Below are 54313 nucleotides of genomic sequence, written 5' to 3'. Positions count from 1 at the left end.
TCGGCGGGCTTGCCGGCGTCGACCACCTCGCTGATGTAGCGGAAGGCGTCCGGCCGGCTGCCGTCGACGTCGGTGAACCCGTACACCTGGGAGAGTTCCCCGGCCGAGACCGACCGCCCGGACCAGCGGGCCTTCTCCTCGTCGGCGGCCAGGGCGGCGACCGCGCGCCCGACGAAGGCCGGGGTCTCCGAGATCAGGAAGTGCGGGTCCTTCGCCGCGCCGTCGCGCCAGTTCTCCTCGGTGACCCCGAAGTGCTCCAGCATCGACTCGGACCGGATCCACCCGGGGGTGAGCGCGACGGCGGTGCACCCGTGCGGCTTCAGCTCGTGGGCCCAACTGAACGCGAGGCGGTTGACCGAGACCTTGGCCAGGTCGTAGAAGACCGACAGCCGGTAGTTCTCGTCGTTGTACGTCTTCGTGCCGTCGCCGATCTCGACGACCAGGCCGCCGGGGCGGCGGATGAGCAGTGGCAGGGCGTGGTGGCTGGTGATGATGTGCGTGTCGATCGCCAGTCGCAGAGTGCGGAACCCGGCGTCGAGGGGCTGCTCCCAGACCGGCTTCTCCCAGGTGATCAACGGGTCGCCGCCCCAGATGTCGTTGACCAGCACGTCGAGCCGGCCCTGCTCCGCGTCGATCCGGGCGACCAGGTCGCGTACCTCGTCGGAGACCAGGTGGTCGACGCGGACCGCGATGCCGGTGCCCCCGGCGGCGGTCACCAGCTCGGCGGTCTCCTCGATGGTCTCCGGCCGGTCCATCTCCGATCGGCCGGCGCGGCTGCTGCGCCCGGTGGCGTAGACCGTCGCGCCGGCCGCCCCGAGCTGGACCGCGATCTGCCGGCCGGCACCCCGCGTCGCCCCGGCGACCAGCGCGATCTTCCCTGTCAGCGGTTTCGTCGTCATGCGTCCGACCCTGACAGGAAAACCTGACACCCGAAGTCCGCTTTCCGGAACGGGTGTCGTGCGTCATGCTCGCCGGCATGCACCTGCTGCTCTCGGGGATCGTCGGCTCGGTCGCGTACGGGCTGGCCGGTCCGGGCTCGGACGTCGACCGGATCGGCGTGTTCGCCGCGCCCACCGTCGCGTTCCACGGCCTGCATCCGCCGAAGCAGTCCGTGGTCACCACCGACCCGGACGTCACTCTGCACGAGGCCGGCAAGTACACGCGCCTGGCGTTGAGCGGCAACCCGACCGCCACCGAGCTGATGTGGCTGCCGGACGACTGCTACGAGACGCGGACGGAGTCCGGCGAACGGCTCGTCGCGATCCGGTCGGCGTTCCTGTCCGCGCCACGGGTCCGGGACGCCTTCCTCGGGTACGCGTCGCGGCAGTTCCGCAAGCTGGAGTCGCGGGGCGACGGGACGTTCTCCTCCGACGTCCGGCGACGCACCGCGAAGCACGCCCGGCACCTGGCCCGCCTGGTGCACCAGGGCCGGCACCTCTACGCCACCGGGGTGCTGGAGATCCGGCTGGCCGATCCACAGTGGTTCCGGTCGTTCGGCGAGCGCGTGGCCGGCGGTGACATCGAGGTGGCCCGGGCGCTGCTGGCGGAGGCGGAACGCGACTTCGACGAGATCCGTACGCCGCTGCCGGACCGCCCGGACGAGGCCACGGTGGAGCGGTGGCTGCTCGACGTCCGCGCCGCCCACCTCCCGGCCGCGCCGCGCCGCTGACGCCACGTCGGCCGGGCCGGTCGGGGAGGGTGTGGCCTGCCGGGCGCCCCGCCCTCCCCGGCCGGTAACTCAGACCCCGATCCGGCGCCAGTCACCCCAGATCGCGAACGTCATGCCCCGGCTCGCCTGGATGTTGACGAACAGGGTGTGCCCGTCCGGGCTGAACGTGGAGCCGGCGAACTCGTCGTTGGACCGGTCCACGCCGGTGCTGCTGACCAGCCGGTTCAGCGCGATGTCGAACAGGTCGCCACGGGGGGTGAGCCCGCGCAGGTAGTTGTCGTTGACGTTGTCCTCGCAGACCACGAGCGTGCCGCGCGGGCTGGTCGTCACGTTGTCCGGGAAGTCCAGCACGTCCGGCCCCGGCGACTCGTACACCAACCGCAGCACCTGCTGCCGGCAGTGGTACGCCCACACCTGGCCGTGTCCGTTGCCGTACCCGTCGGCGATCGGGCCGGTCGACGTCTCCGCGGGGCCGCCGCCCTGGGTCGCGGTGAAGTAGACGACGCCGTCGTCGTACGCCGAGCCTTCCAGCCGGGAGAAGTACGCGGCGCCGCGCTCCCAACCCTGCCGGGAGACGTGGGTCAGCGCCTGCTCGTTCGTCGTCGGCGCGACCTGCCCCGGGGTGTACGGGAACCGGGGCGCCGGGTCGTCGATGTCCACCCACTCCACCGCGTACGTCGCGCGCCGCCGCTGCGCCGCGGCCAGGTCCAGGTTGGGCCGGCCCCGTACGGCGAGCATCTGGAGCCGACCGCCGTCCAGCAGTCGGCCGCAGACCCCCGGGTGCTTCGGCGGGGTGTACCGGTAGAAGCCGGACGGGAACCCGAAGTTGTCCTCGGTGAGGTACAGGTGCCCACCGCGCGGGTCGTACGCCACCGACTCGTGCGCGAAGCGGCCGGCCGCGGTGATGGGTGCCCGGTCCGACTGTCCGTCCGCCGGGACCTCGTAGATGAAGCCGTGCGGCTGGGTGAGCGGCACGTTGGAGGTGCCGGTGAAGTCCGGACCGACGTCCGGCCCGTTGACCGTCTCCTCGCAGGTGATCCAGCTGCCCCACGGCATCTGCCCGCCGGAGCAGTTCATCATGGTGCCGTTCAGGCTGGTCCAGGAGCGACGGACCTCGCCGAACCGGGTCACCTCGACGGTGGTGGTGCCGCCCTGCGCCATCGGGTCGTACGCGGCGGAGGCGTCGCCGAACGCGGGGCCGGGGTTGTTCACCTCGTGGTTGCGGACCAGCCGGACAGTGCCGCCGGGGCCGCGGAAGGCACCCATGCCGTCGTGCCGGCCGGGCAGCCGCGTGCCGTCGTCGAGCACCACCGGGAACTCGGTGTCGTGGAACGACCGGTACCGGAAGCCCTCGGGCAGGTGCAGGCGGACCGCCCCGTCGCGCAGGTCCGGCACCGGCCCCAGGATCGGGTCGGGCACCGGCCGCCGACCGACCGCGCCGGCCTCGCCGCGCGCCACGAAGCCGAGGAACGGGCCACCGAGGACGGCGCCGCCGGCTGCGGCGGCGGCGCCGCGCAGCAGGGTACGCCGGTTGAGATCAGGCATCGAGACTCCTTTGTCGCGTGGCTCCCGCCGTCGGAGCCGGGGGCCGACCTATCGAGGATCCTCGTCACCCGTTCACCTTCTGGCAACCTTCCGGCAATCGACACGGTGCCGAGACCGGACACCACCGGTGTCCAGCGCCTACGCCGCCGCGCACCCCGGTCAGTCGACGACGCGGACGCGGACCCGGCGGTTCGCGCAGCCCTCGCTCTCTATCTCGACCGCCTGGACCTTGCCGATCTGGGTCGGAGAGGCCATGTGTGTGCCGCCGTCGGCCTGCACGCCCAACCCGACAATGTCGGCGAACGCACCCCTCCTGCTGGTCCGGCGGCGTCGGGTTGGACTGGGTGCGGATCATGTCCGGCCAGGCGACCCCCCGGGTCGAAGTCCGGGAACACCACGCCACACAGCACAGGTCACCCCGACCGGGTAAGGCCAGCCGCGACCCAGCCCTCCGGACCGCCGTCGACACTGCAGCCGGCGATCCGGAGGGGTCGAGTCCTTACGTGTGAGAGCTCAGCTTGTCGTTGAATCGGCTTCCGACGTTGGAAGTGTATTGATAGGGGTTGAGCTTGAAACTGTCCCCGCTCCACCAGGAGTTTACGTAGAATTGCACTACGATGACAGCCCGGTTCTTTACTGAGGTGACCTGGTCGTTGACGTTACCACCATTCGTGAAGTTGAGGATCGGGTAGTAGCCCTCGATGGCGCCGACCGGCGCCTCACCACCCGTATAATCAGCGCTCTTGTAGAGACATACGTACGTCGGCGCACAATAGGCGTGCGCAGGGTTGGCAGGGATCACGAAGACCACCGCCATCGCGGCGAATGCCGCGACCAGGAGCTTCCGTAGCATCGAAAAAATCTCCCTCCAATAGACCGTGGCGCCTTCGCCGCCACGTCTACAAGGCTAACGAGACGCGCTACTCGCCTCATACTGGGCCGATATCGGTTGGCTACTCGATGGTGCCGCAGGGCGTACTTCCGAGTGTAGGTTGATGCCGTCAACGAGAACGAGGAGATAACAGTGCGAAGCGGACGCGGCTATCTTCTGTCAGGTGCAGTCATGATCTGCGCAATGCTGCTCACGGGGTGCACCAAGGGAGACACCCAAGATCCTCAGGGCGAACCCGCTATTGGCGATCCAGTTTCAATTACCGACCTCAAGACATACAGTCTGCCCCTTGACGCCTTCGAAGCCAGCCCGATGCAGAATGTCGAGTTGGACAGGGCACGCCTACTCCTTCTTGAGGACTGCCTTAAGCGTTTCGGGTTCGACCTCACGCTTCCCGACCCGGTGCCGCCTCCGTACACGGGCAACGAGCGGCGGTATGGCCTGGCCGATCTGGACGCCGCTCGAACGCGGGGCTATCATCCGCCTCGGGAGGCTCTTGCCAAGCGGGTGGACAGCGTGCCCAAATTGCCGCCCGCTGCCGAAGCGATCGCTAGCGGAGAGGGCGTCGGATCTGCACAGGGCGTCCCGAAGGGTGGTTGCCTCGGAGAGGCGCAGCGGAAAATCAGCGCTAACGCACCGGCGACCGACGACCCGATGCTCGCAGAGGCTTTGTCCAGTCAGAGCTACGAGCAGTCACGAAACGACAGTAGGGTACTCGGGGCCATGAGTAAATGGTCTGACTGCATGCGCCGATCGGGATATGAATACGATTCCTCAGACCAGGCGATCAATGATCGCCGCTTCCATACAGAAGAACCGACCGCACTGGAACTTGCCGTCGCTTCTGCCGACGTGGAGTGCAAGAATGAGGCCGACCTGGTGGAGGTGTGGGCAACTGTCGAAGTTGCGTACCAGCAACGCTCACTGGAGCAGAACAGGGATCGCCTCCGCGTGATCGAGCAAATTCTCCACACGCAGCTCAGTAATGCTGCGTCCATCGCGGCTAGGCGATGAGGGGTATCGCCCATGGAGCTCATTCGAAAGAACCGTATCGCGGCCAAGACCGCCCGAAAGAAGCCGCTGGTCGCCGTGGCCATAGTCGCGATCCTGACCACCGCGAGCGGTGCGATGGGATCGAAATGGGTGAGGTCGTCGGGTGAAATAGCCGCGGAGACCGCGCCTCCCCCGCCTTCGATCCTCACGGCCGATGTTGAGGAACGTGTGCTCAAGGATACGGTCCTGCTACGTGGCACGGTGATGGCGAGAGAGGTCATCGAGGTTTCCCCCGCCGACAGTGCGGCCGTCATCACCGGCGTCCGGAAGCGGGTCAACGACCCAGTGAAACCGGGCGAGGTTATCGCCGAGGTATCGGGCCGACCAATTTTCGCCTTGGCTGGCAAGATTCCAATGTACCGGGACCTGCGACCGGGAGCCGGCGGCAGTGATGTCGCACAACTGCAGGCGGCATTGAAAAAGCTCGGCTACGATGTCCGCGACCGTACCGGATATTTCGGTTCAAACACACGGCGGGCAGTGGAGCGTCTCTACTTGTCGATGGGCTACAGCGCCTCAACCACCGGTAATGAGCTCGAGGTTGACACCGCACGCCGCGCGCTCCGCTCGGCGGACCGGGCCGTCGAGGACGCCGCCGAGGCCCTCAAGTCAGGGGCTCCTTCAGGCAAAGAGACACCTCCCTCCGCGCATGAGGCAGGACGCGTTCTCGCCCGCGCCAAGGAGGACCGCGCCGAGGCACGGGCGGCGTTTGCAGCTCTTGAAACCCGATCGGGTGCAATGGTACCGCTGACTGAGATGGTGTTCTTGCCCTCTTTTCCGGCACGCGTCTCCATGTTGGGCTCGGTCGGGAACCGCATCACGGAACCACCAATCCTGGCCCTGTCCTGCGGGGACCTCGTAGTCACCGCCCGGTTGAAGCCGGGCGAGCGGGACCTGCTCGACGTAGGAATGTCCGTCGAGATCCACTCGGAGATCGAGAACTTCACTGCGCAAGGCGCCGTCACCGCTATCGGAGGGCTCGAGGCCGACGCGGAGGGCGTACGTGCGCATCCAGTGATCGTCGCAGCGAAGAAGCCTATGCCTCCCGCCCTACAGGCAGAGGACGTACGCCTCACGGTGCACGCCGCCTCGACGGCTGGCTCGGTGCTTGTGGTGCCGCTTATCGCGGTGTCGGCTGGGGCGGACGGTCGTACCCGCGTCATCAAGCTGACGGCTGCGGGTGAGGAGCGCGTTGAGGTCAGAGTGGGTGTGTCCGGTGACGGCTTTGTGCAGGTGGAACCTGTCGAGTCGGGCAATCTCGTCGCAAGAGACCGTGTGGTGGTAGGGAGATGACCACGCCGCCCCTTATCGCATTGAATGGAGTGGCACGGACCTACAAGGGTCCACCGCCGACGCACGCCCTCAAGCCTGTCCAACTCACCATAGAAGAGGGCGATTACGTCGCCGTCATCGGGCCGTCGGGATCGGGCAAGTCCACGCTGCTGAATATACTCGGCTTACTCGACAGGGCTACCGCCGGGACATATTCGCTCGGCGGCGTCGACATCAATGACTTCAACGAAGCGGACCTGGCTTACCTGCGGGGGAGCCAGATCGGCTTCGTCTTCCAGTCATTCCACCTCATGCCTTATCGATCAGCGGTCCAGAACATCGAGATCGGTTCACTCTACGCGGGTCGGGGATCGAGACGTCAGCGCCACGCGAACGCAGTTCAGCTGCTGGAAAAGATGGGCCTGGCGCACAGGGCGGAAAGCCCGGCCTCACGGTTGTCCGGGGGCGAACAACAGCGAGTAGCCATCGCACGTGCCCTGATAAACCAGCCCCGACTGTTGCTGTGCGACGAACCAACCGGAAACCTCGACTCCGAGAACACGATCGGCATTCTCAACCTATTTGAGTCGCTCCGGGCCGAGGGGTTAACTATTGTCGTCATCACCCACGATGCGCAGGTAGCAGCCAGAGCAGATTGTGTTCATTCGATGAAGGATGGCTTGCTCCGGCCCGACCTCGCCGCCACGGGGCGGCGAAAATGAGTCGATTCGGGCGGCGGGGTGGGACCGCGCGGGCACGGCTTTCATCCTACGATCTGATCGGCGAAGCCCTAGCTGGCGTTCTCGCCCGACCCGGCCGGACCATGCTGACCATGCTCGGCACAGTTCTCGGCGTCGGTTCATTCGTGGCCGTCCTCGGGGTAACCGCCAGCACGGCCAGTCAAATCGGCAAACAATTTACCGTTTTGTCCGCCACTGAGGTACTGGTGGAGCAGATCCACTCACCCGCCGACATCGCAGGCCCGGGTCTGGCCTTTCCCACAGATGCCGACGCCAGGGTCGGGTCGCTGGCGGGCGTCCGGTCCGGCGGAGTCCTGTGGGTCGTAGACGGCGGTGATGTCGGGGCAGTATCGTCCACGCCGGTATCGCAGCCGAAACAGAACGGAGGTGTAGATCAGTTAAGCGTGATCGCAGCGTCCCCCGGCGCGCTGAACGCCCTGCACCCCGTAGTGTCCATCGGCCGCACCTACGACGAGTTCCACGAACGCCGCGGGGAGCACGTCGCAGTACTCGGCGCAGGTGCCGCACGTCGCCTCGGAATCAACCGGCTCGACGCACAGCCCGCAATCTTTGTCGGCGATAAGCCGCTAACGGTGGTGGGTGTCATCGACGACGTGGAGCGCAGACCCGAGGTCCTTCTGTCCGTCATCGTGCCTAGGTATACCGCGGAAACCTTGTGGGGACCGCCGGAGAACCCTCCCGCGATGCTGATCGACACCGAGCTTGGCGCCGCGCAGACGATCGGAAGGCAAGTAGCTCTTTCGCTCCGGCCGGATGCGCCTGAATTGTTCAAGGTTACCGTTCCCCCCCACCCGCAGGCCCTTCGCGAGGCCGTCGAGAACGACCTCGCCGGCCTGTTCCTCATCCTCGCCGCAGTCTGCCTCTTCGTCGGCACCGCAGGCATTGCGAACACCACCCTCGTCGCCGTTGTTGAGCGGATGCCGGAGATTGGTTTACGCAGGGCAATAGGTGCCCGGCGCCGCCATATAGCGGCCCAGTTCCTGGTGGAATCGACGGTTTGCGGGCTGCTCGGCGGCCTCGTTGGAAGCAGTTGCGGAGTCGTCCTCGTCCTAGCACTCGCCACGGTGCAGGATTGGACGGCTGTCGTACCCACATGGACAACGATCGCCGCACCTTTGATCGGCGCCCTCACCGGGCTCGTGGCGGGCCTATACCCGGCCCTCAGAGCCGCTCGCCTATCGCCGATAGAAACGATCCGTCGCTAGCATCGCTGGGCCAGCACTCGATACAACTCACCTTTTCATTCGGTGTCAACGCTGGCTAGAGCCCAGGTCACCACCCCATCCGGCCGACGCTCGCCCCGAAAACAAATCAGACCTGTTTGGCGCACACGAGAGCGCAGGCAGGTTATCTCCGACTTCCCTCGAGCCGCCGAACCGGCGAGCCATAGCGTGACCGGCCCGAACACCATGTCCGATGGAAGACCTGCAACGAACACCTACGTCGGTGGTCATTGCGATCCACGCAGATGCCGCTGGTCGTCGCCACCTACGGCTACCAGAGATTCACCGCCGAGCAGAATTGCATGGTTGAGCTGCTGAAGATCCACGCTCGGGTCAATGCCGTGCTCCTCAACCAACGATGTCCGGAACTTTCGGTAAGCCTCGATGGCATCGACGCGCCGACCACACCTGGAAAGCGCCATCATCAGTTTGCCATGGAGCTGTTCGTCGAATGGATGACTCGCCGCAAGTACGGCTAACTCCGGCACCACCTCGGTGTTCCGACCCAGCTCCATCTTGAGCGATATCCGCTGCTTCATCACCAAGAGCCGGCGTTCGTCCAGGTGACGCCGATGAGTGGTGAGCCTCGACAGGCCGTCCAATGCCGGGCCGCGCCACAACGAGAGCGCACGATTCAGGTACTCCAGGGCCAATGCTTTTTCGTTCGCCGCGACCATTCGCTGAGCCGTTCGCACATGGCCGTCGAAGACGGCCAGGTCAACCTGATCCTCGGCGACCTGCAGCATGTAGCCCGCCGATCGGGTGACAATGACATCGTCGAGCACCCGTCGCAGCGCGGAAACCTGCGAGACGACCTGTTGTCGCGCGGTCTGCGGTGTTCTGTCCCACAGGTCCGTGATCAGACGTTCGACCGTCACCACCCGATTTGCACGGAGGGCCAGAAGTGCGAGAACCGTGCCTGCACGGGGTCCGCCAATTGAGACCGCCCTCGACTGATGAAGGACCTCTAGCGGCCCTAATAGATGAAAGTCCATAGCCCCCGCTCGCCTTCATGTAAGCTCGTCAACGGCACCAGGTTCACGGCCACGCGAACGACCTCCGAAGCGAGTTTAGATCGTTCGCCGTAAGTGCGTCGCCCCGAAATCGAAGGCTTACAGCGTGTCAACGAACCGCAGGCTACAGTTGATCAGAAGCCAAGCGGACGTGCTCACGATCAATGTCACATGTGCGGGTCGGCCGATTTGTGTTGGCTACGGTAGACATAGCCAGGTCAGATGCTCTCGCCGGTTGAAAACCGGCCCACCATCCCAGCTTCAGCATGCCCCCTAGGACTGCGCCCCTTACTCAACCAGCTGGGCGCAGACCTGGCGGTTCGCGCGGCCCTTGCCCTCCATCTGACCACCTGAACCCTTCCCGATCTGGGCGGTGGGGGCCCCGTGCGTGCCGCCGTCGGCCTGCACGTCCAGCCCGACGATGTCGACGATCTGCACCTCCTCCTCGCTCGGCGGGGTCAGGTTGGGCTGGGTGCGGATGGTATCCGGCAGGGCGAGCGCCGACGGTCCGGTCGGCGGCGACCTCGGCGTTGATCAGCTCCTCATGTGGGTCTTGAAGTCGGGCGGCACCTCAGGGAGATTGAAGTGCATCCGGGCCTCGCCCGGCTCCATGTTGCCGCCGGTCATCAACGCGCCGGACTCCCGGAAGACGACGCCGCAGAGCACGTGCAGGCCGGAATGGGTCCGCATCAGCCGGATGCGACGAGTCCTCCACCGCACCGGTGACCGTCGTGCCGGCCGGCGGCAGCGGATTACCCTCGGCGGGGATCAGGTAGAGGTCTTCGCCCTTGCGGGCGCCGACGATCCGGGCCTGCACGCCCTGCAAGAGCAGGACGCCGTGGTCCGGCGGCTGACCGCCGCCGCCGGGCAGAAGGCCGAGCGGTCGAGGACGGTGCCCTGCTCGGGGCCGGCGAACAGGACTGCGCACTTCCACTCGTGCAGGGTCGGGTCGGCGAGGTCGAGGCGGCGCGCACACCCATGGTGTGTGGCGGGCAGGACAGCGCCGGCTACTCGTTGAGGAAGGCGGAGACGCGCTCCCGTAGGTCGGCGCGCTCCGTCCAGAGGACGCCCGGCCGGTCGTACACGTGCAGGGTGGCGTGGGGAAGCGCAGCCGCGAGCTGCTCCGCGACCTCGACCGGGTGGAGGTCGTCGCCGGCAGCGGCGATCACCAGGGCGGGCGCGGTGACGGCGGCCAGCGCCTTGGCGTCGGGGACCGGCACCGAAACGGGGAGGGTGGCCAGCTCCGGCGCGAGGCCGTCGCGCAGCAACTGGTCGAGGCGCTGCCGCAGGTACGCCCAACCGGCCGGGGTGTTGCGCACCGCCGGCGGCAGCTCCACCTGCACGACCTCGGCGACGGCCGACGCGTCCCCGCTGTCGACGGCGTCCAGCAGGGCGGTCAACCGCTCCTGCGCCACCTCCCCGCGCGGCCGGTCCAGCACCGCCGGCAGGAAGAAGACCAGACGCTCGAAGCGCCCGGGGCTCTCCAGCAGCAGCCGGCAGAGCGCGCCCGCGCCGAGGCTCGCCCCGAAGGCCCGGGTGGCACCGCCCAGGTCGGCGACCGCCCGCAGGTCGCGGGCCAGGTCCAGGTAGGTCCACGGGCCGGGCGGCGCGTCGGACCGGCCGTGCCCCCGGAACTGGAAGAAGACCTTCCGCCCGGCGACCCCGCTGCCGAAGGGTCGGGTGGTCGCGATGCCGTTGCCCAGGCCGTGCGCGAAGACCGTGACCGGGTCACCGGTGCCGGTGACGAGCTGTTCCAGCTGCACGCCGTGCGGCGTCGCGACCAGCTCGGTCTCCGGCTCCGGCAGGGCGGGCCGGCCGGTGCGGGGCCCGCCGGGGCCGGGGCCCCAGGTGCGGGGCCCACCGTCCGGTGGCGGTGGCCAACGGAAACCCCTCACCAGGAGGATCCCCGGCCGTCCCGGAGCTCTCGTAGGCCCACCCGGACATCGAGCAGGTAGATCAGCCCGGCGGCGATGCCGATCAGCCCGAAGATGCTGAGTGACCGCTGCGTCAGCAGGGTCAGCAGCAGGCAGACCGCCAGGATCGCGATCCAGCCACCCTTGGGGAGGGTGCCGATCGCGGGGAAGGCGTCGGAGCGCTGAGCGATGGCGTGCACGAGGGAGACCGCCAGGACGACCAGCACGACGACGAGCAGGATGGACTCGATGACGCCGCGGATGGCGAAGGCGAAGATTGGCGCTGCGATGGCCATGCCGGCAAGCTTATGCCGGCGACCCCGGAATCGTCCGACAGGACGCCTCCGGGGTCGCGATGCGGCGGGTGTTACTCGGCGGCCGGCCGGGGGCGCTTCGGGGCCCGGGGCAGCTTCGCCGACGGGGTCGCGGCGGGCTTGGCGGCGGCCTTGACAGCCCGCTTCTTGACGGCGGCCGGCTTGGCCTCCACGATCTCGGCCACGTCGGCCGGGGTGGGAACCTCGACCTCGGCCGGCTTCCCGGCGGCCGGGGCGGCCACGGGTGCGGTCGCGGTCGGCGCGGCGGTGACCGTGTCGGCCTCGGTGGCCTCGATGTCGGCGTTCACCGTGTCGGCGGCCTCCAGGACGCCGGCGCCGACGACGCGCTCACCCCGGGCGACCAGCGCGGCGTACGCGGCGAGCGCCCGCTCCTGCGCCACCTGGGCACCGGCGACGACCACGGCGGCGTTGCGGGTCGCCAGGTCACGGAGCTTGTCCAGGTCGGCGACCTCGCGGAGCTTGTCGAGGTCGGCGGTCTCGCGCAGGCGCTTCAGGTCGGCGGCCTCGCGCAGCTTCGCGAGGTCGGCCGGAACGGCCTTCTCGCGCAGCGAGCCGGCGGTGAGGGTGGCGGTGCGCAGCGTGTCGTCGGCCTTCTGGCGCAGCTCGACGCCGGTCACCACGGCCTTGCCGCCGAGGTCGGCGACGACGCGGGTGCCGTCGGCGACGACCCGGTTGCTCAGGTCGGTGACCACGGCGGGCAGCTTGCGCAGCTGCTGGTACGCCAGCTCACCGGCGCCGGCGGCGGCGTAGAGCGGGGCCGGGATGCGGTTGGTCTTCGGGTGCGTCATGACTTCTCCTCCTCGGCCGCGTCCGCGGCCTTCTTGGCGGGGGTGGGAGCGGGGGCGGGGCCGGCCTCGGTGACGGCGACCGACTCGATGACCGCCTCGGTGGGGGTGCCCTCCGGCGTGGTGGGGCCGGTGGCGGCAAGGTTGGCCAGGTCCGGCGACTCCGTCGTCGCCGTGCCGGGCGGGGTCGTGGGTGCGCCCGACGTGGACTCCGGCTGCCCGGTGGTCGCTGTCGTGTCACCGGCGGCGACCGTCGCCTCGGCGAGACGGGTGTTCTCCCGGCGGAACGTCTCGTAGATCTGGGTCAGCGACTGCTTCTGGGCCATGGTCAGCTCGGGGTCGACGGCGATCGCCGCGAGCACGCCGTGACCCTCCTTGTCGTCCAGCAGCCCGGCCCGCAGGTACATCGCCGGGGTGGAGACCCGGAGGGCGCTGGCGAGTTGCTGCAGCACCTCCGCGCTCGGCTTGCGCAGGCCGCGCTCGATCTGGCTGAGGTACGGGTTGCTGACCCCCGCCTGGTCGGCGAGCTGTCGGAGCGAGATCTTCGCGTTGCGGCGCAGGTCGCGGATGAACGCGCCGACGTCGGGAAGGTCCTTGCCAGTGGCCATGACCCGACGCTAACCGGCCCTGCTAGCTCCTGCAAGCAGAATGCTTGCCAGAGTTAGCAACGTCTCAGAATGGCGTTTGCATGCCCGCCGCCCGGCTGCGTAACGTCCTGGCCATGGCCAAGATCGAAGTCAATGGGACGACGCTGGCGTACGACGAGGCGGGCTCGGGAACGCCGGTGGTGCTCCTGCACGCGGGCATCGCCGACCGACGGATGTGGCGGGGTCAGGTGTCCGTCCTCGCCGAGCGGCACCGGGTGATCGTCCCCGACCTGCGCGGCTACGGCGAGTCGGAGCTGCCGCCCGCACCGTTCGCGCACCACGACGATGTGGTCGGGCTGCTCGACGCGCTCGGCATCGCGCGCGCCGCCCTGGTGGGCTGCTCCTTCGGCGGGGCGGTCGCGATCGACACCGCGCTGGCGCACCCCGACCGGGTCACCGCCCTCGCGCTGTTCGGCGCCGCGGTCTCCGGCAACCAGTGGTCCGAGGAGGCGAACGACCTCTGGGACACCCTGATCGGCGAGGTCGACCAGGAGGACCTGGACGCGACCGCCGCCGCCGAGGTGCGGTTCTGGGTGATCGGCCCCGGCCGTGATCCGCAGGACGTCGACCCGAACCTGACCGCCTTCGCCTTCGCGATGGACCGGCGGGCCCTCGTCGCCGAGCAGGCGCTGAGCGCGGTGGACGTCGCCGAACTCGACCCGCCGGCCATCGGCCGCCTCGACGAGCTGGGGATGCCCGTCCTGGTCACCGCCGGGGCGGCGGACCTGCCCGACGTGAGCCGACTCGCCGACCGGATCGCCGCCGAGGCGCCGAACGCGACCCGCCTGCCCGACGTACCCGACGCGGGCCACCTGCTCCCCCTGGAACACCCCACCCCGGTGAACACCGCCCTCCTACCCTTCCTCCCCTGACCCCGCTCCCCCGTCCCCGCTCCCCTTCCCTCCGTCCGCTCCACCGCGCACTCTCGCGGAAAGAGTGGTCATTCCCGATGGAATGACCACTCTTTCCGTGTAACTGCACCCCTTCACCGACTCGGGGCGGGGTTACCAGAGGGGGCGGACGGCGCCTACGGGGAGGCCGCCGCCGAAGAGGGGGACCTCGGCGAACTCCTCCAGCACCGGCGCCGTGACGCCGAGCCGGCGCAGCCCGGACACCAGCACCGGCATCCGAGCGCGGGCCGCACCGTCGTCGATCTTGAGGGCGACCGCGCCCACGCCGGGTACCGCCGCGGCGATGACTCCCTCCGCCCCCACCTTGGCGAGCAGACCCGGGACGCCGCGCATCAGACGGGTGTCGTCGGCCCGCGTACCGCCGACGATCTCCGGGTGGGTACGCATCGCGTCGGCGACGGTCCGCGGCTCCGTGCCGGGCTCGGCGTCGACCAGGCGCAGGAACGCCCGGGCGAGCCCGGTCAGCGACACCGCGAACACCGGGGCGCCGCAACCGTCCACACCGGTCGCCGCCACCTGCTCACCGGTGAACTCCTCCACCGCCTGGAGCAGGCGCTCCTGCAACGGGTGCTCCGGCCGCCAGTAACCGTCCAGCGGCCAGCCGGCGGCCCGGCAGGTCAACAGCATCCCGCTGTGCTTGCCGGAGCAGTTCATCTGCGTACGGGTGGGGCCGCCACCGGCCCGCAGCACCGCCTCCCGGGCCTCCTCGCCGACCGGCAGTTCCGGCGGGCAGTGCAGCGCGGACTCGTCCAGCCCGGCGCGGGCCAGCAGCGCACCGACCCGGGCGAGGTGGAACTCCTCCCCGGCGTGGCTCGCCGAGACCAGCGCCACGTCGGCCGGGTCGGTCAGCGGCAGCCCGGCGCGCAGCATGGCAACCGCCTGCATCGGTTTGTTCGACGAGCGCGGGAAGACCGGCGACGTCACGTCCCCGGCACCGGCCAGCAGGGCTCCCGTCGCGTCGAGCACCACCACCGATCCCCGGTGCACGCCCTCCACGAACTCGGACCGGACCACCTCGGCGAGCGGCGCGCCGCCCTCGTACGTCTTTCCCACGAGCTGGACGCTACCGCCCGCTGATCACCGTCGGCGGGCGGGTGACCAGGTCCGGGACGTCTCCGCGTACAGGAGCATCCGGCGGGGGACCGCTTACCGCCGGGCGGCGGCCAAGCCGAGCAGGTCACGCGCCTCGGCGGTGGTGAGCGGAGGGCGCTGGGCGAGTTGCGCGAAGCCGACCGCCCGGGCGACGAGCTGCATGTTGGACTCCACCGGCCGCCCCTTGGCGTACGTCACGGTGTCCTCCATGCCGACCCGCAGGTGCCCGCCGGTGGCCAGCGAGGTGAGCAGGACGGGAATCGTGCTGCGGCCGATGCCGGTCGCGGAGAACGTGGTGCCCTCCGGCAGGTCGCGCAGCATGTGGTGGGCGGCCACCAGGGTGGCGGGGGTGCCCGGCATGCCACCCGGCACGCCCATCACGAAGTCGACGTGCACGTGCCCACCAGCCGGCAGGCCGTACTTCCCGAGCAGCCGCTGGAGGGCGGTCAGGTGACCGAGGTCGAAGATCTCGTACTCCGGCACGATCCCGCGCTCCTGCATCCGGGTGTGCAGGTCGACGACGAACTCCCAGCGGTTGAGGAAGACGTCGTCGCCGAAGTTGACCGTGCCCATCGTGCAGGAGGCCATGTCCGGACCGGCGTCGAGCACGGCGAGCCGGGCGGCCTCCGGGTCGGTGACCGCGCCGCCGGAGGAGAGCTGCACGATCAGGTCGGTACTCTCCCGCAGCGCCCCGACGGTGTCCCGCAGCCGGCCCTGGTCGAGGGTCGGCTTCGCCTCGTCGTCGCGGATGTGGACGTGGATCACGGCCGCGCCCAGCGCCTCGCACTCCTTGGCGGTGAGCAGCAGCTCGTCGAGGGTCACCGGCAGCGCCGGCACCTCCGCCTTCGCGGACTCCGCACCGGTGGGGGCAACCGTGATCAACGTCCCTGTCGTCATGCCCGGATCCTAGACGGCCGACTCGGGCCCGGTCGACAGGAAGTCTTCCGTCGAGAACGCCGTTAAGAAGGGACCCTTCCTCTACCGGAGGCGTTAAGAAGGGGCCCTTCCTTTCAGATGTCGATGGCGGCGGCGGTGTCGCCGATGAGGAGGCGGGCGTCGTCGGGGACGTTGCGCTTGACCACCGCGAGGGCGATCTGCCCCAGCTCGTGATGCTGCACGGCGGTGCCGACGAAGCCGACCGCCCGGCCGTCGAGCGTCACCGGCGTGCCGGCGGCCGGCGGCTGGTCGGTGGTCACCCCGTCCAGGTGCAGGAGTACGAGCCGACGCGGCGGCCGGCCCATGTTGTGCACCCGGGCCACCGTCTCCTGACCCCGGTAGCAGCCCTTCTCCAGATGGACGGCCGGAGCGATCAGGTCCACCTCGGCCGGGATGGTCCGGTGGTCGGTGTCCACCCCGACCCGGGGCCGCCGGGCGGCCACCCGCACCGCCTCGTACGCCCACAGCCCGGCGACCGGCACCCCCGCCCCCCGCAGTTCGGCGACGACCTGCTCCACGGTGGCCCGGGGCACCAGCAGGTCCACGCCGAGCGGGCCCCGGCGGGCCCATCCGCCGGACGGCAGCGGGCGGACGTCGTACAACACGGTGGGCCGCGGCGGCACCGAGCCGGTGGGGAACTTCGGGCCCGGCACCGCGACCACGTCGGGTGCCGCCAGGCCGGTCACGCCGAGGGTCGCCAGCGCGTCCGGCGCCTGCGGCCCGACCAGCGAGAGCAGCGCGTGCTCGGGCGTGACGTCCCGGGGCTCGACCTTGCTGAAGAACCGCATCTTCTCCAGGTACGCCAGCAGACCGGCGGTGGCGCCGGGCTCGGTGTCCAGCCAGGTGGTGACGCCGTCCTCGGCGACCATGGCGTGCTGCTCGACGTGCCCGTGCGGGGACAGCACCAGCAGCTCGGTGCCCTGCCCCGGGCCGAGCTGCGCCAGGTGCTGGGTGGTGAGGGTGTGCAGCCAGCCGGTCCGCTCCTCGCCCGGCACCGCGACGACGCCCCGGTGGGACCGGTCGACCAGGCCGACCGCGGTGTCCAGGGTGCGCTGCTCACGGAGCGGGTCGCCGTAGTGGGCGGCCACCCCTCGGACCCCGGCCGCGACGTGCGCCGGCTCGGGCTGGTCGCGGCTGGCCTCGTCGATGCTCTCGACGGCCACCGCACCCGCGATGTCGATCATGTCGGTTCCCCGTTCTCACAGCGACCGCAGACACCGAACAGCGAGACATGGCCGATGTCCACCCGGAACCCCCGCTGCCGCACCAGCTGGTCGGCCAGGGGGCGCAGCAGCTCGGGGTCGATCTCGTCGACCGCCCCGCACTCCCGGCAGACCAGATGGACGTGCTGGTCCTCGCCCGCCGCGTGGTAGGTCGGCGAGCCGTGCGAGAGGTGGGTGTGGGTGACCAGGCCGAGCCGTTCCAGCAGCTCCAGCGTGCGGTAGATGGTGGTGATGTTGACGCCGGCGGCCACTTCGCGGACCGCCGTGTGCACCTGCTCCGGGGTGGCGTGCCCCAGGTCCAGCACCGCCTGGAGGACCAGCTGCCGCTGCGCCGTCAGCCGCAGCCCACGGGCGCGGAGCATTTCCGCGAGGGAGGATTCGGACACCGTCCGATCATAGTTCGCCGCGCGCGTGACTCCCGACCGTGACGGGTCCACCGCTACGCTCGACGGTCATGGCGGCGTCGAGGATCGCGGTGCTCGGGCGAGGGCCGGTGCGGACGGGCGAGCCGGTGCTGCGTGGCGACGACCTGGGAGTGCTGCGCGGTGACGGGCTCTTCGAGACCATGCACCTGCGGGCGGGGCGGCCCTGGCTGCGCGACGAGCACCTGGACCGGATGGCCCGGGCGGCGAAGGCCGTGGACCTGACCCTGCCGCCCGTCGAGGCCCTCGCCGGGCTGCTGGACGAGGTCGCCGCCGGGTGGCCCGCCGAGGTGGAGGGTGCGCTGCGGCTGGTGTGCACCCGGGGCCCGGAGGGGGGCGGGGAGCCGACCGTCTACGCCACGCTGGCCGAGGTGCCGGCGTCGGCCCGCGCCGCGCGCCGCGACGGGATCACCGTGGCCACCCTGCCGCTCGGCGTGCCGGCCGCCGCCCGTACCGCACTGGACTGGTTGCCCGCCGGCATCAAGTCGACGTCGTACGCGGTGAGCACGGCCGCGCGGCGTTGGGCGTCCCGGGCGGGGGTGGACGACGTGCTCTGGGTCTCCTCCGACGGGTACGTCCTGGAGGGGCCGGGCGCGAACGTCGTCTGGCTCGCCGGCGACACGCTCCGGACGGTCCCGGCGGCCGGTACCGGGATCCTGCCGGGCACCACCGCCGCCTGGCTGCTCGCCCACGCCGACCGGGTGGGCCTGCGGGCGGACGAGTGCATGGCGACGCCGGCGGACCTGCACCACGCCGACGGCGTGTGGTTCAGCTCGTCGGTCCGGGGACTGGTCGAGGTGCGCAGGCTCGACGGCGCCGACCGGCCCCGCTGCCCACGCACCCCGGACCTCCAGCGACTGGTGGCCTTCCCCCTGCCCTGAGCGGGCCGGTCAGCCGCCCACCCGGATGAGGCGCGCGGACAGGTGGGGCGTGAGGCCGTGGCCGAGGGCGGCCATGTCCTGCGCGTAGAGCAGGGCGCCCTCGACGATCCCGAACAGGCGGTGGCCGGCCGTGACCTCCTTGGCGGTGGAGGTACGCACCACGGCATCGGTCACGAACTCGATCTGCGTGCCCTTGCGCTTGCCGATGTGCAGCTCCATCACCCCCGTCGGGGTGGTCATCAGTGCTTCCAGCTCGTCCGTCGCCCGGTCCCCGTTCAGCACCGGCCGCCACCAGCCGACCTCACGGCCGGCCGGCCGGACGGGCCGGCTCTGCTCGTCCAGGATCCAGGCCCGGGACTCGTAGAACAGGAACGGCCGGCCGTCGTGGCTGATCCGGATCTCCTGCCCGAAGTCGAAGTCCTCGATCGTCGGGAAACCGCCCCGACCCCGGCCCCGCCACACACCCACGTACGGCAGCAGCGGGTCCAGCGTCGGATGCAGCTTCGGGCCGACGCGCAGGTCGTGGCTCTCCTCGAAGGGATAGGGGTCGACCGGCGGCGCGTTCAACCACGGCGGCTGAAGAGGGTTCTCGCTCACCACGCCACCTTCGTTCGCGACTGCGGGGCTCGCAGGCCCGGCTCACTCCTCGCGCTCACCGCGCCACCTTCGTTCGCGACTGCGGGGCTCGCAGGCCCGGCTCACTCCTCGCGCTCACCAACGACCTCTCGACATGCGTACGGCAACGTAGACCAGGCCACCGGCGAGCGCGCCCAGGCCGGCGACCAGCAGGCTGACGAACCCGATCTCGGTAACCATCCCGGCCATCCTATGCTGGGGCCCATGGCCCGCTCTCTCGTCGTCAAGGCCACCGCCGGCGCGGACGCGCCGGAGCGGTGCGCCCAGGCCTTCACCGTCGCCGCCACCGCGGCCGCCGCCGGGGTGGACGTGTCGCTCTGGCTGACCGGCGAGTCGACGTGGTTCGCCCTGCCCGGCCGCGCCCAGGAGTTCGAGCTGCCGCACTCCGCGCCGCTGGCCGAGCTGCTGCACGTGATCCTCACCACCGGCAGGGTGACCGCCTGCACCCAGTGCGCCGCCCGCCGGGACATCGGCCCCGACGACGTGCTGCCGGGCGTCCGCATCGCCGGCGCGGCGGTCTTCGTGGAGGAGGCCGTGGCGGACGGCGCGCAGGCGCTCGTCTACTGATCCGCACCCCCGGGCGGTGGGCGGCGGAGTTCCGATAAGAGCCCGACAACTCGGGCGAGTGCCTACGATTCGGATGTGAGCGAGGCGATCGAGCGGTTCTTCGAATCGCTGCCGGCGCGCGCCCCGGGAGTCCTGCGCGCCCCGGTCGCCGGGACCCTTCAGATCGATCTCTCCAGGGGCAACGAGACCATCCACTGGCTGGTCCGGATGGGGCCGGGCCGGATCGAGGTGAGCCAGGCCCGAGGGCCGGCCGACGCGATCTGGTACAACTCCGAGGACCTGTTCGAACGCCTGGTGACCGGGCGGGCCCAGGCGATCGCGGCCGTCCTGCGCAACGAGAGCACTTACAGCGGCAACGTCTCCCTGTTCTTCGCGTTGCGCCGGTTCTTCCCGGACCCGCCCGGCACCAGGGACCCCCGCGAGGTCGCCCGTCGGCAGGCCGGACGCCTGCGGTGAAGGACCTCGTCAGCATCCTGGACGGGAACACCTTCCTGGTGTGTGACCGGCGTGGCGACATCGAGCCGGCGCTGGACTTCCCGACCGGTCTCTTCTCCTTCGACACCCGGTTCCTCTCCACCTGGCTGCTCACCGTCGACGGCGAGCGCCTGCACGCGCTGTCCGTCGACGACTCGACGTCCTACCGCACCCGCTTCTTCCTCGCTCCCGGCGAGCCGACCCACTACCTGGACGCCAGGGTCTCGGTGATCCGCAGCCGCGCGATCGGCGGGAGCTTCGCCGAGGAACTGACCGTGCTCAACCACACCCGCGAGGAGATGGCCTTCGTCGTCCGCATGGAGATCGCGGCGGACTTCGCCGATCTCTTCGAGGTCAAGCAGGAGATCCACAAACGCGGCCACACCACCGCGAGGACGAGCGACAAGGAGCTACGGCTCACGTACCGCCACGACGCCTTCCACCGGGAGACCGTGATCACCACGAGCGCGCCCGGGGAGGTCGGCGTCTCCGGGATCACCTACCGGATCCGCGTCGGCCCGCACGGCGAGTGGACCACGCGCCTGCACGTCTCCACCATCGTGTACGGCGCGCGCGGCGAGGACATCCGGGCCACCCTCCCGTACGGGGGCAGCCGGAGTCCGACGGCCATCGAGGCCGAGCAGGACGAACTGATCGCCCGGGCACCGAAGCTCGGGTGCGACTGCGAGCCGCTGGCCGGGGCGTACCGACGCAGTCTGAACGACCTGGCCGCCCTGCGGTACGAATCGATCACCCTCGGCGTCCGGCTGATGGCCGCCGGGCTGCCGTGGTTCATGACCCTCTTCGGGCGGGACAGCATCATCACCTCGTTGCAGGTGCTGCCCTTCCTGCCGGAGCTGATCCCGCCGACCATCTTCATGCTGGCCGGTCTCCAGGGGCACCGGCTCGACGACTTCCGTGACGAGGAGCCCGGCAAGATCCTCCACGAGCTGCGGTACGGCGAGACGGCCGGTTTCGAGGACCAGCCCCACTCGCCGTACTACGGGGCGGCGGACTCGACGCCGCTGTTCGTGATCCTGCTCGACGAGTACGAGCGCTGGACCGGTGACAGCCAGTTGATCCGGCAGTTGGAGGCGCAGACGCGGGCCGCGCTCGCCTGGATCGACACGTACGGCGACCTGCTCGGTACCGGCTACCTCTGGTACCAGACCCGCAACACGGACACCGGCCTGGCGAACCAGTGCTGGAAGGACTCCTGGGACTCGATCTCGTACCGCGACGGCCGGCTGCCCGGCTTCCCCCGCGCCACCTGTGAACTCCAGGGCTACGCGTACGACGCGAAGATCCGGGGTGCGCGGCTGGCCCGGACGTTCTGGAACGACCCGGCGTACGCCGAGCAGTTGGAGCGGGAGGCCGCGGAGCTGAAGATGCGCTTCAACCGCGACTTCTGGCTGCCGGACCGGGAGTACTACGCGCTGGCCCTGGACGCCGACGGCGAGCGCGTGGACGCGCTCACCTCGAACATCGGGCACCTGCTGTGGAGCGGCATCGTCGACGAGTCCCGTGCCGGACGCCTGGTCGAGCACCTGCTCGGGCCTCGCCTCTTCACCGGCTGGGGCATCCGGACGCTCGCCGACGACCAGGGGCGGTACAACCCGATCGGCTACCACGTCGGGACGGTCTGGCCGTTCGACAACTCGCTCATCGCCTGGGGCCTGTGGCGGTACGGCTTCCGGGAGGAGGCCGGCCGGGTCTGCGAGGCGATCCTGGCCGCGTCCCGGTTCTTCGGCGGGCGGCTGCCGGAGGCCTTCGCCGGTTACGAGCGGTCCCTCACCGACTTCCCGGTGGAGTACCCCACGGCGTGCAGCCCGCAGGCCTGGTCGGCCGGGACACCGCTGCTGCTGCTGCGGGTCATGCTCGGCCTGGAGCCGCAGGGCGAGCACCTGATCATCGACCCGGCCGTGCCGGACGGGATGGGGCGGGTCGAGTTGCTGGACATCCCCGGCCGGTGGGGACAGGTCGACGCCCTGGGCCGCAGCCGCGGCCCGCACGACGGCACCCGGGGCCACTGACCCACGACACGGGTGGGGCGGTCAGCCGGCGCAGGTGTCGGTGGCGGAGAGCCGGATCCGGTCGTCGATCCGCTCGGCGATCACGCCGACCGTGCCGACCCGGTACGCGTACACCTCGGGGTCGTCGACGACCGGGGCACCGCCGGACAGCGGCGCGAGCGCGGCGCCCAGGGCCGGCGGCGCCGGCACGGGCTCGGCGCGGACCGTCCGGGCGACGCCGCCGTCGGGGCAGGACGCCCGGTCGTGGTCGCCGACCGGCTGGTCGGGGTGGCCGACGGCGCGCAGGGCCGCGACCAGCGCGTCGACGTCGGGACCTGGCCCGGCGCCGATCGCGGGCTCGACGTAGCCGTCGCCCACCGGCCGGCAGCCGGTGTCCGCGGTGAACCTGACCCGACCCTCCCGCTCGACCTCGCCCTCGACGGTGACGAACTCACCGGCGTCGGCCCGCAGGCGCGGCCCCTCCGCGGTGACCCGCACCCCGGCCCGCCAGTCCGCCGGGAGCCGTCCGGAGACCCGCTCCAGCAGCGCCCGCTCCTCGCCGGCCGGTACGACCACCGTGACGCCGCGCAGCAGGGTGCCCCCGTCGGACAGCGGGGTGACCCGGCAGCCCCGCTCGACCTCCGGCGGCGTGAGCGTCAGCACCAGGTCTCCACCGACCGCTCCGGCCAGCTCACCGATCGCCCGGTCGACCACCGGACCCGCGTCGGAGAGACTCCGCTGCTCCCGCACCGTCGGCGGGTCGGTCCGCACCGAGTACCAGGTGAGCGCGGCCAGCAGCACCGCCCAGAGAACCGACGCCACCACCAGCCGACGCGTCCGACGCCGGTCGGGCGGGGACGGCTCGGTACCGGTCGACGGGACGTACCCGGGCGAGACGAGACCACTCACCGCGTCATCGTGTCACGCGCCCGCAGCCCCGCTGCCGAGGGATTCGTCGCCCGGAAAGCGGGATGAGACGACGCACCGCCCCCGGGAACGGCCGTGGCCCGCCACTCCTCGGGTGGCGGGCCACGGCCGATCAGGGCGTGGGTCAGGAGGCGACGGTGACCGCGACCTCGTTGATGCCACGGCCGGCGGTGACGGCGGTGTCGCCGTTGCCGTGCCGGGACAGCGCCCGCAGCGTCCAGGTGCCGGGGGCGGCGAAGAACCGGAACTGGCCGGCCGCCGAGGTGACGACCTCGGCGGTGAACTCACCGGTGGAGTCGAGCAGTCGGACGTACGCGCCCGGCACGACGTCGCCCGCGTCGGAGCGGACGACACCGGTGATCACGGTCTCCTTCTCCAGGTCCAGGCTGGCCGGCAGCGGCGCGGCCTGGTCCGGAGCGGCGCATCCGGCGGCGGTGGGTGCAGTCATGGTGATCAGGCCTCCCCGGGCTCGTCGCCGAGTGCGACCGGCACGCCGACCAGCGAGCCGTACTCGGTCCAGGAGCCGTCGTAGTTCTTGACGTTGCGGTGACCGAGCAGCTCCTGCAGCACGAACCAGGTGTGCGAGGAGCGCTCGCCGATCCGGCAGTACGCGATGGTCTCCTTGCCGTCGTCCAGACCGGCGTCGGCGTAGATCCTGCGCAGCTCGTCGTCGGACTTGAAGGTGCCGTCCTCGTTGGCGGCCTTGGACCACGGCACGCTGATCGCGGTGGGGATGTGGCCGGCCCGCTGCGCCTGCTCCTGCGGCAGGTGGGCGGGGGCGAGCAGACGGCCGGCGAACTCGTCGGGGCTGCGCACGTCGACCAGGTTCTTGGTGCCGATCGCGGCCACGACCTCGTCGCGGAAGGCGCGGATGGAGGTGTCCGGCTCCTGGGCGACGTACCGGGTCGCCGGGCGGGTCACCGTGTCCTTGACCAGCGGACGGGCGTCCAGCTCCCACTTCTTGCGGCCACCGTCGAGAAGCTTGACGTCACCGTGGCCGTAGAGCTTGAAGTACCAGTACGCGTACGCGGCGAACCAGTTGTTGTTGCCGCCGTAGAGGACCACGGTGTCGTCGTTGCTGATCCCCCGCTCGGAGAGCAGCGCCTCGAACTGGCTCTTGTTGACGAAGTCCCGCCGGATCGGGTCCTGGAGGTCGGTCTTCCAGTCGAGCTTGATCGCGCCGGCGATGTGGCCGGTGTCGTAGGCGGAGGTGTCCTCGTCGACCTCGACGAAGACGACGCCCGGGGCGTCGAGGTTCTTCTCGGCCCACTCGGCCGAGACGAGCGCGGTGTCGCGACTCATCAGATCACTCCCTGGTGAGGATGGATGGTGAGCCAGCGCGCGGAGATCGATCGTTATCGTTGCCGCACGCGGGACCCAGAGCTAGGACGGATCACGGGTTCGTGCGACGGCGCCGCTGTCGGGCGTTCGGTGGGGGAGCACCGGAAGGGTCGTGGACCCTGAGTGCGCTGCCGGATCAGGCAGCCGAGGACAGCCCCGCCGTCAGATGACGGGGCGACACAGGCAGGTGGCCACGCGGCACAGGTCGACCGCGCGCCGTTTGGTGAGGAGCGTCCCCATGACCACGGAGCCTACCAGTCAGTGACCGTGACGCCACCGGGCCGACCAGCATCCGGGACGCGGCTCCCGCGTCGGACGTGGCCGGCCCGGTGGCACGGCGTTCTCGGTCAGGTCGCGGAGTTGATCGGCACGTTCTTCGCGTCGACGGTCACCGCAAGGCCCTCGGGCAGCGGCCGGACCTCGCGGACGGCGAGCTGGAACGGCAGGTCGGGCAGGGGTACGTCGATCGAGATGCTCTGCGCGTAGTTGTTGAGGATCGTCCGGGCCAGCGGAACGTTGGGCAGCCCCTGGGCGCTGAGGTCCTTGAAGCGCAGTGCCACCTTCCCCTGCTCGCCGACGGTCACGTCGGCGGTGCCGGTGACGGTGAGCCGCTGCCCGAGGACGTTGACCGGAGCGGTCACCGCGAGCCGGCCGTTCTGCTCGCCGAGCGTGAGCCCCTCCCGGTCGAGCAGCGCCGCCAGGCTCTCGTAGCTGATGGTGCCGGTGCCGTTGACGGTCTCGGCGACCACGTCGCCCTGCCCGGAGCGGAGGGTGTCCAGCGACGCGGCCACGTTGCGAGCGTCCACATCGAGCTTCGGCAGCGCGACGGCGTCACCCTGCACCGACCCCCGCACGTCGGTCAGTCCGATGGAGATCCGCTCGTAGCGGCCGTTCAGCACCTGGGTGAGGAACGGGAAGCCCCCCACGTCGACCGAGGCCGGCGAGGACTGCGCGCCCTGTTTCGCGACCTCCTGGCGGACCTGGTCGGCGATGGCCCGCTCGGCCACCCCGGCCGCCACCCGGTCGGCCACCACCAGCAGTCCGACCAGGATCAGGAGCAGCACGACGAGCGTGACGAGCACCTTGCGCCCGCGCCGCCGCGGCCGCTCCTCCTCGTACGCGTACTCCTGCGTCACGCCGCCTCCTGTCATCCGGTCGTCGCCGCTCGACGCGACCGGTGGTACCCGGACTCCGAAATCCTCAACCGTGGTCAGAACACCAGCTTGCACATGGCGTACGCGGCGGGTGCGGCGAGGGCGAACCCGCCGAGCGGCCCCTGCATGTGCCGGGCCACCCACATCGTCGGCGGCTCCCCCGCCATCAGCCGGCCCGCCTCGGCGTACCCCGCGGCGAGGTCGGCGAGGACGGCCGCGACCGCCGCGACCAGGCCGATCAGCGCGGCCTTCGTGGGGGTGAAGGGAGCGACCAGGTAGCTGCCGAGCAGGGCACTGACCAGCGTGCCGACCATCGCGCCGCCGACCACGCCCGAGGCGCCACGGGGCACCTGGGGGGCCAGGCGGGGCCAGGCCGCGAACCCGTCGGTGAACCGGGCGACGGTGAGCGCCACCCCGGCGGCCAGGAGGCCGACGGTGATCGTCTGGGTCCCCGCCACGACACGGCTGAGCAGGATCAGGGTGGCGAAGGCGACGACGCCCATCACGATGAGCGCGGTCCCCCGCAGCGAGTCGGTCACCCGGGCGCGGTCGACCCGACGCACCAGTTGGCCGAGCACGGCCGACACGAGAGCGGCGGCCGCCACGTAGACCAGCGGCGTGAGCCGGGCCTCCTCCATCCGCACGGCGGCCACGTCGGCGACCACCGCGGCGACACCGGCGACACCGGCGACCAGCCACATGGCCGGCGGGCGGAGGGCGGTCGTCCAGGCCAGCACGAAGAGCATCTGTACGCCCAGGACGACGATCGCGAAGGGCAGGCGGTGCCCGGGGCCGGAGGTCTGCGCCGCGAGCACCAGACCGACCCCGAGCAGCGCGGCGAAGCCGCCGATGGCCAGTGCCAGCGGGCGGCGCACCTCGACCGGCGGCGGCGGCTCCTCCTCCGGCTCGGCGTCCGGGAGGTCGTCGGGACGACGGGCCGGCTCGCCGTCCCGCCGGCGGCGCGTGCCGCTCCGCCGGTCGCCGTCGTCCTCCGCACCCGGGCCGGTACGCGGAGCGGGCGAGGCGCCGACCGGCGCCGGACGGGGCCCGTCGGGCCACGGATCACGGCCGGTGTCGGACGAGCTGGCGGGATACACGCCTCCGATGGTGCCAGACCCGCTGGCCGGAGCGGGGATCGCGGTTTCGGCGACGTTAAAAGGTGAGCTGCGATCATGGGCAACTCGGGCAAACAGGAAAGGACGTGAAGGTGACGCCGGGGGCATCGGTTACGCTCAAGCCGTTACCCGCCCGTCAGCGACGCCGGGACCCACGCAAGTTCATCAGCGCCACGCCGGGTCCGGTGTGCCGCTGGTCGCGCGCGGCCGACACGGCCGCCGGGACGGAGGTGATCGTGGAGATCCTGCTGCTGGTGACCGCGCGTGCAGGCGAACCATCCGCTGTGCTGCCGGCGCTCGACCTGCTGCCCCACTCGGTCCGTACCGCGCCGCGGGACGTCCGCACCCTGGTCGCCGGTCCCAGCCCGGACGCGGTCCTGGTCGACGCCCGCTCCGAGCTGAGCGAGGCCCGCGCGACCTGCCGCATGCTGCACGCCACCGGGCTCGGCGTTCCTCTCGTCGCGGTCGTCACCGAGGCCGGTCTGATCGCGCTCAACGCCGACTGGGGCGTCGACGACGTCATCCTCGCCTCGGCGGGTCCGGCCGAGGTGGAGGCACGGCTGCGCCTCGCGGTCGGCCGGCTGACCAACGCGACCGCCGGCGCCGGCGGCTCCGTCCGGGCGGGCGAGCTGACCATCGACCCGGACACGTACGCCGCCAAGCTCAAGGGCCGCCCGCTGGACCTCACCTACAAGGAGTTCGAGCTGCTCAAGTTCCTGGCCCAGCACCCCGGCCGGGTCTTCACCCGGGACCAGCTGCTGCGCGAGGTCTGGGGCTACGACTACTTCGGCGGCACCCGCACGGTGGACGTGCACGTCCGGCGGCTGCGGGCAAAGCTCGGCTCGGAGTACGAATCGATGATCGGCACGGTCCGCCAGGTCGGCTACAAGTTCGTCGTGCCGCCGTCCCGTTCGCTGCCGGACGCGGAGCACGCGCCGCTGCCGGTCTGAGTGCCCCCCTTCCGCAGGCACTATTCCGATCTGCCCGTTTTGTACGTCTAGCTCCCCTTATTCTGACTGCCGGGTTCGCCAGGCGAAGGGGGAGATCGTGCGTGCATTGACCACGGTGGCGGCCGAGTCCGGGCCGGGACGGGTCCACTGATGCGGGTCAGCCCGGCCGTCCGCTCCCTGGGCATCGTCGTCCTGGTGTTGACCGCCCTGCTCGGCTCCGCGTACGCCCTGGGTCGCAGCCTGGTCCCGGACCTGCCCGGTCGCGGCGTCACCACCGGCGCGAACGCCCCGCACTACGCCGACCAGCCCTCGGGCGGCGAGGAGCCGGACCACTCCGACGACCGGGATCGCCACGGCGGCGGGCCCGACGAGGCCGAACAGGGCGGCCCCGACGGCCCGGACGGACAGGCCACGCAGTCCGGGGCGCCGGACGACGGGATCAAGACGTACGGCGCGCACTCCACCACCGGCACCTCGACCGTCGCGCTGACCTTCGACGACGGTCCGCACCCGTACTACACGCCGCAGGTGCTCACCGCGCTGCGCCAGTACAACGTCAAGGCCACCTTCTGCGTGGTCGGCGAGAACGTGCAGAACCACCCGGACCTGGTCCAGGCGATCGTGGCCGACGGGCACACCCTGTGCAACCACAGCTGGAACCACGACGTCCGGCTCGGGACGCGGTCCGCCGACCGGATCCGGGCCGATCTGCTGCGCACCAGCGACGCGATCCGGGCGGCCGCACCCGAGGCCCCCATCTCCTACTACCGCCAGCCCGGCGGCGCCTGGACGCCGGCGGTCGTCGCGGTGGCCGAGGAACTCGGCATGATCCCCCTGCACTGGACCGTGGACACGTCGGACTGGCAGGCCCCGGGCGCCGGCCGGATCGCCGCCACCGTGATCACCGGCGTCCAACCCGGCTCGGTGGTGCTGCTGCACGACGCCGGCGGCGACCGGCAGGGCACCGTGGACGCGCTGCACCGGATCCTGCCGGACCTGACGAGCCGGTTCCAGGTGGGGGCGATGCCGACCGGCACGACATGAGCCGGCCGGTCCCGGCCCGCCCCGGTCGGACTACGGTGACGGCATGAGCAGCGCCGAACCGACCGTCGACCAGGTGACCCGGACCGACCGGCTCGACCCGGCGGAGGTGGCCGACGTGCTGACCCTCGCCCGGCTCGCCGGTGACGCCGACGGGGCCGATCCGTTCGACGAGCACGTCCTGCTGCGTCTCCGGGACCCCGCGGCCCCCGCGGTGCACCTCACCGCCCGCGCCGACGACGGCACCCTGACCGGGTACGCGCACCTGGACACCACCGACACCGCCACCGGGACCGGGGTCGAGCTGGTCGTCCACCCCGCGTACCGGCGACGGGGCACCGGGCGGGCACTGGCCCGGGGCGTGCTCGCGACGGCCACCGGGCCGCTCCGGGTGTGGGCCCACGGCGACCATCCGTCGGCCGCCGCGCTCGCCGTCGACCTGGGCTTCCGGCGCGCCCGCGTGCTGTGGCAGCTGCGCCGGCCGCTCACCGCCCCGATCCCGGAGCAACGCCTGCCGGACAACGTGACACTGCGCGCGTACCGACCGGGAGACGACGACGCCGCGTGGCTGGCGCTGAACGCACGGGCCTTCGCCGAACACCCGGAGCAGGGCCACTGGTCGGGCGACGACCTGCGCGTACGCCTGGCGGAGCCCTGGTTCGACGCGGCGGGCTTCCTGCTCGCGGTCGACTCCTCCGACGGTCGGCTGCTCGGCTTCCACTGGACGAAGGTGCACGAGCGGCCCGGGTCCGCCCGCATCGGCGAGGTCTACGTGCTCGGGGTGGACCCCTCCTTCCACGGCGGCGGGCTGGGCAGGGCGCTGACCGCCGCGGGCCTGACGTACCTCCGGGACCGGCGGGGCTTGGACCGGGTGATGCTCTACGTCGACGAGTCGAACGCCAGCGCGGTCGCGCTGTACGGGCGGCTCGGCTTCGCCCACTGGTCGGCGCACGTCAACTACCAACTGGGCTGAGTGATGCGCGGGCGACGGTTCGGCACGGCCGGCGCCGTCGCGGCGCTGCTGCTGACCGTCGGGGCGTGCACGGCCGGCACCGACGCCGGCCCGGTTCCCCGCCAATGGTGCGCCTCCGGCACCCTTGACGCGCAGGGCTCCTCGGCCCAGCGCAACGCGATGGACGTCTGGACCCGCGGCTACCAGCGGTCCTGCCCCGGCTCGACGATCAACTACGAGCCCACCGGCTCGGGGGCCGGCATCAAGGCGCTGGTCGCCGGCACCGCCGACTTCGCGGGCAGCGAGTCGCTGCTCGACCCGAAGGAGCAGGAGCAGGCCGACGCGCAGTGCTCGGGCGGTCGGGCGGTCAGCCTGCCCATGGTGATCGGCCCGGTGGCGGTCGCGTACCGGCTCCGCGGAGTCGCCGAGCTCCGGCTGAGTCCGGCGACCGTGGCCCGGATCTTCTCCGGCGCGATCTCCAGCTGGGACGATCCCGCCGTACGCGCCGACAACCCCGGGATCGACCTGCCCGCCACGCCGGTCCGGTCGGTGCACCGGTCGGACGAGTCCGGCACCACCGAGACCTTCACGACGTACCTCACGGCCTCGGCGCCGGACGGCTGGGCCCTCGGCGCCGACCGGAAGTGGCCGGGGCCGGGCGGGATCGGCGCGGAGGGTTCGGAGCGGTTGGCCGAGACGGTCGCCGAGACCGACGGCGCGATCGGCTATCTGGAGCTGTCGTACGCCCGTCGGGGGGACCTGCCGGTGGCCCGGATCCGCAACGCGAGCGGCGAGTTCGTCCCGCCGTCGGCGGAGGGCGCGGGGAAGGCGGTGACCGCCCCGGGAGACGGTCTGACGGTGGAGATGGACACCGGCACACGGGTGGTGGGGGCGTACCCGATCGTGCTGGTCACCTACGAGATCCTCTGCGACCGGGGACTGGCCCCGGACGAGGTGCCGCTGGTGCGGGGCTTCCTCGGCTGGACGGCCAGCGCGGAGGGGCAGCGGGCCATCACCGATCTGGGGTACGCGGCCCTGCCGGAGGGACTGCGCCGCCGGGTGGCCGACCAGGTGGCGCGGATCTCCTGAGCGGCCGGTCAACGGGTCACCGCAGGATAACGGCGGCGACTCGGCACGGTAACGGCTAACCGGGAAAATGCCCATACGTCCGACAGGGGCACCTGAGTTCACGTAACGGACAACTCGCCCTCAGCGAGCGGTCACCCCGAGGGTCGAACCTGTTCACCTTTCGTTCACTTGCGACGGGCGAACCAGTCACCTGGCGCTCCTAGCTTTTGGACCAGCCGGTCAGCGTGCCGGTCCCGGGTCCCCGATCCGGAGCCAGTCGTCAGATGTGAAGGGAAACCCCTCAGGTGAAGCTCCAGCGGCACGGCACTCTCGCCTGCCTCGCTCTTACCGCGACGCTCGCTCTCAGTGCATGCGGCTCGGACAACAACGAGCCTGCCAGCCCGTCGGCCTCCGGGTCGTCCGCGGCGGCCGACTGCGCCACGGGCACGCTGAACGCTCAGGGCTCCTCGGCCCAGAAGAACGCCATGGCCGAGTGGATCAAGGCGTACCAGCAGAAGTGCCAGGGCGTCACGATCAACTACGAACCCTCGGGCTCCGGCGCCGGCATCGAGGCCTTCATCGCCGGCACCGCCGACTTCGCCGGCTCCGACTCGGCCCTCAAGGAGGACCAGCAGCCGAAGGCCGACGCCCGTTGCGCCACCGGCAAGGCGATCAACCTGCCGATGGTCATCGGCCCGGTGGCCATCGCCTACAACCTCACCGGCGTCGACAACCTCCAGCTGAAGCCGGCCACCCTGGCCAAGATCTTCGCGGGCAAGATCGCCAAGTGGGACGACGCGGCGATCAAGGCCGACAACCCGGACGCCAAGCTGCCGGCCACCGCCATCCAGACCATCCACCGGTCGGACTCGTCGGGCACCACCGACAACTTCACCGACTTCCTGGGCAAGACCGCCGAGGCCGACTGGACCTTCGGCAAGGCCAAGGAGTGGAAGGCCCCGGGCGGCACCGGCGCCAAGGGCTCGGACGGTGTGGCCAGCCGGGTCAAGGGTGCCGAAGGCACCATCGGCTACATGGAGTGGTCGTTCGCCGAGAACGCCGGCCTGGGCATCGCCAAGATCGGTAACGGTGCCGGTGAGTTCGCCGAGCTGACCGCCGAGGCGGCCGGCAAGACGATCCAGGGCGCGGCCGTCGAGGGTCAGGGCAACGACCTCAAGATGAAGATCGACTACAACACCAAGGAGGCCGGGGCCTACCCGATCGTCCTGGTGACCTACGAGATCGTCTGCGAGAAGGGCACCGCCGCCGACAAGCTGCCGCTGGTCAAGGGCTTCCTCGGCTACGCGGCCAGCACCGAGGGCCAGGCGGAGCTGACCGAGCTGGGCTACGCCCCGCTGCCGGAGACCGTCCGGACCAAGGTCGGGGCCGCGGTCACCAGCCTCTCCTGACCCCGACCGACACCACCACATTCCTCAATCGGAGCGAGCGAGCAGATGGGTGACATCCCTCACCGCTCGGCCAACGCCGGCACCGGCGGGAGCCCCGTGACCAACGGTTACGGGAACCCCGCCGGTGCCTCGGCGCGTACGGCCGAGGCACCAGTCAGCACCCGTACCCCGGACGGCCCCGGCCTGGGCGGTGGCGGCGCGCTGCCGCGCGCCCGACGGTTCGGTGCCGAGCGGGCCTTCCGCGGTCTCACGCTGGCCGCCGGCGCCGCCGTCCTGGTGGTCATCGCCGCCATCGCGGTGTTCCTGATCGTCAAGGCGGTCCCGGCGCTGCGGGCGAACACCGAGAACTTCTGGACGTTCGAGGGCTGGTTCCCGAACGACCCGGAGCCGAAGTTCGGCATCGGCGCGCTCGCCTTCGGCACCGTCCTCAGCGCGGTGATCGCGCTGCTGCTCGCCGTCCCGGTGGCGCTCGGGATCGCGCTCTACCTGTCCCACTACGCGCCGCGCCGGGTGGGCACCTCCCTCGGCTTCCTCATCGACCTGCTCGCCGCCGTGCCCAGCGTGGTCTTCGGCCTCTGGGGCCGGGACTACTTCTCCGGCCCGGTCCGCGACTTCTCGGCGTGGCTGAACACGTACTTCGGCTGGATCCCCCTCTTCGGTGGGGACGGCCCCTTCGGCGCCTCGATCCTGCTCGGCGCACTCGTGCTGGCGATCATGGTCCTGCCGATCATCACCTCGCTCTCCCGCGAGGTGTTCCTGCAGACCCCGACCGCCAACGAGGAGGCCGCCCTCGCGCTGGGCGCCACCCGCTGGGAGATGCTCCGCACCGCGGTGCTCCCCTACGGCCGCCCCGGCATCATCGCCGCGGTGATGCTCGGCCTGGGTCGCGCGCTCGGCGAGACCATCGCGCTGGCACTGACCCTCGGCATCACGTTCAACATCTCGTTCAACCTGATCGAGAACGGCGGCAACACCATCGCCGCCAACATCGCCAACGCGTTCGGCGAGGCGAACGAGACGGGTCGGGGCGCGCTGATCGCCTCCGGTCTGGTCCTCTTCGCGATCACGCTGATCGTCAACATCACGGCGCGGGCGATCATCTACCGCCGCCGGGAGTTCACGGAGTCGGCCGCATGACCACCACCGTCACCTCGCATCGCACCCGCCCGCCGGCCCAGCCGCCGACGCTGCGGACCCGGCGACTGCCGAAGTACGCCGCGCCGGTCATCGCGCTGGTCGCGCTGCTGGTCGCCGCCGGCCTCGTGTACGGCACGGGCATCGGCGGCCCCGTCCTGGTCGTGGTGATCGGGGCCATCCTCTACCTGGCCGGGCTGTTCCTCGCCGCCAACGCGGTGGAGGGCCGGCGGTCGGCACGCAACCGCACCTGGAGCGCGCTGATCCACTCGGCGTTCGTTCTGGCCGTCCTTCCGCTGGCCTCGGTGGTCTGGACGCTCGTCACCAAGGGCACCGAGCGGCTGGACGCCGACTTCTTCCTCACGTCCATGAACAACATCGGGGCGCGGGACCCGGAGGGCGGCGCGTACCACGCCATCGTCGGCACCCTGGAGCAGGTCGGCATCGCCACGCTGATCACCGTCCCGATCGGCATCCTCTGCGCGATCTACATCGTCGAGTACGGCCGGGGCACCTTCGCCTTCGCGATCCGGTTCTTCGTCGACGTGATGACCGGCATCCCGTCGATCGTCTCGGGTCTGTTCGTCCTGGCGTTCTGGGTCCTGATCGTGTCGCCGTACTTCAACGACGGGCGACCGGGATTCTCCGGCTTCGCCGCGGCACTGGCCCTCAGCGTGCTGATGCTCCCGACGATCGTCCGGTCGACCGAGGAGATGCTGCGCCTCGTGCCGGCGCCGCTGCGCGAGGGCGCGTACGCGCTCGGCGTGCCGAAGTGGAAGACGATCCTGCGGATCGTGCTGCCGACCGCCCTGCCGGGCATCGTCACCGGCGTCATGCTCGCCATCGCCCGCGCCGCCGGCGAGACCGCTCCGGTACTGCTCGTCGCCGGCGGTGGCGCGGCGATCAACTTCAACCCCTTCGAGAACAACCAGTCGTCGTTGGCCCTCTTCGTCTACCAGCAGGCCGGCGACGCGTCCCGGTACGCGCCGGCGCGGGCGTGGACCGCGGCACTCACCCTGGTCGCCCTCGTGCTGATCCTGACGATCGCGGCGAAGCTGCTGGCCCGTCGCAACCGGCTCGGCCGATGAACCCCGGAGGTACCACCACCATGGCCAAGCGCATCGAAGCCTCGAACGTCACCGCCTACTACGGCGCCTTCAAGGCGATCGAGGACATCAACCTGACCGTCGAGCCCAAGACGGTGACCGCCCTCATCGGCCCCTCCGGCTGCGGCAAGTCGACCTTCCTGCGGTCGATCAACCGGATGCACGAGGTGCTCCCGGGGGCCCGGGTCGAGGGCAGCCTGACCATCGACGGACAGGACGTCTACGACCGCGACGTGGACGTCACCGCCGTCCGCCGCATGATCGGCATGGTCTTCCAGCGCCCGAACCCGTTCCCCACGATGAGCATCTACGAGAACGTGGTGGCCGGACTGCGCCTCAACGGCGTACGGCGCAAGTCGATCCTGGACGAGGCGGCCGAGAAGGCGCTGAAGTCGGCGAACCTGTGGGACGAGGTGAAGGACCGCCTCGCCAAGCCGGGCGCCGGCCTCTCCGGCGGTCAGCAGCAGCGGCTCTGCATCGCCCGTACCATCGCGGTCGAGCCGCAGGTCGTGCTCATGGACGAGCCCTGCTCGGCGCTCGACCCGATCTCCACGCTGGCCATCGAGGACCTGATGTTCCAGCTCAAGGACAAGTTCACAATCATCATCGTGACGCACAACATGCAGCAGGCCGCCCGCGTCTCGGACCGGACCGCCTTCTTCTCCATCGAGAAGACCGGCGACCCGGGCCGCCTCATCGAGTACGACAACACCCAGAAGATCTTCAGCAACCCGAGCGTGAAGAAGACCGAGGACTACATCACCGGCCGCTTCGGCTGAGCCGCCCCCTCGCGTCCTCCCCATGCAATTACAGAGAAAGAGTGGCTGTTCCCGTCGGAATGGCCACTCTTTCTCTGTAACTGTCCGCGGGGCGAGGGGGGATCAGCGCAGGAGGAAGCGGGGGCCGTCGGGCGTCGACTCCAGGTGGGGTGTGATCGGGGTGGCGGCGTCGCGGGTGGTCGCGGTGTGGGCCACCCCCTTGAGGTCGCCGCAGGCCGCCACCTGGCCGAGGGTCACCAGGGTGGGCGGGAGCATGGTCAGCTCGCCCGCCGCCGCCCGGTCGCGGGCGTCGGCCGGCCGGGCCCAGAGCACGCGGTCGGCCTCGCGGGAGACGTCCCGGGTCCGCTGTCCCTCCGGCAGCAGGGCCAGGAAGAAGTACGTGTCGAAGCGGCGCGGCTCGAACTCCGGGGTGATCCACCGGCTCCACGGCAGAAGCAGGTCGGACCGGAGGGTGAGCCCCCGCTGCGCGAGCAGGTCGGCGAAGCCCACCTCGTGCCGTTCCAGGGCGATCCGGGCCGCCTCCCAGTCGTCGCCGCTGACGTCGCCCACCACGGTCTGCGCGTCCGGACCGGCGAGCAGCACACCGGCCTCCTCGAACACCTCGCGCGCGGCCGCGCACACCACCGCCTGGGCGGCCTCCGGAGGCAGGCCGAGCCGGGCACCCCACCCAACCGGGTCCGGACCGGCCCAGTCCACGTGCGCCTGCGAGTCCGAGGGGTCCACACTCCCGCCGGGGAAGGCGTACATCCCGCCGAAGGCCATCGCGGCGACCCGGCGGATGAGGTAGACCTCGAAGTCGGCCGGGGCCGGGCGGAGCAGCAGCACGGTCGCCGCGACGCGCGGCACGGCCGGGGTGCCCCCCTCGGCGCGGAACCGGCGGGCGTGCTCCACCAGCGCCGGCGGGGCGGGGAAGCCGTCGCGCTCGATCGTCATGCGGTGAGCCTAGGCCACGCCCCGCCCGCCGGGACGCGGCCCGTTTCCCGCCCCCCGGAACCCCGTCCCGCTCCCCCGGTGATCTTCGCTAGCGTTGCCGGCATGACTCGTTGGGGCATCCTCGCCACCGGCCACATCGCCGGTCGGTTCGCCGAAGACCTCCGGCTGGTGCCGGGCGCCGAACTGGTCGCGGTCGGCTCGCGTACGCCGGAGAGCGCGGAGCGCTTCGCGGCCCGGCACGGCGCGCGGCGGGCGTACGCCTCCTGGGCGGAACTGGCCGCGGACGCCGACCTGGACGTCGTCTACGTGGCCACCCCGCACGCCGCCCACCACGCCGCGGCCCTGACCTGTCTCCGCGCGGGCCGCGCGGTGCTGCTGGAGAAGCCCTTCACCCTCGATCTGGCCACCAGCCGGGAGCTGGTCGACGCCGCGCGCGCCGCCGGGGTCTTCCTCATGGAGGCCATGTGGATGCGGACGAACCCGCTGGTGCGGCGGGTGTGCGAGCTGATCGCCGACGGCGCGATCGGCACGGTGACCAGTGTGCGGGCCGACTTCGGGGTGGCCGGGCCGTTTCCGCCGGAGCACCGGATGCGGGCCCGCACCCTCGGCGGTGGCGCGCTGCTGGACCTGGGCGTGTACCCGGTGAGCCTGGCGCACCTGCTGCTCGGCGTGCCCGACCACGTCCGGTCGTGGGCCCGGATCAGCCCGGAGGGCGTGGACGAGAACACCGGGATCGTCTTCGGGTACGACTCGGGGGCGGTGGCCACGTTGAGCTGCGGCATGGTGGGCGCCACCCCGCTGGTCGCCTCGATCACCGGCACCGGCGGGCGGATCGACCTGCCGGAGCCGTTCTTCCGGCCCGGTTCGGTGACGCTGCACCGGGACGGCGCCGAGCCGGAGACCGTCACGACGGAGCTGGTCGGCAACGGCTACCAGTACGAGGCCGAGGAGGTGCAGCGCTGCCTCGCGGCGGGTCTGTCGGAGAGCCCGCTCGTGCCGCACGCGGCCACGCTGGAGGTCATGGCGCTGCTCGACGACATCCGCGCGCAGATCGGCGTCGACTACACCTAGGTGCGTTAAGAAGGGCCCCCTGTACAACGCCAGGCGTTAACAGGGGGCCCTTGCGAACGGGCCGGCGGCGCATGCTGCGCCGGAGCGCCCCCGGCCCGTTCGTCCTTTTACCTCAGCTGAAGAGGGGGCGGACCAGGAAGTACATGAGGGCGCCGATGGAGCCGGCGGCCGGGAAGGTCAGGATCCAGGCGCCGATGATGTTGCCGGCGACGCCCCAGCGCACGGCGGAGAGCCGCTTGGTGGCCCCGACGCCCATGATCGCCGAGGTGATCGTGTGGGTGGTCGAGATGGGCGCGCCCAGGACCAGCGCGTTGAAGTAGAGCACCGAGCTGGCCACGGTCTCGGCGGCGAAGCCCTCCGGCGGACGCAGGTCGATGATCTTCCGACCGAGGGTCCGGATGATCCGCCAGCCACCGGCGTACGTGCCGGCCGCGAGGACGGCCGCCGAGGTCCAGAACGCCCACTCGGGGATGAACTCCGGATCGTTCTGGAAGCCGCCCACGTAGAGGGCGAGCACCACGATGCCGATGGTCTTGGCGGCGTCCTGCATGCCGTGGCCGACCGACATGGCGGCGGCCGAGGCGGTCTGCGCCCAGCGGAAGCCCCGGTTCAGCTTGCCCGGGTGCCCCTTCCGGAAGATCCACTGCACGGCGATCATGACGATGTAACCGAGCAGGAAGCCGACCATCGGCGAGAGGATCATCGGGATGATGACGCTCTCCCCGATACCGGTCCACAGCACCGTGCCGGAGGCGGCGATGGTCGAGCCGACCAGGCCGCCGATCAGCGCGTGCGACGAGGAGGACGGCAGGCCGAAGTACCAGGTGATCAGGTTCCAGACGATCGCGCCGATCACGCCGGCGAAGACGATGGCCAGGCTGGCCTGACCGGTCGGTAGTTTCACCAGCCCGCTGCCGACGGTCTTGGCCACCTCGGCACCGAAGTGCGCGCCGATGAAGTTGCCGACCGCCGCCATGGCGAGGGCCACGCGCGGTGTCAGCGCGCGGGTGGAGATGCTGGTCGCGATCGCGTTGGCGGCGTCGTGGAACCCGTTGGTGTAGTCGAACGCCAGGGCCACCGCGATCACCGCCAGCACGGCGATGAGTTCGGGACTCACAGGATCAGGACTCCTTGACCGCGATGGTCTCGACGGTGTTGGCCACGTGCTCGAAGGCGTCGCAGGCCGCCTCCAGCTCGTCGGCGACCTCCTTCATCTTGAGCACCGTCAGGGCGTCGTACTCCCCGGAGAAGAGGCGGACCAGCAGCATCCGGTACATCTGGTCACCGGTGTTCTCGAGCCGGTTGCACTCGATCCAGTAGTCCTCGAGGTCCTTCATCGACTTCAGCCGAGGCATCGCGTCGGCGGTCAGCTTCGCCTGCTGGTCCAGCACGTTGACCAGCTCGTGCATCTCCCGGGGCAGCGACGGGAGCTTGGTCAGGCCGTACAGGTACAGCAGGTTGCCGACCGCCTCCAGGTGGTCCATCACGTCGTCCAGCAACGAACCGAGCCGGTAGATGTCCTCCCGGTCGAACGGCGTGATGAACGTGGAGTTGATCTTCTTGTACAGCTCGTGCGTGATCTGGTCGCTGTCGTGCTCCACCTCGGTCAGCCGTTCGCTGACCGACTGCACCTCGACTCCGGGCAGACCCAGCTCGTTCAGCAGTTCGGTGCCCTTCACCAGGTTCTGCGCGGCCCTGGTGAAGAGCTCGTAGAAGGCGCCCTCGTTCGGGCGGAAGGAAAACTTCACAGCACGGACCTCGTCGTGTCGGTGGAAGGGTGGAGGCACCCCCGGAGAGGCGCCCGCCTGGGAATGCTAGGAAACGACGGATCCGGGAAAACGGCGGCCCACCTATGGCCAGCTCCGATCTACCCTCTGTTCACCTTCCGTTAACTTTCACCGGTCCCCTGGTCCCCAGCAGTCGCTCCCGTTCCCGTCGTACGTCGAAGGTGGCAGCCGGATACCCGAGACCGAGCGTGTCGAACGTCTCACGCAGCAGGTGGGCCACCGCCCAGTCGCGGTACCACTTCCGGTCCGCCGGCACGAGGAACCAGGGCGCGGCGTCCGTGTCGCACCGGCCCAGAGCCTCGGCGTACGCGGCCTGGTAGTCGTTCCAGCGGGCCCGCGCGTCGACGTCACCCGGGTTGTACTTCCAGTGCTTGCGTGGGTCGTCCAGCCGCGCCAGCAGCCGCTTGCCCTGCTCCTCGTGGGAGATGTGCAGCATCACCTTGACCAGGGTGAGCCCGTCGTCGGCCAGCTCCCGCTCGAACGCGTTGATCTGGTCGTACCGGGCCCGCCAGGTCGCCTCCGGCACCAGGGACTCGACCCGGGCCACCAGGACGTCCTCGTAGTGCGACCGGTTGAAGACACCCACGTACCCGGCCGCCGGCAGGGCGCGCCGGATCCGCCACAGGAAGTCGTGGGCCAGCTCCCTCTTCGTCGGCGGACCGAACGAGCGGATGTGCAGGCCGAGGGGGTTCATGGCACCGGCGACGCGCTTGATCGTGCCGTCCTTGCCCCCGCTGTCCATCGCCTGGAGCACCAGCAGCACCCGCCGCCCCGCCGCCGGGCCCGAGGGCGCCGGACCCGCCGGTGCCTTCGCACTGGCGAACAGCATCTCCTGGTGCCGGCCCAGCCCGGCGCCGAGCAGTTCGACCTGGGTGCGCGCCCACGCCTTGCGGTCCTCCCCGGTCACCTGCCGATCGGGCAGCCCGGGCGTCGAACGGGGGTCGACAGCCGCCAGGTCGACCGCGTCACCGGACGCAACCCGCAGCAGTTCCCGCATCGTCCCGCCGACCGGCTCCACCACGCCGGCCCCGTCGCTCCCACTGGTCCTATCCACCTCGCTCATCCCGCGATCATCACCCAGCCCGCCCAAGACCGCCCGCCGACGACCACCGCCTGATCGTCGTCCTCCGGGTGAGATGGCCCCGACCGCCCATCACCGCGCCCCCGCTTTGCTCTGCACCCCAATGCGCGCCGGTAACCGTACGCAGCGAAGCCGCGCCAACGACTGCCATGAGCACAATGAAGAAGCCCAGGTAGGGCGGGTGGTGCGTCCAGGGGTGCAGAGCAAAGTCTCCGACACTGTGTGGCGGTCACCGAACAGGCGATCACACTCCGTGGCCGCGCCGTTCTTGATGTCCAGTAACCGGGTACTCGAGCGGCGACCGACTGCCACGACCCGCCCGGCGTAGATCCACTCGATGTCATGGAAGTCGGGCTGAAGAGCTCACCCGGACACCCCGATGTCACTGACGTCGAGTCGATCATGTCCCGGGCTGTCACGTCCCGGGGCCGTGGAACGTCCTTCGGCGGGGGAGGATCGACGTGTGCAGCGGGAAGAGAGCGACGGGGTGGGCGATCTGGCGGCGGAGTTCGAGGCGGAGCGGGGACGGCTTACCGCGGTCGCGTACCGGATGCTGGGCAGCCGCAGCGAGGCCGAGGACGCCGTCCAGGAGACCTGGCTGCGGTACGCGGCGACGCTCGGCGACCCGGCGGCCCGCGCCGAGATCCGCCAGCTCGGTGCCTGGCTGACCACCACCTGCTCCCGGATCTGTCTGGACGTGCTCCGCTCGGCGCGGGTCCGTCGGGAGACGTACCCGGGTCAGTGGCTCCCCGAGCCGGTCGTCACGCCGCTGGACGCCCCTCCCCGGCCGGACGGCTTCGCGCCCGACCCGGCCGAGCGGGCGGTCCGCGCCGACCAGGTCGGCACCGCCCTGCTGGTGGTGCTGGAGCGGCTGAGCCCCGAGCAGCGGGTCGCGTTCGTCCTGCACGACGTCTTCGCGGTGCCGTTCTCCCGGGTCGCCGAGGTGCTCGGCACCACCGACGCCGCCGCCCGGCAGCTCGCCTCCCGGGCCCGCCGCACGGTCAGCGCGCCGGAGGCGCCCCGGCACACCGCCGACGCGGCCGAGCAGCGCCGCGTGGTGCAGGCGTTCGTCGCCGCCACCGAGTCGGGTCAGCTGGAGGACCTGCTGAGGGTCCTCGCCCCGGACGTGGTCCTCATCGGTGACGGCGGCGGGCACTTCCCGGCCGGCCGGAACCCGGTGGTCGGGGCCGACAAGGTCGCCCGCTTCACCCTCGGCCTGTTCGGTCAGGCCGGCCGGTTCGGCGGCCGGCTGCGCGCCCGGCCGGTGCTGGTCGACGGCGTGCTGGGGCTCCAGATGGAGACGGTGTTCCGCGACGGCCGGCCGCTGCGTCTGGTCAGCGCGCTGGCCGTGCACGAGGGTCGGGTGACCGGCGTCTTCAACCAGCTCAATCCGGACAAGGTGCGGGACGTGCCGCCGCTCGGCCCGGAGGACACCTGGCCACCGCGCTGGTGACGGCCCCGGCTCAGACCACCAGCGCCAGCCATTTCCGGTACGACGTGGCGAACGGCTCGGTGCCGTCACCCAGCGCCCCGAGGAGCCATCCGGCGGCGGCCTCCGCCTCGGCGACCACGTCGTCGGGGTAGCCGAAGCGGACCCGGTGCTCGGCGAACTCGTCCTCGTCGCGCAGCTCGACCAGGCCGGTGGCCCGTCGTCGCACGACGTCCAGGTCGAGGTCGACCAGGTGCACGGTGTCGTCGTCGGCCCAGCGGGCGGGTGTGGTGATGTCGCAGTAGACCTCGCTGGTCCGCGGCGGCGGGTTGAACATGCCCGTCCACCAGGCCGCGTGCGGCACCAGGAGGACGAAGGGGATCTGCTCCACCGAGGGGCGGCCGTGGTAGACCGAGGCGGTGCCGGCGGTGACGCCGAGCCAGATTCCGAGGTCGTCCTCGGCCAGCCGGCGGGCCGGATAGTCGCGGTGGGCGCTGCCGTCGTACTTGCGGTAGATCACACGGACGACATCGCTCGGCATGATTCGCACCCTAACCGATTCGGCCCAGGCGTCGCCGCAGGGAGGTAACCGGACGCGGCCGTACGGATGCCGGACCGTGACGGTGTCCCGGGCCGTGCCGCGCGACCGGTGTCGGGCTCGGCGGGTACCGTCGCACGGTGACTCCGCCCCGCACCGCCACCGGTTCCGCCAGCCCCTCGCCGCGCACCGGGCGACGGCGTCGGGGCGACCGGCCCAGCGGCGCGGACCTGCTCGCCGCCGCCGTCGGCGCGGTGCCCGGCGGCGCGGCGCGCCCCGGCCAGCAGGAGATGGCGACCGCGATCGAGGACTGCGTCTCCGCCCGCGAGCACCTGCTCGTGCAGGCCGGCACCGGCACCGGCAAGTCGCTGGCCTACCTCGCGCCGGCGCTGACCGTGGACGGCCCGGTGGTGGTCTCGACGGCGACCCTGGCGTTGCAGTCGCAGCTCGTCGAGCACGATCTGCCCCGGCTGGCCGACGCGGTGGAGCCGCTGCTCGGCCGGCGGCCCACCTTCGCGGTGCTCAAGGGCCGGCACCACTACCTGTGCCTGGCCCGCCTGGACAACTCCACCGAGGACGAGCCGGAGGACACCCTCTTCGACACCCCCGCGCCCCGTCCCGCCGGCGGGACGAAGTGGCTGGGTGAGGCCGGCCGGCTCGGCAAGCAGATCCAGCGGCTGCGGGACTGGGCCGAGAAGACCGACACCGGCGACCGCGACGAGTTGGACCCGGGGGTCGACGACCAGGCGTGGCGGCTGGTCTCGATGCCCGCCCGGGAGTGCGTGGGAGCCGCCCGCTGCCCGTTCGGCGCGGAGTGCTTCGCCGAGGCGTCCCGGGCCCGCGCCCGCGAGGCCGACATCGTCGTCACCAACCACAGCCTGCTCGCGGTGGACATGCTCGCCGGCCGGCAGATCGTGCCGCCGCACAAGCTGCTCGTCGTGGACGAGGCGCACGAGCTGGCCGACCGGGTCTCCTCCGCCGCCCAGGCCGAGCTGGTGCCGGAGCTGATCGACCGGTCCACCAAGCGCGCCCGCCCGCTGCTGCGCCCGGAGACCGCCGACGCGCTCACCGCCGCCGGCGACGCCCTCGCCGTCGGGCTGGCCGAGGCGCCGGCCGGTCGCCTCACCTCCGGCCTGCCGGGTCCCCTGCGCGACGCGTGCACACTGCTCGACGCGGCCACCCGGTCGGCGCTCGACGCGATCGGCGACGTCAAGGCCGACGACCCGGACCCGGTGCGCAAGCAGCAGGCCAAGGCCGCCCTCGACGACCTCTCCACCACCGCGCAGCGGCTGCTGGAGGAGGCCGACCACGACGTGGCCTGGGTGGAGAAGAACGACACCACCGGCCGGCGGGCGCTGGTCGTCGCGCCGCTGTCCGTCGCGGGCACCCTCGCCACCCACCTGTACGAGGAACGCACCGTCGTCGCCACCTCCGCCACGCTGACGCTGGGCGGCCGGTTCGACACGGTGGCCCGGGCGCTCGGCCTGGAGGCGCCCACGGCCGGCCCGCCGTCCCCGGCCGCCGCCGCCCTCGCCGCGTCCACCGCACCCGACCGACCGGGGGCCACACGCGGTGCCGCCGGCCCGATCGCGAAGGTCACGGACGGCACGCCGGGCGTCCCGGCGACCTCCGGGCCGGGCTGGCGCTCGCTCGACGTGGGATCCCCGTTCGACTACGCGCGGCAGGGCATCCTCTACGTGGCCGCGCACCTGCCCCGGCCCAGCGTCTCCGGGCTGCCCGACGCGGCCGGCGAGGAACTGCTCGCGCTGGTCGGCGCGCTCGGTGGCCGTACGCTCGGGCTCTTCTCCTCCCGACGGGCCGCGCAGCAGGCCGCGGAGCTGGTCCGCGCGCGCACCGACCTGCCCGTTCTGCTCCAGGGCGAGGAGTCGCTGCCGCTGCTGGTCCGGCGGTTCCGGGAGGAGAAGGCGAGCTGCCTGTTCGGCGTGATGTCGCTGTGGCAGGGCGTCGACGTGCCCGGTGACGCGTGCCAGCTGGTGGTCATCGACCGGCTGCCGTTCCCGCGGCCCGACGAGCCGCTGGCCGCCGCCCGCGCCGCCGCGGTGGACGCGAACGGCGGGTCCGGGTTCGCCGCGGTCAGCGTGCCGATCGCCGCCGTCCGGCTCGCCCAGGGCGTCGGCCGGCTGATCCGGGCGACCGGTGACCGTGGCGTGGTCGCGGTGCTCGACTCGCGGCTGGAGACGGCCCGCGGCTACGGGCCGTTCCTGCGCCGCTCGCTGCCACCGTTCTGGTACACGACCCGCCCGGACGTGGCCCGCGGTGCCCTGGAGCGCCTCGCGAAGACGTGACCGCCCGCGCCCTTCATGATCATGCTGGAACCACGAAGTAGTGGCCTCCCCCGTGCAGGGAGGCCACTACGTCACGGATCGAGCGTGATTGTGCGCCGGCGTGCCGGGTCGGTCAGGGCGTCTTGGCGGCGACCACGACCGCGTTCGGCGGGGTGTCCGGCACGGTACGCGCGGCGAGCCGCCGGACGGCCGTGTTCAGCACGGCGATCAGCGGTACGGCGACCAGCGCGCCGGTGATGCCGGCGAGCACGACGCCCGCCGCGATCCCGATGATCACCGCGAGCGGGTGGATGGCCACCGCCCGGCCCATGATGAGCGGCTGGAGCACGTGCCCCTCCAGCTGCTGCACACCGATCACCGCGCCGAGGATGATCAGCGCGGTCACCGGGCCGCTGTCGACGAGCGCCACGAGCACCGCCACGCCGCCGGAGAGGGTGGCGCCGACGATCGGGATGAAGGAGCTGAGGAACACCAGGGCGGCGAGCGGGAAGGCGAACGGGATGTCGAAGATGATCAGGAAGATCCCGATGCCGACCGCGTCGATGAAGGCCACCAGCACCGTCGCCCGGACGTACGCACCGAGCGTGGACCAGGAGGCCCGGCCCGCGTCGTCGACCTTCCACCGGGCGGCGACCGGCAGCAGCCGGACCAGGAAACGCCAGATGTTGTTGCCGTCACGCAGGAAGAAGAACGTCGCGAAGAGCACCAGGACCGCGCCGGTCAGCACCTCGGCCAGCGTCGCCGCGGTGGAGAGCGCGCCGCTGGTGAACCGCTCGGTGTTGTTGTTGACCCACTGCTCGGCCTCGTTGATGTAGCGGTCGAGCTGGCCGTCGTTCATGTGCAGCGGGCCGTTCTTGAGCCAGTCCTGGATCTGGCGCACGCCCTCGGAGGACTTCTCGCTCAGCTCCGGCACGCCCTGGATGAACTCGTTCACTACTGCGGTGAGCGTGCCGACAACCCCGGCCAGGCCACCGACCAGCACCACCGCCGTCGCCAGGGACCTCGGCAGGCGGGCCCGGAGCAGCCACCCGACGGCCGGTGCCAGCAGCGCCGACAGCAGCAGCGCGATCGCCAGCGGAATGATGACGATGCTGATCCGCCCGACGATCTGCAGCAGCGCCCAGAAGACCACGCCGATCACGATCAGCCGCCAGGACCAGGCGGCGGAGATCCGCAGCGCGTGGGGAACGTCCGCGTCGTCCCGGCTGGAGGTGGAGTTGTGCACCGCGGCCGACTGTTCCGCGCCGACGACGGTCGCCGACGACGGGGCCACCGGGCCCGGGGAGACCGGCGAGGCGACGGCCGGCGTCTCCGGACGGTCGGCGTGGTCGGCACGGCCGGCGCGGACCGAATCGCGACCGGACTCGTACGCACGGCGGAGCCGACCGCGTGCCCGCTCGAAACGGCTCAAGCGCACCTCCTGACAGAAGAAACGGACCGTGACGGGGTCAGTCGGACAGGATACGCCCGACCCCGCACACCGTAGGGCAGTTCGGCCACACATTGCCCCCGTCCACCGGCACGTAACCACTCGCGGACGGGCACGGTACCGTCTGCGGCGTGACCGCCGACGACAAGAGCCTGCCGATCCGCCTGCTGCACGACCGTGTGCTGGTGCGGATGGAGGGCAGCGAGGGTGAGCGCCGCTCCAGCGCCGGCATCGTGATCCCGGCGACCGCCGCCGTGGGCAAGCGGCTCGCCTGGGCGACCGCGGTGGGAGTGGGCCCGAACGTCCGCGCCATCGTCTCCGGCGACCGGGTGCTCTTCGACCCCGACGACCGCTCCGAGGTCGAGCTGCACGGCCGCGGCTACGTGCTGCTGCGCGAGCGCGACGTGCACGCCGTGGCCGCCGAACGCATCGAGAACGACTCCACCGGCCTGTACCTCTGACCCACCCCGGCGCCGTCGGCGTCGTTTGCACCGCTCCCCGCCGGGAAGCCAGCTCCACCACCGGCCTGGGGAGGGACGATGCCGGATTGGATAAGGAAGCTGCTGTTCTGGGGATTCATCGCGTTCCTGATCTACTTCATGGCCTTCCGGCCGGAGGGCGCGGCGGAGATGTTCGGGGCGATCGGCGCCGGTCTCCTGGCGCTGTTCCAGGGCCTCGGTGACTTCCTCACCAGCCTGATGACCTGAGTACCGGCCGGATCGGGGACGACGGCGGGGATCAGGGGCGGCCGGGCGGCCAGGGCGCCGCCGGGCCGGGCCCGTACCAGCCGGGTGGGCCGTAGCCGGTCGGGAAGGCCGGCGGGGGCGGCGGCGCGAGCACCACCGGAATCGGCACCACCGGTTCGTCCGGCGCCTCGACGGTCCGCTGCGAGCCGTCCGGGAACCGCAGGTGGTAGCGCTGCCCGTCCCACGTGCCGGCCGGCACCTGCGGGTCCCGGCCGACGAAGAACGCCCGGTAGCCGCTGATCGCGTCGAGCAGCTCGCGCTCCTCCACCGCGGCCCGTTCCCGGTCGGCGGGCCGGTTGTCCAGGCCGCGCCGCATCCCGTCGCGCAGCAGCGCCAACCGGGTCGCGGCGAACTGGTAGCCCCGCATCGCCTTCAGCCCGGCGTCGCCGCCGACCCGCTTGGCCCACACCCGTGCCGCGTGCCGCCGCCCGAGGCTGCTCAGCGCGGCCACCTCCGGCGGAGTGAGCCAACCGGCCCGGACGTAGTCGGGCAGGATGCGTTCGGTGAGCCGCCCCTCCCAGGCCCGCAGCCACACCGCCAGGCCGACCATGCCGAAGAAGATCGGCACCATCACGCCGATGAACCCGTAGAGCAGGATCAGCGTCTCGCCGGTGGCCTGGGTCAGCGTCGGCAGCAGGTTCCACGTGCCGTGCAGCATCATCGCCAGCAGCAGGCCGGCGACCGGGGCGAGCACCCGCACCCGGCGGTCGGCGGCACGCGCGGCGATGCCCAGCCCGACGCCGGTCATCGCGGTGAAGAGCGGGTGGGCGAAGCCGAAGAGCAGGATCCGCACGATGAAGATGGCGATGACCTGCTGGGTGCCGGTCGCCGGGCCGTACCGCTCCACGCCGGTGGCGTAGCCGTACCCGCCCAGGTAGAGGATGTTCTCCACCATGGCGAACCCGATCGCGGAGAGCCCGCAGTAGACCAGGGCGTCGGTGATGCCGGAGATCTCCCGGCGCCGGAAGATCAGCAGCAGGATCGGCCCGAGGGCCTTGGTCAGCTCCTCGATGAAGGGTGCGACCAGCACCCCGGTCAGCGCCGTGGGCAGCCCCAGCTCCTCGAACCGTTCCGCCGAGAAGTTGTTGACGGTCAGCGAGGCGGCGGTGGAGACGAACGCGCCCCACGCGAAGCAGAAGATCAGGTACTTCAGTGGCTCCGGCTCGTACCGGTCGAGCCACAGGAAGCAGGCCACCAGCACCGGAACCGGCAGGATCGATGCGACCAGGCCGATCAGCAGTGCCTCGACGCCGAGGCTCTCCCCGAGCCGGAACAGCATGAACACGGCGCAGGCCGCGATCAGCAGGACCACACCGGCCAGCACCACGAAGCGTCGCCAGCCCAGCCGGCGCGTCGGCATCCGCACGGCCGGCCCGCCCGGCGGTGGGGCGTCGGGAGTGGTCGGCGACGGCGGCTGGGGCGCGCCGGACGGGGTGTCGGCCATGCGGTCAGCGTAGTCACACCGAGCCGGCCCGGCCCGCCGCATCGGTCGCGGTATGCTGCCGGCAGGTCACGAGCGCCAGCGTCAAGCCCCGGCTTGCTGGCCGGCAACCCTCGTCGAGGTTCGCGGTGGGGTGCCCCGGGTGATGACCGGGCCCGGCCCGTTCCGTGTGCTGGGCAAGCGCGGACCCCGCCCGTGTGCCCACCCGGGGTCCCTGGACCCGGAGGTCTCGCACATGACCGTCACTCTCGTACCCCCGCTCCCGGCGCGCGTCGCGTGGACCGCGCCGGCCACCCCGGCCCCGGGGCCCCTGGACGTCCTCGGTGTGCCCGGTCAGATCAACCTGGACTACGCGGCCACCGCGCCCTGCGCGCGGGCGGCGGCGGACGCGGTGGCCGAGCTCCTTCCCTGGTACGGGAGCGTGCACCGCGGCGCCGGGGCGCTGTCGCGGCGCTGCACCCTCGCCTACGAGCGGGCCCGGCAGACCGTCGGTGACTTCTTCGGTGCCCGCGTCGACGACCACGTGGTGTTCACCCGGAACACCACCGACGCGCTCAACCTGCTGGCCCGCGCGCTGCCCGCCGGCACGACGGTGGTGACGTTCGGCGGGGAGCACCACGCCAACCTGCTGCCGTGGCCCCGGGGTTCGGTCCGGCTGCCGGTGCCCGACTCGCCCGCCGGTGCGGTACGCGCGCTGGACGCCGCCCTCACCGAGCTGCGCCGGGGCGGCCCGGCCGGCAGCCACCGACCGCCGGTGCTGGTCGCGGTGACCGGGGCGGGCAACGTGACCGGGGAGTGCTGGCCGGTGGCCGCGCTGGCCCGGGTGGCCCGGCGGCACGGCGCCCGGATCGCGGTGGACGCCGCCCAGCTCGCCCCGCACGCGCCGGTGGACGTGACCGCCCTGGACGTGGACTACCTGGCCGTCTCCGGCCACAAGCTGTACGCACCGTTCGGCGCCGGCCTGCTGCTCGGGCGGGCGGACTGGCTGGACGCCGCCCCGCCGTACCTGGCCGGTGGGGGCGCCACCAGCCACGTCGGCGCGGCCACCCACGACGTCCGGTGGGCCACCGGCCCGGCACGGCACGAGGCGGGCACCCCGAACCTGCTCGGCGCGGTGGCCCTGGCGGCGGTGTGCGCCGCGTTCGCCGAGGCGGACCGGGTCGCGGTGCACCGGGCCGAGCAGGCCCTGCTGGCCCGGCTGCGGGACGGCCTCGCGGCGCTGCCCCACGTGGTCGAGCTGCGCGCGTTCGGCCCCTCGGCCCCCCGGGTGGGGATCGTGTCGTTCGTGGTGGCCGGCCGCGACTCCGCGCAGGTGGCGGCCGGACTGGCCCGGGACCACGCGATCGGCGTACGGGACGGGCTGTTCTGCGCCCACCCGCTGGCCCGACGACTGCTCGCCGAGGCGGCGGCGCGCAGCGGACGGCGGGACCTGCCGGCCACCGCCCTGCGGGCCAGCATCGGCCTGGGCAGCACGGCCGGGCACGTGGACCGGCTCCTCGCCGCGCTCGGCGACCTGGGCTGAACCGGACGGCCGGCCTCAGCCGACGGGCGGGGCGACAGGTGGTTTCGGAGCGCTCTCCGGCTCGGCCTGCCCGCCCGGCTGGGGCCGGTCGCCGAAGGACTGCCGGACCAGCCGGTTCGCCTCCTCCTGGCTGAGGCCGGAGGCGACCAGCAGGTCACTCGCGGTGGTACGCACCTGCGCGATGACGACGTTGCCGGAGAACCCGACCCCCTCGTTGTACGCCCGACCGGCCTCGCTGACCGCCCGCAGCGACCGCTCCCGGGCCTTCTCCGGTTCCTCACCGACGGCGAACTCGTGCTTGAGCAGGCGTACCGACTCGGCGAGGTGGGCCACCGCGTCCGGCATCGGCTCCGGGATCGCCTCCTCGTCCTCGATGAGGGTCACCGCCCGGCGGATCAGGGTGCCGGAGTTCCGCATCGCCCGGTCGATCGGCTCGGCCGCCTGGCCGTAGTGGGTGAGTTCGTCGCGGCGGTGCCATCGGGCCGGCGAGAGCATCGCGGTCTCCTTCGCCCCCTCGATCGCCTCGGTGAAGGTGGCCAGCTCCTCCTTGTTGTTCCGCAGCCGTTCCAGGGCCTGCTGCACCCTGTCCCGGTCCCGTTCGCGCAGGCCTTCCGCGGCGATGTCCAGCTGGGCGGCGAGCAGGTCCAGCGCCGGGCGCGCGGCCCGGTTGATCACGCGTATCGGGTGCAGTGGCAGCAGCACGGCGGTGACCAGCAGGGCGATGCCGCCACCGACGAAGGCGTCGACGAACCGGGGTATCTCCAGGTTCTGGGTCGACGGGCTGAGCGTGACGATCAGTACCGCGGTCGCCGCGGCCTGGATGACGATGGCGACGCTCGCGCCGGCGAAGACGGTCAGGATGATCGCCGTGGAGACCACCAGGCCGAGCTGCCACGCGCCGGTGCCCAGCAGGAAGATGAGGAAGTCGCCGACCGCCACCCCGACCGCGACGCCGACGATCAGCTCGACCGTACGCCGGAACCGCTGGCCGACCGAGACGGCGAGCGTGCCGACCGCGGAGATCGGCGCGAACACCGGCTGCGGGTTGCCGAGGAGCTCGTGGGCCGCGAGCCAGGACAGGCCGGCGGCGAGGCCGGCCTGGACGGCCAGCCCCATCGACAACCGCACGCGGTGCAGCCGGTCGTGCAGGGTGGCGCGGCCCCGGTGCCGGATCTGCTCCAGCGCACCGGAGATCCGGGCGCCGTCGATGTCGCGTGCGCCATTGCGCAGTCCCATCCGTCGCATCAGCGAGTGTCGGCGCTCCCGGGCCACGGCCATGGCCGGGACTACCCGCGCCAGGTGCGGTGAATCGCGCCGACGGCTCCCCCTTTCCGACGAAATGGGAGAGGCGGCAGACTCGGCGGCGTGGTGGACCTGACCGAGCGGTGGCGGGCGGCGGCCCGGGACGCGGGGGCGACCGATCCGGCGGCGGTGGCCGCCGCCGGGGACGACCTGTTCGCCCGCTGGAGCGAGCCGCACCGGCACCACCACACGGTCGCGCACCTGTCCGCCGTGCTGGACGTCGTCGACGCGTACGCCCCGCTGGCCCGGCGTCCGGACCTGGTCCGGCTCGCGGCCTGGTGCCACGACGCGGTCTACGACCCGAGGGCGGCGGGCGACGCCAACGAACGGGACAGCGCCGCGCTGGCCGGCGCGCTGCTCGGTCCGTGCGGTCTGCCGGCCGCCGCCGTGGCCGAGGTCCGCCGCCTGGTGCTGCTCACCGCCGGTCACGCCGTCGACCCGGCCGACGCCGACGGCGCGCTGCTCTGCGACGCCGACCTGGCCGTCCTCGCCGGCACACCAGAGGTGTACGACCGCTACGCCGCCGCGATCCGCGCGGAGTACGCCCACGTGCCCGACCCGGCCTTCCGCGCCGGCCGCGCCGACGTGCTCCGCGCCCTGCTCGCCCTTCCCGCTCTGTACCACCTGCCGGGTCCCGCCCGCCGCTGGGAAGGAAGGGCCCGCGCCAACCTGACGCGAGAGCTGACCACGCTCGCCGGGTGACGACGGAGAACGGGCTACGCGAGGTGTTTGGGGCGACGGAGGCCGGAGCGACGCAGCAGCGCCACCAGGTCGCGGCTCGGAACCACCTGGGCACCGAGCCAGACCGCCATCGCGAAGCGCTCGGCCGGGATGTCGTAGTGGTCCCGGTCGAAGGCCCGGCGGGACACGCCCAGCGCCTCGGCGAAGGCGTGCAGCTCGGCCGGGGAGACGTCGCTGATCAGGTGCGACCAGAGCCGCCCGCGCCAGGGCCACGCCGGCCGGTCGACATAGATCACGCCGGCCAATCTAGCCCGGCCCGCGACCGTTTGATGATCACATGGTGGCGACCGTAGCCTTCCCCGCATGGCTGGTACCCCCCTCCTCGACGAGCTGCGCGCCGCTCTCGGCGACGACGCCGTGCTGACCGACCCCGACCTGCTCCGGATGCACGAGCGGGACGAGGCCGACCTCTGCGCGTCCGGCACGCCGCTGGTGGTCACCCGCCCACGGACGACCGCACAGGTCGTCGCAGTGGTGCGGGCGGCGGCGCGGCACGGCGTACCGGTGGTGCCGCAGGGGGCGCGGACCGGGCTGGCCGGCGCGGCGAACGCGGTCGACGGCGCGGTGGTGCTCAGCACGGTCGCGATGGACGGGATCCTGGAGATCGACCCGGTGAGCCGGATCGCGGTGGTCCAGCCGGGCGTGGTCAACGCGACGCTCGCCGCCGCCGTCGCGAAGCAGGGCCTCTGGTACCCGCCGGACCCCGGCTCCTGGGAGTCGTCCACCATCGGCGGCAACGTCTCCACCAACGCGGGCGGCATGTGCTGCGTCAAGTACGGCGTCACCACCGAGTACGTGCTGGGCCTGGAGGTGGTGCTGGCCGACGGTGCGGTGCTGCGCACCGGCCGACGTACCGCCAAGGGCGTGGCGGGCTACGACCTGACCCGTCTGTTCGTCGGCTCCGAGGGGACCCTCGGGGTGGTCACCGAGGTGACCGTCGCCCTGCGGCCCGCCCCGGCGGAGTCGTTGACCATGGTCGCCGTCTTCCCGTCCACCGCCGCGGCCGGCGCGGCGGTCGCCGAGATCGCCGCGCAGGGCCTCTCCCCCAGCCTGCTGGAGCTGCTCGACCAGACCCACCTGCGGGCGATCGAGGCGTACCGGCCGATGGGCCTGCGCACCGACGCGCAGGCGCTGCTGCTGGCCGCGGTCGACACCGGCTCCCGGGCGGCGGACGACCTGGTCGGCCTGACCCGGGTCTGCGAGGAGGCGGGCGCCGACGAGGTCTACGCGGCCACCGACGCGGTCGAGGCCGCGGCGCTGTTGCAGGCCCGCCGGCTCGCCCATCCGGCGATGGAGAGGTACGCGGCCGAGACGTACCCGGACGGCACCGGCGGGCTGGTCATCGACGACGTGGCGGTGCCCCGGGGATCACTGGCCGCCCTCCTCGACGGCGTGGCCCGGATCGCGGCGGAGTGCGAGGTGCCCATCGGCGTCGTGGGGCACGCCGGGGACGGCAACATGCACCCGAACATCGTGGTGGACCGGGCCGACCCGACGAGCCTGGAGCGGGGCCGGCGGGCGTTCGACGAGATCATGCAGCTGGGCCTGGACCTGGGCGGCACCTGCACCGGAGAGCACGGCGTCGGCCTGCTCAAGCGGGACTGGCTGGCCCGGGAGATCGGCCCGGTCGGCGTCCGGGTGCACCGGGCGATCAAGGCGGCGCTCGATCCGGACGGGCTGTTCAACCCGGGCAAGGTGCTCTGACGGGACCGCTCAGGCGGCGGGCTCGGCCGGCGTCGCCTGGGTGAGCAGCAGCAGGATCTCGTACGCGATCGGCGGCTTCTCCTCACCCGGGCAGTCCTGCGAGGTGATCAACCCGACCGCGGTGACCAGGCTCGACGTGAGCGCGTCGATGCAGCTCACCCGGTACTGCCGGGCCTGATCGGTCTCCTTCGCCAGCCCCGGGTCGGCGAGCAGGTCCTGCAGCCGCTTCACCTGTTCCCCGTCGAGGGCGCCGGTCGACGTGACGCCGTCCCCGGCGCAGTCGGCACACTCCCACCGGCCGTCCGCGTGCACGTCGAGGCTCCGCAGCGGGCCGTCGTCGCCGACCTTCTGCAACAGGCTGACCCGACCCTTCTCGGCGGTGGGCGCGCCGGGCAGCCCGGACCGGGGAGCCGCCGACCCGTCCGCGCGGGGTGCTCCGCCGGCGTCGGCGCCGCAGCCGGCGAGCACGATCGCGGCCAGCACGGCTACGGACAAATGGACCGGACGGGACAAGAAAGGGGGAACCACGCGCCGCAACTTACCCCACCGTAGGTAGCGCTCGGAACCGGCCGACCGGACGGGCATCGATGATGGACGGTCTCTCGGACCATCGGTCAGCGGGAGGATGACGGAAGTTCAGCCGGATCTCCGTCACCACGGTCGGCCGCGAATCCGCGCACGTCCGGCGCACCCAGTCGGGCCGCGTCCGCCGTGGCGTCGTCCGGCATCAGCTGGGACTGCCGCTCGGCCTCCACCCGGGCCCGGTAGTGCTCCACCTCGCGGGCCCGCGTCGCCGCGTCCCACCCGAGCACCGCGCCCATCAGCTCGGCGGTGTGCTCGGCGGAGTCCAGGCCCCGGTGGGCGGTCTCGAACGAGATCCGGGTACGCCGGGTCAGCACGTCCTCCAGGTGCAGCGCCCCCTCGGCGCGGGTCGCGTACGTCACCTCGGCGGCCAGGTACTCCGGGGCGCCGGCCAGCGGGGAGGACTGCAGCGGATCGGCGTCGATCAGGGCGAGCAGGTCCCGGGTGAGGGTGCCGTACCGCT

Annotated in this window: 59 protein-coding genes and 1 riboswitch (2 of these 60 cut by a window edge); of the genes, 26 read left to right on the top strand and 33 right to left on the bottom strand. The window is 71.7% G+C overall.

Features of this window, described 5'->3' with window-relative positions:
* A protein-coding gene (locus ACTMSW_RS15020; RefSeq protein WP_441181223.1) for an SDR family oxidoreductase crosses the window boundary here: on the bottom strand, positions 1-899 show its 5' portion. The gene continues 19 nt to the left of window position 1, outside the view; 899 of the gene's 918 nt are visible here — the first part of the coding sequence; it begins with the start codon at positions 897-899; the stop codon falls past the left edge of the window.
* Positions 900-976: 77 nt separating this feature from the next.
* On the opposite strand from ACTMSW_RS15020, the gene ACTMSW_RS15015 reads away from it, so the two are divergent.
* Positions 977-1669, top strand: coding sequence for a nucleotidyltransferase domain-containing protein (locus tag ACTMSW_RS15015; RefSeq protein WP_441181222.1), 693 nt, complete (start codon positions 977-979; stop codon positions 1667-1669).
* A gap of 69 nt (positions 1670-1738) precedes the next feature.
* Here the strand turns inward: ACTMSW_RS15015 and ACTMSW_RS15010 are convergent, their stop codons facing one another.
* Together ACTMSW_RS15010 and ACTMSW_RS15005 are read right to left on the bottom strand one after the other, a co-directional pair.
* A complete protein-coding gene (locus ACTMSW_RS15010) occupies positions 1739-3214 on the bottom strand; it encodes a PhoX family protein (RefSeq protein ID WP_441181221.1) in 1476 nt (491 codons plus the stop codon).
* 499 nt (positions 3215-3713) lie between these two features.
* Positions 3714-4067, bottom strand: a complete 354-nt coding sequence (locus tag ACTMSW_RS15005) for a peptidase inhibitor family I36 protein (protein WP_441181220.1) — start codon at positions 4065-4067, stop codon at positions 3714-3716.
* Between the two features lie 171 nt (positions 4068-4238).
* Here ACTMSW_RS15005 and ACTMSW_RS15000 point away from each other — a divergent pair, with 171 nt between their 5' ends.
* From ACTMSW_RS15000 to ACTMSW_RS14985, 4 genes are all read left to right on the top strand, one after another.
* Entirely contained in the window at positions 4239-5120 is an 882-nt protein-coding gene (locus tag ACTMSW_RS15000; protein WP_441181219.1) for a hypothetical protein, read from the top strand.
* 12 nt (positions 5121-5132) lie between these two features.
* The gene (locus tag ACTMSW_RS14995; protein WP_441181218.1) at positions 5133-6452 is read left to right on the top strand and encodes a peptidoglycan-binding domain-containing protein; all 1320 of its coding nucleotides are present in this window, start codon (positions 5133-5135) and stop codon (positions 6450-6452) included.
* The gene (locus ACTMSW_RS14990) at positions 6449-7153 is read left to right on the top strand and encodes an ABC transporter ATP-binding protein (protein WP_441181217.1); all 705 of its coding nucleotides are present in this window, start codon (positions 6449-6451) and stop codon (positions 7151-7153) included. Before ACTMSW_RS14995 ends, ACTMSW_RS14990 begins: the two co-directional genes overlap by 4 nt.
* A 110-nt stretch (positions 7154-7263) precedes the next feature.
* Positions 7264-8397: an ABC transporter permease gene (locus ACTMSW_RS14985; RefSeq protein WP_441181216.1), complete on the top strand. Its 1134-nt coding sequence runs from the start codon at positions 7264-7266 to the stop codon at positions 8395-8397.
* Positions 8398-8642: 245 nt separating this feature from the next.
* Here ACTMSW_RS14985 and ACTMSW_RS14980 read toward each other — a convergent pair whose 3' ends face one another.
* From ACTMSW_RS14980 to ACTMSW_RS14950, 7 genes are all read right to left on the bottom strand, one after another.
* Positions 8643-9410 (bottom strand): AfsR/SARP family transcriptional regulator, encoded by a 768-nt coding sequence (locus tag ACTMSW_RS14980; protein WP_441181215.1) that lies wholly within the window; start codon positions 9408-9410, stop codon positions 8643-8645.
* Between the two features lie 306 nt (positions 9411-9716).
* Entirely contained in the window at positions 9717-9866 is a 150-nt protein-coding gene (locus ACTMSW_RS14975; protein WP_441181214.1) for a hypothetical protein, read from the bottom strand.
* Positions 9867-9962: 96 nt separating this feature from the next.
* The gene (locus tag ACTMSW_RS14970; RefSeq protein WP_441181213.1) at positions 9963-10118 is read right to left on the bottom strand and encodes a hypothetical protein; all 156 of its coding nucleotides are present in this window, start codon (positions 10116-10118) and stop codon (positions 9963-9965) included.
* Between the two features lie 317 nt (positions 10119-10435).
* Complete coding sequence (locus ACTMSW_RS14965; RefSeq protein ID WP_441181212.1) at positions 10436-11323, bottom strand: alpha/beta fold hydrolase; 888 nt, start codon at positions 11321-11323, stop codon at positions 10436-10438.
* Entirely contained in the window at positions 11320-11637 is a 318-nt protein-coding gene (locus ACTMSW_RS14960) for a DUF2516 family protein (protein WP_441181211.1), read from the bottom strand. Before ACTMSW_RS14960 ends, ACTMSW_RS14965 begins: the two co-directional genes overlap by 4 nt.
* A gap of 71 nt (positions 11638-11708) precedes the next feature.
* Positions 11709-12464 (bottom strand): hypothetical protein, encoded by a 756-nt coding sequence (locus tag ACTMSW_RS14955; RefSeq protein ID WP_441181210.1) that lies wholly within the window; start codon positions 12462-12464, stop codon positions 11709-11711.
* Positions 12461-13069 carry a helix-turn-helix domain-containing protein gene (locus ACTMSW_RS14950; protein ID WP_441181208.1) on the bottom strand — a complete coding sequence of 203 codons (609 nt, stop codon included), beginning with the start codon at positions 13067-13069 and terminating at the stop codon, positions 12461-12463. The genes ACTMSW_RS14955 and ACTMSW_RS14950 overlap by 4 nt, the downstream gene beginning before the upstream one ends.
* Before the next feature lie 113 nt (positions 13070-13182).
* Between ACTMSW_RS14950 and ACTMSW_RS14945 the strand changes: the two genes are divergently transcribed.
* Complete coding sequence (locus ACTMSW_RS14945; protein ID WP_441181207.1) at positions 13183-13980, top strand: alpha/beta fold hydrolase; 798 nt, start codon at positions 13183-13185, stop codon at positions 13978-13980.
* A gap of 132 nt (positions 13981-14112) precedes the next feature.
* Here ACTMSW_RS14945 and ACTMSW_RS14940 read toward each other — a convergent pair whose 3' ends face one another.
* The 4 genes from ACTMSW_RS14940 to ACTMSW_RS14925 form a co-directional block, all read right to left on the bottom strand.
* Complete coding sequence (locus tag ACTMSW_RS14940; protein WP_441181206.1) at positions 14113-15072, bottom strand: asparaginase; 960 nt, start codon at positions 15070-15072, stop codon at positions 14113-14115.
* Between the two features lie 93 nt (positions 15073-15165).
* Positions 15166-16008, bottom strand: coding sequence for a 3-keto-5-aminohexanoate cleavage protein (locus ACTMSW_RS14935; RefSeq protein ID WP_441181205.1), 843 nt, complete (start codon positions 16006-16008; stop codon positions 15166-15168).
* Positions 16009-16121: 113 nt separating this feature from the next.
* Positions 16122-17231 (bottom strand): CAF17-like 4Fe-4S cluster assembly/insertion protein YgfZ, encoded by a 1110-nt coding sequence (ygfZ, locus tag ACTMSW_RS14930; protein ID WP_441181204.1) that lies wholly within the window; start codon positions 17229-17231, stop codon positions 16122-16124.
* Positions 17228-17656, bottom strand: a complete 429-nt coding sequence (locus tag ACTMSW_RS14925) for a Fur family transcriptional regulator (RefSeq protein ID WP_357036007.1) — start codon at positions 17654-17656, stop codon at positions 17228-17230. Before ACTMSW_RS14925 ends, ygfZ begins: the two co-directional genes overlap by 4 nt.
* A 68-nt stretch (positions 17657-17724) precedes the next feature.
* Here ACTMSW_RS14925 and ACTMSW_RS14920 point away from each other — a divergent pair, with 68 nt between their 5' ends.
* Positions 17725-18573: an aminotransferase class IV gene (locus ACTMSW_RS14920; protein WP_441181203.1), complete on the top strand. Its 849-nt coding sequence runs from the start codon at positions 17725-17727 to the stop codon at positions 18571-18573.
* Between the two features lie 9 nt (positions 18574-18582).
* Here the strand turns inward: ACTMSW_RS14920 and ACTMSW_RS14915 are convergent, their stop codons facing one another.
* The gene (locus ACTMSW_RS14915) at positions 18583-19173 is read right to left on the bottom strand and encodes an FABP family protein (RefSeq protein ID WP_441181202.1); all 591 of its coding nucleotides are present in this window, start codon (positions 19171-19173) and stop codon (positions 18583-18585) included.
* A gap of 111 nt (positions 19174-19284) precedes the next feature.
* Positions 19285-19389: a small membrane protein MtfM gene (mtfM, locus tag ACTMSW_RS14910; RefSeq protein WP_279306087.1), complete on the bottom strand. Its 105-nt coding sequence runs from the start codon at positions 19387-19389 to the stop codon at positions 19285-19287.
* Positions 19390-19401: 12 nt separating this feature from the next.
* Here mtfM and ACTMSW_RS14905 point away from each other — a divergent pair, with 12 nt between their 5' ends.
* From ACTMSW_RS14905 to ACTMSW_RS14895, 3 genes are all read left to right on the top strand, one after another.
* Positions 19402-19776 (top strand): DsrE family protein, encoded by a 375-nt coding sequence (locus ACTMSW_RS14905; protein ID WP_441181201.1) that lies wholly within the window; start codon positions 19402-19404, stop codon positions 19774-19776.
* Between the two features lie 75 nt (positions 19777-19851).
* The gene (locus ACTMSW_RS14900; RefSeq protein WP_441181200.1) at positions 19852-20232 is read left to right on the top strand and encodes an SCP2 sterol-binding domain-containing protein; all 381 of its coding nucleotides are present in this window, start codon (positions 19852-19854) and stop codon (positions 20230-20232) included.
* Positions 20229-22283 (top strand): amylo-alpha-1,6-glucosidase, encoded by a 2055-nt coding sequence (locus ACTMSW_RS14895; protein WP_441181199.1) that lies wholly within the window; start codon positions 20229-20231, stop codon positions 22281-22283. Before ACTMSW_RS14900 ends, ACTMSW_RS14895 begins: the two co-directional genes overlap by 4 nt.
* A gap of 21 nt (positions 22284-22304) precedes the next feature.
* Here the strand turns inward: ACTMSW_RS14895 and ACTMSW_RS14890 are convergent, their stop codons facing one another.
* The 6 genes from ACTMSW_RS14890 to ACTMSW_RS14865 all read right to left on the bottom strand — a co-directional run bounded on the left by ACTMSW_RS14890 (position 22305) and on the right by ACTMSW_RS14865 (position 26781).
* Complete coding sequence (locus ACTMSW_RS14890; protein ID WP_441181198.1) at positions 22305-23171, bottom strand: hypothetical protein; 867 nt, start codon at positions 23169-23171, stop codon at positions 22305-22307.
* A 142-nt stretch (positions 23172-23313) separates the two neighbouring features.
* Positions 23314-23637, bottom strand: a complete 324-nt coding sequence (locus ACTMSW_RS14885) for a DUF1416 domain-containing protein (protein ID WP_441181197.1) — start codon at positions 23635-23637, stop codon at positions 23314-23316.
* Positions 23638-23642: 5 nt separating this feature from the next.
* Positions 23643-24491: a sulfurtransferase gene (locus tag ACTMSW_RS14880; protein WP_441181196.1), complete on the bottom strand. Its 849-nt coding sequence runs from the start codon at positions 24489-24491 to the stop codon at positions 23643-23645.
* 201 nt (positions 24492-24692) lie between these two features.
* Positions 24693-24770: an Ms5788A family Cys-rich leader peptide gene (locus ACTMSW_RS14875; protein ID WP_311202345.1), complete on the bottom strand. Its 78-nt coding sequence runs from the start codon at positions 24768-24770 to the stop codon at positions 24693-24695.
* Positions 24771-24877: 107 nt separating this feature from the next.
* Entirely contained in the window at positions 24878-25666 is a 789-nt protein-coding gene (locus tag ACTMSW_RS14870; protein ID WP_441181195.1) for an LmeA family phospholipid-binding protein, read from the bottom strand.
* Positions 25667-25740: 74 nt separating this feature from the next.
* A complete protein-coding gene (locus ACTMSW_RS14865; RefSeq protein WP_441181194.1) occupies positions 25741-26781 on the bottom strand; it encodes a hypothetical protein in 1041 nt (346 codons plus the stop codon).
* 248 nt (positions 26782-27029) lie between these two features.
* Here ACTMSW_RS14865 and ACTMSW_RS14860 point away from each other — a divergent pair, with 248 nt between their 5' ends.
* From ACTMSW_RS14860 to pstB, 8 genes are all read left to right on the top strand, one after another.
* Positions 27030-27749: a winged helix-turn-helix transcriptional regulator gene (locus ACTMSW_RS14860; protein ID WP_441181448.1), complete on the top strand. Its 720-nt coding sequence runs from the start codon at positions 27030-27032 to the stop codon at positions 27747-27749.
* 150 nt (positions 27750-27899) lie between these two features.
* Complete coding sequence (locus ACTMSW_RS14855) at positions 27900-28793, top strand: polysaccharide deacetylase family protein (protein WP_441181193.1); 894 nt, start codon at positions 27900-27902, stop codon at positions 28791-28793.
* A 43-nt stretch (positions 28794-28836) separates the two neighbouring features.
* Complete coding sequence (gene mshD / locus ACTMSW_RS14850) at positions 28837-29763, top strand: mycothiol synthase (RefSeq protein ID WP_441181192.1); 927 nt, start codon at positions 28837-28839, stop codon at positions 29761-29763.
* Positions 29764-29766: 3 nt separating this feature from the next.
* On the top strand, positions 29767-30831 hold the full coding sequence (gene pstS, locus ACTMSW_RS14845) for a phosphate ABC transporter substrate-binding protein PstS (protein ID WP_441181191.1): 1065 nt from the start codon (positions 29767-29769) through the stop codon (positions 30829-30831).
* 284 nt (positions 30832-31115) lie between these two features.
* Complete coding sequence (gene pstS, locus ACTMSW_RS14840) at positions 31116-32219, top strand: phosphate ABC transporter substrate-binding protein PstS (RefSeq protein ID WP_441181190.1); 1104 nt, start codon at positions 31116-31118, stop codon at positions 32217-32219.
* A 45-nt stretch (positions 32220-32264) separates the two neighbouring features.
* Positions 32265-33356 carry a phosphate ABC transporter permease subunit PstC gene (pstC, locus tag ACTMSW_RS14835; RefSeq protein ID WP_441181189.1) on the top strand — a complete coding sequence of 364 codons (1092 nt, stop codon included), beginning with the start codon at positions 32265-32267 and terminating at the stop codon, positions 33354-33356.
* Complete coding sequence (pstA, locus tag ACTMSW_RS14830; protein WP_441181188.1) at positions 33353-34441, top strand: phosphate ABC transporter permease PstA; 1089 nt, start codon at positions 33353-33355, stop codon at positions 34439-34441. Before pstC ends, pstA begins: the two co-directional genes overlap by 4 nt.
* Positions 34442-34461: 20 nt before the next feature.
* A complete protein-coding gene (gene pstB / locus ACTMSW_RS14825) occupies positions 34462-35238 on the top strand; it encodes a phosphate ABC transporter ATP-binding protein PstB (RefSeq protein ID WP_441181187.1) in 777 nt (258 codons plus the stop codon).
* A 102-nt stretch (positions 35239-35340) separates the two neighbouring features.
* Here the strand turns inward: pstB and ACTMSW_RS14820 are convergent, their stop codons facing one another.
* On the bottom strand, positions 35341-36171 hold the full coding sequence (locus ACTMSW_RS14820) for an NUDIX hydrolase (protein WP_441181186.1): 831 nt from the start codon (positions 36169-36171) through the stop codon (positions 35341-35343).
* A 102-nt stretch (positions 36172-36273) separates the two neighbouring features.
* On the opposite strand from ACTMSW_RS14820, the gene ACTMSW_RS14815 reads away from it, so the two are divergent.
* Positions 36274-37242, top strand: a complete 969-nt coding sequence (locus ACTMSW_RS14815; protein WP_441181185.1) for a Gfo/Idh/MocA family protein — start codon at positions 36274-36276, stop codon at positions 37240-37242.
* Between the two features lie 112 nt (positions 37243-37354).
* On the opposite strand, the gene ACTMSW_RS14810 is transcribed toward ACTMSW_RS14815, so the two are convergent.
* From ACTMSW_RS14810 to ACTMSW_RS14800, 3 genes are all read right to left on the bottom strand, one after another.
* Positions 37355-38359, bottom strand: a complete 1005-nt coding sequence (locus ACTMSW_RS14810; RefSeq protein ID WP_441181184.1) for an anion permease — start codon at positions 38357-38359, stop codon at positions 37355-37357.
* A gap of 4 nt (positions 38360-38363) precedes the next feature.
* Positions 38364-38990, bottom strand: coding sequence for a DUF47 domain-containing protein (locus ACTMSW_RS14805; protein ID WP_441181183.1), 627 nt, complete (start codon positions 38988-38990; stop codon positions 38364-38366).
* A gap of 130 nt (positions 38991-39120) precedes the next feature.
* Positions 39121-40026 carry a PPK2 family polyphosphate kinase gene (locus tag ACTMSW_RS14800; RefSeq protein WP_441181447.1) on the bottom strand — a complete coding sequence of 302 codons (906 nt, stop codon included), beginning with the start codon at positions 40024-40026 and terminating at the stop codon, positions 39121-39123.
* A gap of 571 nt (positions 40027-40597) precedes the next feature.
* On the opposite strand from ACTMSW_RS14800, the gene sigJ reads away from it, so the two are divergent.
* The gene (sigJ, locus tag ACTMSW_RS14795) at positions 40598-41563 is read left to right on the top strand and encodes an RNA polymerase sigma factor SigJ (protein WP_441181446.1); all 966 of its coding nucleotides are present in this window, start codon (positions 40598-40600) and stop codon (positions 41561-41563) included.
* Between the two features lie 10 nt (positions 41564-41573).
* Here the strand turns inward: sigJ and ACTMSW_RS14790 are convergent, their stop codons facing one another.
* Positions 41574-42080 carry a DUF402 domain-containing protein gene (locus ACTMSW_RS14790; protein ID WP_441181182.1) on the bottom strand — a complete coding sequence of 169 codons (507 nt, stop codon included), beginning with the start codon at positions 42078-42080 and terminating at the stop codon, positions 41574-41576.
* A gap of 137 nt (positions 42081-42217) precedes the next feature.
* On the opposite strand from ACTMSW_RS14790, the gene ACTMSW_RS14785 reads away from it, so the two are divergent.
* Positions 42218-44383: an ATP-dependent DNA helicase gene (locus ACTMSW_RS14785; protein ID WP_441181181.1), complete on the top strand. Its 2166-nt coding sequence runs from the start codon at positions 42218-42220 to the stop codon at positions 44381-44383.
* A 112-nt stretch (positions 44384-44495) separates the two neighbouring features.
* Here the strand turns inward: ACTMSW_RS14785 and ACTMSW_RS14780 are convergent, their stop codons facing one another.
* Positions 44496-45794: an AI-2E family transporter gene (locus ACTMSW_RS14780; RefSeq protein WP_441181180.1), complete on the bottom strand. Its 1299-nt coding sequence runs from the start codon at positions 45792-45794 to the stop codon at positions 44496-44498.
* Positions 45795-45943: 149 nt separating this feature from the next.
* On the opposite strand from ACTMSW_RS14780, the gene ACTMSW_RS14775 reads away from it, so the two are divergent.
* Positions 45944-46273, top strand: coding sequence for a GroES family chaperonin (locus ACTMSW_RS14775; RefSeq protein WP_441181179.1), 330 nt, complete (start codon positions 45944-45946; stop codon positions 46271-46273).
* 78 nt (positions 46274-46351) lie between these two features.
* Entirely contained in the window at positions 46352-46519 is a 168-nt protein-coding gene (locus tag ACTMSW_RS14770) for a hypothetical protein (RefSeq protein ID WP_357038098.1), read from the top strand.
* 31 nt (positions 46520-46550) lie between these two features.
* Here the strand turns inward: ACTMSW_RS14770 and ACTMSW_RS14765 are convergent, their stop codons facing one another.
* The gene (locus tag ACTMSW_RS14765) at positions 46551-48044 is read right to left on the bottom strand and encodes a PrsW family intramembrane metalloprotease (protein WP_441181178.1); all 1494 of its coding nucleotides are present in this window, start codon (positions 48042-48044) and stop codon (positions 46551-46553) included.
* Between the two features lie 22 nt (positions 48045-48066).
* Positions 48067-48188: riboswitch (SAM riboswitch) on the top strand.
* Positions 48189-48234: 46 nt separating this feature from the next.
* Here ACTMSW_RS14765 and ACTMSW_RS14760 point away from each other — a divergent pair.
* Positions 48235-49521 (top strand): aminotransferase class V-fold PLP-dependent enzyme, encoded by a 1287-nt coding sequence (locus tag ACTMSW_RS14760; protein ID WP_441181177.1) that lies wholly within the window; start codon positions 48235-48237, stop codon positions 49519-49521.
* Positions 49522-49536: 15 nt separating this feature from the next.
* Here ACTMSW_RS14760 and ACTMSW_RS14755 read toward each other — a convergent pair whose 3' ends face one another.
* Positions 49537-50766: an FUSC family protein gene (locus ACTMSW_RS14755; protein ID WP_441181176.1), complete on the bottom strand. Its 1230-nt coding sequence runs from the start codon at positions 50764-50766 to the stop codon at positions 49537-49539.
* 120 nt (positions 50767-50886) lie between these two features.
* Here ACTMSW_RS14755 and ACTMSW_RS14750 point away from each other — a divergent pair, with 120 nt between their 5' ends.
* Positions 50887-51525, top strand: coding sequence for an HD domain-containing protein (locus tag ACTMSW_RS14750; RefSeq protein ID WP_441181175.1), 639 nt, complete (start codon positions 50887-50889; stop codon positions 51523-51525).
* Positions 51526-51539: 14 nt separating this feature from the next.
* Here ACTMSW_RS14750 and ACTMSW_RS14745 read toward each other — a convergent pair whose 3' ends face one another.
* Entirely contained in the window at positions 51540-51800 is a 261-nt protein-coding gene (locus tag ACTMSW_RS14745; RefSeq protein WP_441181174.1) for a DUF4031 domain-containing protein, read from the bottom strand.
* Between the two features lie 67 nt (positions 51801-51867).
* On the opposite strand from ACTMSW_RS14745, the gene ACTMSW_RS14740 reads away from it, so the two are divergent.
* The gene (locus ACTMSW_RS14740) at positions 51868-53268 is read left to right on the top strand and encodes an FAD-binding oxidoreductase (RefSeq protein WP_441181173.1); all 1401 of its coding nucleotides are present in this window, start codon (positions 51868-51870) and stop codon (positions 53266-53268) included.
* A gap of 9 nt (positions 53269-53277) precedes the next feature.
* Here ACTMSW_RS14740 and ACTMSW_RS14735 read toward each other — a convergent pair whose 3' ends face one another.
* Together ACTMSW_RS14735 and ACTMSW_RS14730 are read right to left on the bottom strand one after the other, a co-directional pair.
* Positions 53278-53763: a hypothetical protein gene (locus ACTMSW_RS14735; RefSeq protein WP_441181172.1), complete on the bottom strand. Its 486-nt coding sequence runs from the start codon at positions 53761-53763 to the stop codon at positions 53278-53280.
* A gap of 119 nt (positions 53764-53882) precedes the next feature.
* A protein-coding gene (locus ACTMSW_RS14730) for a glycerol-3-phosphate dehydrogenase/oxidase (protein WP_441181445.1) crosses the window boundary here: on the bottom strand, positions 53883-54313 show its end. Its footprint extends 1381 nt past the window's final position; only the last 431 of its 1812 coding nucleotides appear in the window; its start codon lies off the right edge, out of view; its stop codon occupies positions 53883-53885.

It is taken from the genome of Micromonospora sp. BQ11, assembly GCF_052068135.1.
Taxonomy (GTDB): Bacteria; Actinomycetota; Actinomycetes; order Mycobacteriales; family Micromonosporaceae; genus Micromonospora.
This window is presented reverse-complemented; position numbering and strand designations above follow the sequence as displayed.

Excerpts from the sequence above, each read along its gene's own strand:
- ACTMSW_RS14770 (WP_357038098.1), top strand. The coding sequence starts at position 46,352 with ATGCCGGATTGGATAAGGAAGCTGCTGTTCTGGGGATTCATCGCGTTC.
- pstC (WP_441181189.1), top strand. The coding sequence starts at position 32,265 with ATGGGTGACATCCCTCACCGCTCGGCCAACGCCGGCACCGGCGGGAGC.
- ACTMSW_RS14950 (WP_441181208.1), bottom strand. The coding sequence starts at position 13,069 with ATGGCCACTGGCAAGGACCTTCCCGACGTCGGCGCGTTCATCCGCGAC.
- pstA (WP_441181188.1), top strand. The coding sequence starts at position 33,353 with ATGACCACCACCGTCACCTCGCATCGCACCCGCCCGCCGGCCCAGCCG.
- ACTMSW_RS14820 (WP_441181186.1), bottom strand. The coding sequence starts at position 36,171 with ATGACGATCGAGCGCGACGGCTTCCCCGCCCCGCCGGCGCTGGTGGAG.
- ACTMSW_RS14790 (WP_441181182.1), bottom strand. The coding sequence starts at position 42,080 with ATGCCGAGCGATGTCGTCCGTGTGATCTACCGCAAGTACGACGGCAGC.
- ACTMSW_RS14955 (WP_441181210.1), bottom strand. The coding sequence starts at position 12,464 with ATGACGCACCCGAAGACCAACCGCATCCCGGCCCCGCTCTACGCCGCC.
- ACTMSW_RS14755 (WP_441181176.1), bottom strand. The coding sequence starts at position 50,766 with ATGCGACGGATGGGACTGCGCAATGGCGCACGCGACATCGACGGCGCC.
- ACTMSW_RS14945 (WP_441181207.1), top strand. The coding sequence starts at position 13,183 with ATGGCCAAGATCGAAGTCAATGGGACGACGCTGGCGTACGACGAGGCG.
- ACTMSW_RS15010 (WP_441181221.1), bottom strand. The coding sequence starts at position 3,214 with ATGCCTGATCTCAACCGGCGTACCCTGCTGCGCGGCGCCGCCGCCGCA.
- ACTMSW_RS14740 (WP_441181173.1), top strand. The coding sequence starts at position 51,868 with ATGGCTGGTACCCCCCTCCTCGACGAGCTGCGCGCCGCTCTCGGCGAC.
- ACTMSW_RS14905 (WP_441181201.1), top strand. The coding sequence starts at position 19,402 with ATGCTGGGGCCCATGGCCCGCTCTCTCGTCGTCAAGGCCACCGCCGGC.
- ACTMSW_RS14855 (WP_441181193.1), top strand. The coding sequence starts at position 27,900 with ATGCGGGTCAGCCCGGCCGTCCGCTCCCTGGGCATCGTCGTCCTGGTG.
- ACTMSW_RS14995 (WP_441181218.1), top strand. The coding sequence starts at position 5,133 with ATGGAGCTCATTCGAAAGAACCGTATCGCGGCCAAGACCGCCCGAAAG.
- ACTMSW_RS14920 (WP_441181203.1), top strand. The coding sequence starts at position 17,725 with ATGGCGGCGTCGAGGATCGCGGTGCTCGGGCGAGGGCCGGTGCGGACG.
- mtfM (WP_279306087.1), bottom strand. The coding sequence starts at position 19,389 with ATGGTTACCGAGATCGGGTTCGTCAGCCTGCTGGTCGCCGGCCTGGGC.
- ACTMSW_RS14800 (WP_441181447.1), bottom strand. The coding sequence starts at position 40,026 with ATGCGGGAACTGCTGCGGGTTGCGTCCGGTGACGCGGTCGACCTGGCG.
- ACTMSW_RS14990 (WP_441181217.1), top strand. The coding sequence starts at position 6,449 with ATGACCACGCCGCCCCTTATCGCATTGAATGGAGTGGCACGGACCTAC.
- ACTMSW_RS14885 (WP_441181197.1), bottom strand. The coding sequence starts at position 23,637 with ATGACTGCACCCACCGCCGCCGGATGCGCCGCTCCGGACCAGGCCGCG.
- ACTMSW_RS14880 (WP_441181196.1), bottom strand. The coding sequence starts at position 24,491 with ATGAGTCGCGACACCGCGCTCGTCTCGGCCGAGTGGGCCGAGAAGAAC.
- ACTMSW_RS14970 (WP_441181213.1), bottom strand. The coding sequence starts at position 10,118 with ATGCGGACCCATTCCGGCCTGCACGTGCTCTGCGGCGTCGTCTTCCGG.
- ACTMSW_RS14815 (WP_441181185.1), top strand. The coding sequence starts at position 36,274 with ATGACTCGTTGGGGCATCCTCGCCACCGGCCACATCGCCGGTCGGTTC.
- ACTMSW_RS14765 (WP_441181178.1), bottom strand. The coding sequence starts at position 48,044 with ATGCGGCGGGCCGGGCCGGCTCGGTGTGACTACGCTGACCGCATGGCC.
- pstB (WP_441181187.1), top strand. The coding sequence starts at position 34,462 with ATGGCCAAGCGCATCGAAGCCTCGAACGTCACCGCCTACTACGGCGCC.
- ACTMSW_RS14760 (WP_441181177.1), top strand. The coding sequence starts at position 48,235 with ATGACCGTCACTCTCGTACCCCCGCTCCCGGCGCGCGTCGCGTGGACC.
- ACTMSW_RS14935 (WP_441181205.1), bottom strand. The coding sequence starts at position 16,008 with ATGACGACAGGGACGTTGATCACGGTTGCCCCCACCGGTGCGGAGTCC.
- ACTMSW_RS14875 (WP_311202345.1), bottom strand. The coding sequence starts at position 24,770 with ATGGGGACGCTCCTCACCAAACGGCGCGCGGTCGACCTGTGCCGCGTG.
- ACTMSW_RS14980 (WP_441181215.1), bottom strand. The coding sequence starts at position 9,410 with ATGGACTTTCATCTATTAGGGCCGCTAGAGGTCCTTCATCAGTCGAGG.
- ACTMSW_RS15015 (WP_441181222.1), top strand. The coding sequence starts at position 977 with ATGCACCTGCTGCTCTCGGGGATCGTCGGCTCGGTCGCGTACGGGCTG.
- ACTMSW_RS14985 (WP_441181216.1), top strand. The coding sequence starts at position 7,264 with ATGCTCGGCACAGTTCTCGGCGTCGGTTCATTCGTGGCCGTCCTCGGG.
- mshD (WP_441181192.1), top strand. The coding sequence starts at position 28,837 with ATGAGCAGCGCCGAACCGACCGTCGACCAGGTGACCCGGACCGACCGG.
- pstS (WP_441181191.1), top strand. The coding sequence starts at position 29,767 with ATGCGCGGGCGACGGTTCGGCACGGCCGGCGCCGTCGCGGCGCTGCTG.
- ACTMSW_RS14960 (WP_441181211.1), bottom strand. The coding sequence starts at position 11,637 with ATGGCCATCGCAGCGCCAATCTTCGCCTTCGCCATCCGCGGCGTCATC.
- ygfZ (WP_441181204.1), bottom strand. The coding sequence starts at position 17,231 with ATGATCGACATCGCGGGTGCGGTGGCCGTCGAGAGCATCGACGAGGCC.
- ACTMSW_RS15005 (WP_441181220.1), bottom strand. The coding sequence starts at position 4,067 with ATGCTACGGAAGCTCCTGGTCGCGGCATTCGCCGCGATGGCGGTGGTC.